45 protein-coding genes, 1 tRNA gene, 1 pseudogene and 1 riboswitch are annotated in these 54,477 nt (G+C 69.1%); of the genes and pseudogenes, 17 read left to right on the plus strand and 30 right to left on the minus strand.

Going from position 1 to position 54,477, the window contains the following annotated elements:
- The 3 genes and pseudogenes from ACE3T2_RS17895 to ACE3T2_RS17905 all read left to right on the plus strand — a co-directional run.
- Positions 1 to 112 (plus strand): annotated as a pseudogene (locus ACE3T2_RS17895) (IS5/IS1182 family transposase); the annotation flags it as partial.
- Positions 113 to 127: 15 nt separating this feature from the next.
- Positions 128 to 790: a LuxR C-terminal-related transcriptional regulator gene (locus ACE3T2_RS17900; protein WP_374659835.1), complete on the plus strand. Its 663-nt coding sequence runs from the start codon at positions 128 to 130 to the stop codon at positions 788 to 790.
- Between the two features lie 179 nt (positions 791 to 969).
- Positions 970 to 1,767, plus strand: coding sequence for an outer membrane beta-barrel protein (locus ACE3T2_RS17905; protein WP_374659837.1), 798 nt, complete (start codon positions 970 to 972; stop codon positions 1,765 to 1,767).
- Between the two features lie 73 nt (positions 1,768 to 1,840).
- On the opposite strand, the gene ACE3T2_RS17910 is transcribed toward ACE3T2_RS17905, so the two are convergent.
- The 3 genes from ACE3T2_RS17910 to ACE3T2_RS17920 form a co-directional block, all read right to left on the minus strand.
- Positions 1,841 to 2,956, minus strand: a complete 1,116-nt coding sequence (locus ACE3T2_RS17910; protein WP_374659839.1) for a hypothetical protein — start codon at positions 2,954 to 2,956, stop codon at positions 1,841 to 1,843.
- Positions 2,957 to 3,078: 122 nt separating this feature from the next.
- Positions 3,079 to 3,276 carry a hypothetical protein gene (locus ACE3T2_RS17915; RefSeq protein ID WP_374659841.1) on the minus strand — a complete coding sequence of 66 codons (198 nt, stop codon included), beginning with the start codon at positions 3,274 to 3,276 and terminating at the stop codon, positions 3,079 to 3,081.
- 210 nt (positions 3,277 to 3,486) lie between these two features.
- Positions 3,487 to 4,254 carry a hypothetical protein gene (locus ACE3T2_RS17920; RefSeq protein ID WP_374659843.1) on the minus strand — a complete coding sequence of 256 codons (768 nt, stop codon included), beginning with the start codon at positions 4,252 to 4,254 and terminating at the stop codon, positions 3,487 to 3,489.
- A 151-nt stretch (positions 4,255 to 4,405) separates the two neighbouring features.
- Between ACE3T2_RS17920 and ACE3T2_RS17925 the strand changes: the two genes are divergently transcribed.
- Entirely contained in the window at positions 4,406 to 4,897 is a 492-nt protein-coding gene (locus ACE3T2_RS17925) for a pyridoxamine 5'-phosphate oxidase family protein (protein WP_374659845.1), read from the plus strand.
- A 250-nt stretch (positions 4,898 to 5,147) separates the two neighbouring features.
- Positions 5,148 to 5,825 carry a Crp/Fnr family transcriptional regulator gene (locus ACE3T2_RS17930; protein WP_374659847.1) on the plus strand — a complete coding sequence of 226 codons (678 nt, stop codon included), beginning with the start codon at positions 5,148 to 5,150 and terminating at the stop codon, positions 5,823 to 5,825.
- On the opposite strand, the gene ACE3T2_RS17935 is transcribed toward ACE3T2_RS17930, so the two are convergent.
- The 11 genes from ACE3T2_RS17935 to ACE3T2_RS17985 form a co-directional block, all read right to left on the minus strand.
- A complete protein-coding gene (locus ACE3T2_RS17935; RefSeq protein WP_374659849.1) occupies positions 5,822 to 6,415 on the minus strand; it encodes a sensor histidine kinase in 594 nt (197 codons plus the stop codon). The two genes, ACE3T2_RS17930 and ACE3T2_RS17935, sit on opposite strands and share 4 nt — an antisense overlap.
- Positions 6,416 to 6,567: 152 nt before the next feature.
- Positions 6,568 to 7,356 carry an adenosylcobinamide-GDP ribazoletransferase gene (gene cobS / locus ACE3T2_RS17940; RefSeq protein ID WP_374659851.1) on the minus strand — a complete coding sequence of 263 codons (789 nt, stop codon included), beginning with the start codon at positions 7,354 to 7,356 and terminating at the stop codon, positions 6,568 to 6,570.
- Positions 7,353 to 8,375 (minus strand): nicotinate-nucleotide--dimethylbenzimidazole phosphoribosyltransferase, encoded by a 1,023-nt coding sequence (gene cobT, locus ACE3T2_RS17945; protein WP_374659853.1) that lies wholly within the window; start codon positions 8,373 to 8,375, stop codon positions 7,353 to 7,355. Before cobT ends, cobS begins: the two co-directional genes overlap by 4 nt.
- Positions 8,372 to 9,838 carry a cobyric acid synthase gene (locus ACE3T2_RS17950; RefSeq protein WP_374659855.1) on the minus strand — a complete coding sequence of 489 codons (1,467 nt, stop codon included), beginning with the start codon at positions 9,836 to 9,838 and terminating at the stop codon, positions 8,372 to 8,374. The genes cobT and ACE3T2_RS17950 overlap by 4 nt, the downstream gene beginning before the upstream one ends.
- Complete coding sequence (gene cbiB, locus ACE3T2_RS17955) at positions 9,826 to 10,755, minus strand: adenosylcobinamide-phosphate synthase CbiB (RefSeq protein WP_374659857.1); 930 nt, start codon at positions 10,753 to 10,755, stop codon at positions 9,826 to 9,828. Before cbiB ends, ACE3T2_RS17950 begins: the two co-directional genes overlap by 13 nt.
- Positions 10,745 to 11,521, minus strand: coding sequence for an ABC transporter ATP-binding protein (locus ACE3T2_RS17960; RefSeq protein WP_374659859.1), 777 nt, complete (start codon positions 11,519 to 11,521; stop codon positions 10,745 to 10,747). Before ACE3T2_RS17960 ends, cbiB begins: the two co-directional genes overlap by 11 nt.
- The gene (locus ACE3T2_RS17965; RefSeq protein WP_374659861.1) at positions 11,518 to 12,495 is read right to left on the minus strand and encodes a FecCD family ABC transporter permease; all 978 of its coding nucleotides are present in this window, start codon (positions 12,493 to 12,495) and stop codon (positions 11,518 to 11,520) included. Before ACE3T2_RS17965 ends, ACE3T2_RS17960 begins: the two co-directional genes overlap by 4 nt.
- Positions 12,492 to 13,349, minus strand: a complete 858-nt coding sequence (locus ACE3T2_RS17970) for an ABC transporter substrate-binding protein (RefSeq protein WP_374659923.1) — start codon at positions 13,347 to 13,349, stop codon at positions 12,492 to 12,494. Before ACE3T2_RS17970 ends, ACE3T2_RS17965 begins: the two co-directional genes overlap by 4 nt.
- Before the next feature lie 5 nt (positions 13,350 to 13,354).
- Positions 13,355 to 13,966, minus strand: coding sequence for a cob(I)yrinic acid a,c-diamide adenosyltransferase (gene cobO / locus ACE3T2_RS17975; RefSeq protein ID WP_374659863.1), 612 nt, complete (start codon positions 13,964 to 13,966; stop codon positions 13,355 to 13,357).
- Positions 13,963 to 14,958, minus strand: a complete 996-nt coding sequence (locus ACE3T2_RS17980) for an aminotransferase class I/II-fold pyridoxal phosphate-dependent enzyme (RefSeq protein WP_374659865.1) — start codon at positions 14,956 to 14,958, stop codon at positions 13,963 to 13,965. The genes cobO and ACE3T2_RS17980 overlap by 4 nt, the downstream gene beginning before the upstream one ends.
- Positions 14,939 to 16,861 carry a TonB-dependent receptor plug domain-containing protein gene (locus ACE3T2_RS17985; protein WP_374659867.1) on the minus strand — a complete coding sequence of 641 codons (1,923 nt, stop codon included), beginning with the start codon at positions 16,859 to 16,861 and terminating at the stop codon, positions 14,939 to 14,941. The genes ACE3T2_RS17980 and ACE3T2_RS17985 overlap by 20 nt, the downstream gene beginning before the upstream one ends.
- Before the next feature lie 109 nt (positions 16,862 to 16,970).
- Positions 16,971 to 17,159, minus strand: a riboswitch (cobalamin riboswitch).
- 27 nt (positions 17,160 to 17,186) lie between these two features.
- Here ACE3T2_RS17985 and cobU point away from each other — a divergent pair.
- The 4 genes from cobU to ACE3T2_RS18005 all read left to right on the plus strand — a co-directional run bounded on the left by cobU (position 17,187) and on the right by ACE3T2_RS18005 (position 20,792).
- Positions 17,187 to 17,696: a bifunctional adenosylcobinamide kinase/adenosylcobinamide-phosphate guanylyltransferase gene (gene cobU / locus ACE3T2_RS17990; RefSeq protein WP_374659869.1), complete on the plus strand. Its 510-nt coding sequence runs from the start codon at positions 17,187 to 17,189 to the stop codon at positions 17,694 to 17,696.
- Positions 17,697 to 17,782: 86 nt separating this feature from the next.
- Positions 17,783 to 19,294 (plus strand): CHASE3 domain-containing protein, encoded by a 1,512-nt coding sequence (locus ACE3T2_RS17995; protein WP_374659871.1) that lies wholly within the window; start codon positions 17,783 to 17,785, stop codon positions 19,292 to 19,294.
- Positions 19,291 to 19,737, plus strand: a complete 447-nt coding sequence (locus tag ACE3T2_RS18000; RefSeq protein ID WP_374659873.1) for a response regulator — start codon at positions 19,291 to 19,293, stop codon at positions 19,735 to 19,737. Before ACE3T2_RS17995 ends, ACE3T2_RS18000 begins: the two co-directional genes overlap by 4 nt.
- An 8-nt stretch (positions 19,738 to 19,745) precedes the next feature.
- A complete protein-coding gene (locus tag ACE3T2_RS18005; RefSeq protein ID WP_374659875.1) occupies positions 19,746 to 20,792 on the plus strand; it encodes a sensor histidine kinase in 1,047 nt (348 codons plus the stop codon).
- 66 nt (positions 20,793 to 20,858) lie between these two features.
- Here ACE3T2_RS18005 and ACE3T2_RS18010 read toward each other — a convergent pair whose 3' ends face one another.
- The 5 genes from ACE3T2_RS18010 to ACE3T2_RS18030 form a co-directional block, all read right to left on the minus strand.
- Complete coding sequence (locus ACE3T2_RS18010) at positions 20,859 to 21,479, minus strand: PEPxxWA-CTERM sorting domain-containing protein (RefSeq protein WP_374659877.1); 621 nt, start codon at positions 21,477 to 21,479, stop codon at positions 20,859 to 20,861.
- 126 nt (positions 21,480 to 21,605) lie between these two features.
- Positions 21,606 to 22,880, minus strand: a complete 1,275-nt coding sequence (locus tag ACE3T2_RS18015) for an alanine racemase (protein WP_374659879.1) — start codon at positions 22,878 to 22,880, stop codon at positions 21,606 to 21,608.
- Complete coding sequence (locus ACE3T2_RS18020) at positions 22,873 to 24,288, minus strand: D-arabinono-1,4-lactone oxidase (RefSeq protein WP_374659881.1); 1,416 nt, start codon at positions 24,286 to 24,288, stop codon at positions 22,873 to 22,875. Before ACE3T2_RS18020 ends, ACE3T2_RS18015 begins: the two co-directional genes overlap by 8 nt.
- The gene (locus ACE3T2_RS18025) at positions 24,288 to 24,635 is read right to left on the minus strand and encodes a cytochrome c5 family protein (protein WP_374659883.1); all 348 of its coding nucleotides are present in this window, start codon (positions 24,633 to 24,635) and stop codon (positions 24,288 to 24,290) included. Before ACE3T2_RS18025 ends, ACE3T2_RS18020 begins: the two co-directional genes overlap by 1 nt.
- A gap of 3 nt (positions 24,636 to 24,638) precedes the next feature.
- Positions 24,639 to 26,927 (minus strand): TonB-dependent receptor, encoded by a 2,289-nt coding sequence (locus ACE3T2_RS18030; protein ID WP_374659885.1) that lies wholly within the window; start codon positions 26,925 to 26,927, stop codon positions 24,639 to 24,641.
- A gap of 153 nt (positions 26,928 to 27,080) precedes the next feature.
- On the opposite strand from ACE3T2_RS18030, the gene ACE3T2_RS18035 reads away from it, so the two are divergent.
- The gene (locus tag ACE3T2_RS18035) at positions 27,081 to 27,707 is read left to right on the plus strand and encodes a TetR/AcrR family transcriptional regulator (RefSeq protein WP_374659887.1); all 627 of its coding nucleotides are present in this window, start codon (positions 27,081 to 27,083) and stop codon (positions 27,705 to 27,707) included.
- Positions 27,708 to 28,020: 313 nt separating this feature from the next.
- Here ACE3T2_RS18035 and ACE3T2_RS18040 read toward each other — a convergent pair.
- A tRNA-Gly gene (locus ACE3T2_RS18040) sits at positions 28,021 to 28,095 on the minus strand.
- Positions 28,096 to 28,367: 272 nt separating this feature from the next.
- The gene (locus ACE3T2_RS18045; protein WP_374659889.1) at positions 28,368 to 28,985 is read right to left on the minus strand and encodes a TetR/AcrR family transcriptional regulator; all 618 of its coding nucleotides are present in this window, start codon (positions 28,983 to 28,985) and stop codon (positions 28,368 to 28,370) included.
- 156 nt (positions 28,986 to 29,141) lie between these two features.
- Between ACE3T2_RS18045 and ACE3T2_RS18050 the strand changes: the two genes are divergently transcribed.
- From ACE3T2_RS18050 to ACE3T2_RS18075, 6 genes are all read left to right on the plus strand, one after another.
- On the plus strand, positions 29,142 to 30,086 hold the full coding sequence (locus ACE3T2_RS18050; protein ID WP_374659891.1) for a fumarylacetoacetate hydrolase family protein: 945 nt from the start codon (positions 29,142 to 29,144) through the stop codon (positions 30,084 to 30,086).
- A 99-nt stretch (positions 30,087 to 30,185) separates the two neighbouring features.
- The gene (locus ACE3T2_RS18055) at positions 30,186 to 32,288 is read left to right on the plus strand and encodes a TonB-dependent receptor (protein ID WP_374659893.1); all 2,103 of its coding nucleotides are present in this window, start codon (positions 30,186 to 30,188) and stop codon (positions 32,286 to 32,288) included.
- 11 nt (positions 32,289 to 32,299) lie between these two features.
- Positions 32,300 to 33,577: an MFS transporter gene (locus tag ACE3T2_RS18060; protein WP_374659895.1), complete on the plus strand. Its 1,278-nt coding sequence runs from the start codon at positions 32,300 to 32,302 to the stop codon at positions 33,575 to 33,577.
- A 1-nt stretch (position 33,578) separates the two neighbouring features.
- Positions 33,579 to 34,802 (plus strand): thiolase family protein, encoded by a 1,224-nt coding sequence (locus ACE3T2_RS18065; RefSeq protein ID WP_374659897.1) that lies wholly within the window; start codon positions 33,579 to 33,581, stop codon positions 34,800 to 34,802.
- A complete protein-coding gene (locus ACE3T2_RS18070; RefSeq protein WP_374659899.1) occupies positions 34,799 to 36,355 on the plus strand; it encodes a class I adenylate-forming enzyme family protein in 1,557 nt (518 codons plus the stop codon). Before ACE3T2_RS18065 ends, ACE3T2_RS18070 begins: the two co-directional genes overlap by 4 nt.
- Positions 36,342 to 37,139, plus strand: a complete 798-nt coding sequence (locus ACE3T2_RS18075; protein WP_374659901.1) for a cyclase family protein — start codon at positions 36,342 to 36,344, stop codon at positions 37,137 to 37,139. The genes ACE3T2_RS18070 and ACE3T2_RS18075 overlap by 14 nt, the downstream gene beginning before the upstream one ends.
- A gap of 236 nt (positions 37,140 to 37,375) precedes the next feature.
- On the opposite strand, the gene ACE3T2_RS18080 is transcribed toward ACE3T2_RS18075, so the two are convergent.
- From ACE3T2_RS18080 to ACE3T2_RS18105, 6 genes are all read right to left on the minus strand, one after another.
- Positions 37,376 to 37,999 carry a hypothetical protein gene (locus tag ACE3T2_RS18080; RefSeq protein WP_374659903.1) on the minus strand — a complete coding sequence of 208 codons (624 nt, stop codon included), beginning with the start codon at positions 37,997 to 37,999 and terminating at the stop codon, positions 37,376 to 37,378.
- A complete protein-coding gene (locus tag ACE3T2_RS18085) occupies positions 37,996 to 38,916 on the minus strand; it encodes a DNA-processing protein DprA (RefSeq protein WP_374659905.1) in 921 nt (306 codons plus the stop codon). Before ACE3T2_RS18085 ends, ACE3T2_RS18080 begins: the two co-directional genes overlap by 4 nt.
- 140 nt (positions 38,917 to 39,056) lie before the next feature.
- Complete coding sequence (locus ACE3T2_RS18090) at positions 39,057 to 40,136, minus strand: hypothetical protein (RefSeq protein WP_374659907.1); 1,080 nt, start codon at positions 40,134 to 40,136, stop codon at positions 39,057 to 39,059.
- Between the two features lie 8 nt (positions 40,137 to 40,144).
- Positions 40,145 to 46,039, minus strand: a complete 5,895-nt coding sequence (locus ACE3T2_RS18095; RefSeq protein ID WP_374659909.1) for a DEAD/DEAH box helicase — start codon at positions 46,037 to 46,039, stop codon at positions 40,145 to 40,147.
- Between the two features lie 21 nt (positions 46,040 to 46,060).
- Positions 46,061 to 48,067 carry a hypothetical protein gene (locus tag ACE3T2_RS18100; RefSeq protein ID WP_374659911.1) on the minus strand — a complete coding sequence of 669 codons (2,007 nt, stop codon included), beginning with the start codon at positions 48,065 to 48,067 and terminating at the stop codon, positions 46,061 to 46,063.
- On the minus strand, positions 48,064 to 50,613 hold the full coding sequence (locus tag ACE3T2_RS18105) for a hypothetical protein (protein WP_374659913.1): 2,550 nt from the start codon (positions 50,611 to 50,613) through the stop codon (positions 48,064 to 48,066). The genes ACE3T2_RS18100 and ACE3T2_RS18105 overlap by 4 nt, the downstream gene beginning before the upstream one ends.
- 219 nt (positions 50,614 to 50,832) lie before the next feature.
- Between ACE3T2_RS18105 and ACE3T2_RS18110 the strand changes: the two genes are divergently transcribed.
- Positions 50,833 to 51,681 carry a hypothetical protein gene (locus ACE3T2_RS18110; protein WP_374659915.1) on the plus strand — a complete coding sequence of 283 codons (849 nt, stop codon included), beginning with the start codon at positions 50,833 to 50,835 and terminating at the stop codon, positions 51,679 to 51,681.
- On the opposite strand, the gene ACE3T2_RS18115 is transcribed toward ACE3T2_RS18110, so the two are convergent.
- The 3 genes from ACE3T2_RS18115 to ACE3T2_RS18125 all read right to left on the minus strand — a co-directional run bounded on the left by ACE3T2_RS18115 (position 51,628) and on the right by ACE3T2_RS18125 (position 54,039).
- Positions 51,628 to 52,062 (minus strand): very short patch repair endonuclease, encoded by a 435-nt coding sequence (locus tag ACE3T2_RS18115; protein ID WP_374659917.1) that lies wholly within the window; start codon positions 52,060 to 52,062, stop codon positions 51,628 to 51,630. The genes ACE3T2_RS18110 and ACE3T2_RS18115 overlap by 54 nt on opposite strands.
- Positions 52,059 to 53,216 (minus strand): DNA cytosine methyltransferase, encoded by a 1,158-nt coding sequence (locus ACE3T2_RS18120; protein WP_374659919.1) that lies wholly within the window; start codon positions 53,214 to 53,216, stop codon positions 52,059 to 52,061. The genes ACE3T2_RS18115 and ACE3T2_RS18120 overlap by 4 nt, the downstream gene beginning before the upstream one ends.
- Before the next feature lie 184 nt (positions 53,217 to 53,400).
- Complete coding sequence (locus tag ACE3T2_RS18125; RefSeq protein ID WP_374659921.1) at positions 53,401 to 54,039, minus strand: HEPN domain-containing protein; 639 nt, start codon at positions 54,037 to 54,039, stop codon at positions 53,401 to 53,403.
- Between the last annotated feature and the right edge of the window lie 438 nt (positions 54,040 to 54,477).

Consider the following 54,477-nt stretch of genomic DNA (forward strand, 5'->3'; position numbering starts at 1 on the left):
CATGTTCGGCCGGCTCAAGGACTGGCGTCGCGTCGCCACCCGCTACGATCGATGCCCGACCGTCTTCCTGTCCGCCATCGCCCTCGCCGCTACCGTGCTCTTCTGGCTATGAGTCCTGAGCCTAGCCGTGTCGTCCGAGGCGGCCGCCGAGCGGACCGGACACCGGCCCGACCCGGCCGCCGCCGGCTATGCGTTGGTGATCGAGGAGAAGCCGATCTGCCGGCTGGCCATCGCGCAGGTGCTGGAGGAGGCCGTAGACCTGGCCGCGACCCGCACGACCGGCTCGCTTATCGAAGCGGCGGCCCTGGCGGCCGACCAGCCGCCGGCGCTGATGCTCATCGATCTGTTCAGCATCAACTACGACTTCCGCGGCCTTGAGCGGCTGCTGGCCGCCGCGCCGGAGACGCCGGCGATCGTGATCGACGACCGCGTCAACCCCGCCTTCGTGCAGATCGCCCAGGACGCCGGCGCACGCGGCTATATCTCCAAGGACTTCCCGCTCACCCAGTTCCGGCACGCGATCGGCGCGGTGTTCGGAGGCGGCAGCTATTTTCCGGCCCGGCCGCCGCGCGCCGCAGGCCGCAACAGGACGCTCTCGCCCCGGCAGATGGACGTGCTCAAGCAGATGGCGGTCGGCCGGCGCAACCGCGAGATCGCCGAACTCCTCGGCATCACGCCGGGGACGGTGAAACTGCACATCCACGCGATCCTGCGCCTGACGGGCGCCCGCAACCGCACGGAAGCGGCGCTGCTGGCGGGGCGGTTCCTGGCCCCCAACTCGGACGCCTGAGCCGAACGCCCGCGCGCAATAGGCGGCGCGCCGACAAAATCAAGGCCGCGAAATGCAAGTGTGACTGACCGGTCACACTCTTCGCAGACCGGCGTCATACGAACCCCCGAACCATTGTGACGGCGCGATGACGGACATAGCTGGGCCTCAGTGTTCAAACCCAAAAGGGGATCAAGAAAGTGAGAAACCAACTGTTCGCGACGGCCGCCGCGGCCGCCTTTTTCGCGCTGACCGCCGGCGCCGCCCAAGCTCAGACCGTGGGTCATGCGGGCGTGAACTACAGCCGCGCCGAAATCGACGCCGGCCGCCTGGGCGACACCGACGCCAACGTGATCCAGGGTGAAGGCGCCGTCGCCTTCGACGTCGGATCGCTACGCGCGGCGGTCGACGGCTCGGTGACCAACTTCGACGCCGACGGCGGCGACGCCACCCTGTGGTCGGCGACCGGCCACCTGAACAAGGCCTTCGACGGCGGCCTGGCCGGTGGCTTCGTCGGCGTCAGCAAGAGCGACGACGTGACCCTGTGGGCCGTGGGCGTTGAGGGTCAGTACAACATCGCCCCGAAGACCACCCTCTACGGCCAGGTCGGCTACGGCCAGGCCGAAGACCTGAACGACGTCGACTTCTGGGCCGGCCGCGCCGAGCTGCGCTACTTCGTGACCGACACCTTCAAGGTCGCGGGCAATGTCGGCTTCACCAAGGCCGACGCGCGCGGCGGCGACCTCGACATGTGGAACGTGGGCGCCGAGGCCGAGTATCAGTTCGCCAATACGCCCTGGAGCGTGGTCGGCGCCTATGAGCACGGCGAACTCGACGACGCCGACCTGAAGGCCGACACCTTCAAGATCGGCCTGCGCTACACCTTTGGCGGCACGCTGCGTGACCGCGATCAGGCCGGCGCCTCGCTGGGTTCGACCTCGAACCTGTTCGGCGGCGACATCGGCCAAGGCGTGATCGCCGCGGTCGGCGCCTACTAAAACCCTCCCCAACGGGACGGACGCAGGGGGCGCCCTGGGCTCAAGGCCCGGGGCGCCCTTTCGCATGGCGTCGTCAGGCCGGTTCGAGACTGACCGTGTTCAGGCTGACTTCGAAGTCCATGAAGATGTCGACCAGCTCGTCGACGTTGATCCGCTGCATCTGGCGGTTCGGGAAGCGGAAGCGCCAGAAGCTGGCCACATGTTCGACGCCGCTCAGGCGCTCGCCGAGGCTGAGGAACATGGCCGGAGCGCGCAGCAGGAAGTCGCGGAAGAACGCCGGGTCGCTTTGCCTGGTCAAGGCCCCATAGGCGTTGTCGTAGACCGCCAGGGCGTCGGTCACCGCACCCATGGCCGAGAAGATCCAGCTACGCAGGTCGGCCTTCACCCGGGCGATATAGGCCTTGTCCTCGTGGTCGAGATTACCCAGCGGGCGGACGACGGCGATCTCCTCCAGAACCTGGCGGATGCGCGGCAACAGGTCCTGGAGCTGCCATTTGTAATAGAGGAAGGCCTTCCAGCAGAACACACCCTCGCGAAACTGCGGCGGGTCCATGTTCATGACCCGGCGCAGCGGCTCGAGCTCGGCGCTGCCGGCGTCGGAGAGGATCTTCGAGAGCAGCGCCGCGGCCTTCACCCCGAAGGCATGGCCGTCGCCGAACGAGATGCGGATCAGCGGCTCCAGCTCCTTGCGGGCCGAGGTGAACATCCGCTCCAGGTCGCCCTCGGACAGGTTGAAGTAGCAGGGCGCGGGCGTGAAGCCGTTGGTCTTCAGGCTCTCGCGCATTAGGAACGGATCGAGCGACGGCAGGGCCGCAACAATGTCCAGCACCTGGCGGTCGCGCGCGCCGACCTGCAGATCCTCGCCGAAGGACTCGGCGGCGACCTCCTCGAAATTGCGCTGACCGACGAACAGGAAGCGCGCGCCGTAGCGCAGCTCGCGCTCGGCGATCGGCAGCAGAATCTTGGTCGCCGTCTGCATCGGATAGTCGAAGAGATCGGCCTCGCCGCCGCGGATGCGGTGTTTGAGCAGGATGCTGCGGTTCAGCAGCGAATTGCGGAAAAACGGGCTCTCTTCATACTCGGCCTTGCCGGCCTCGCTCTGGGCGATCTGCCAGAGATTGAGCACTCGGGAGGTCGCCGCGCTCTTCTTCAGGTAATCAAGGCTGCGGTAGGACCGATCACGCGCCACTTCAAACTCCCCGACAGGCATCGGCGACAGCTTCGCTAATAGGGGCGCGCCGCGACAATCAACAAGCATAAACCCGACATTGCCGCCGTTTCTGGGTCCACTGCGGCGAAATCGGGACCGAATTAGACCTTGATGTCCACCGCGTGGTCAGAGCCGGGCGTCGAGCCGGCCGGTGGATGCGTGGGGACCACCCGCGCCTCGTCCGCGAACCCAAGCTGCTTGAGAGCCTTGGCGAGATGCGCCGCACCCAGCTGGGTCATGGGCGGGGCGCCGCGGCTCCACAGCCCTTCTCCCTGGTAATGGAACTCGACCTTGAACATCGGACGCCTTTCCATCGCGACGCCCGCTCAGGCTTGCGCCTGCATGGTTAGCAAAACGTGAAATCTACGGATGTTCCGCGAACTTTGTTCGATGAGCATTCGTCGAGTCACCCGAAAAGCACATGCCTCCCAACGTTCCGACGGCGATTCAAGGGCTTGTGCGCGGCCCCCGAGAGGCCGCGCCGCCTTCGTCGAACAGGCTCAGCAGACTTAGGCCGGCTGGGCGCCGGCGCCCGCCGGCGCGGGCATCGGAGCGCCGGGCGGGCGGCCGATCCAGATCTGACCGGCGCGGGCCATCAGCTCGCCCCCGTCGTTGAATAGAGCCACGCCTGCGAAATGCTTGCGGCCCTCGACCTCGCGCGCCCAGGCGACGACGACATAGGTTTCCCCGGCCCTCGGCTTCTTCAGGACCTCGCCGGCCATGGTGCCAAGCAGGCCGACCGGCGCGCCGGTCTTGATCCACCAGGCCATCGAACCCGGGCAATCGAGCGCGCCCCAGGTGATCTCGTCGGGAATGGTCCCGTCGGCGTCGGCGAAATTGGCGTGCGGGGTCCAGACGCCCGCGCACTGCCCGGCCGGGGCGCCGTCGATCTGGCCGACATGGACGCCCAGCCCCTCGCCAGCCTCGCGCTCGATGCAGCAGGAGAAGCAGCCGCGATGCAGCGAGCGCTGGGCGAACTGCGAGCCGGCCGCGAAGGCGCGCGCCTCTTCCACACTGGGCGGCGCCGGCGGCGGATGGGGGATCTGGCTGTCATCAGCCCGGCGGGCCGAGCCGAGAACCGCGCCCTCGGCGTTGGTCAGCAGCATAGCCCCGTCTTCGCCCGGCTGCAGGCTGACGGCGACATCCAGCGGCACGCCCGCACGCAGCATCGCCACGCCGCGGCCCCCGACCGCGTTGGAGAGCACGCCGCAGATATAGCCGCCATTGGCCGTGAAGGGAGGACCCCGGAACTGGCGGGGGACCACGATCTCGCTCATTGAAATTCTCAAGTTTGAATCGGCAGTCGAAAGAATTCGGCCATCATGGCCAGCCGCCGCCCGGGAGGGAAGCATGACCCAAGGGAAAGCGTGACAGGAACCGCTCGACCGCTTTGGGGTTGAATCGGCGTCACCTCAACCGGAGGGCCGTATGACCATCGACATGAACGACCGGGTCGCCGTCGAACGAATGCTGTGGGACGAGATCGAGCGCCATCAGATCGGCATGCTCGGCGTTGTCGGAGCAGCCGAGCATCACACCCAACCCATGACCGCCTTCGTGGACGGCCGTACGCTGTGGTTCTTCACCCGCACGGACACCGAACTGGCCCAGCGCATCGGGGAAGGGCACCAGGCGATCTTCGTCTTCCAAGGCAAGGACTTATACGCCTGCCTGACCGGCGAACTGATCTTGAGTCACGACGAAGCCCGCATCGCCAAGTATTGGAACGCCGTAGTCGCCGCCTGGTATCCCCAAGGCAAGGACGACCCGCGCCTGACCATGATGCGGCTCGACTGCCAGGACGCCGAACTTTGGATTTCCGACGCCGGTCCCATGAAGTTCGCGTGGGAGATCGCGGTCGCCAATGCGCGAAAACACGAGCCGCATCTCGGCGGGAAAGCAAACCTGCGCTTCCATTAGGGCGGTCGGCGGCGCTCCTCGCTTCGACTGCACTATACTTGCGTGCTTTTGCCGCAACGCAGAACGTTGGTCGCTTTGCGCCAATTCTGCAGGACGTGCTGAGTTCCAATTTTGTTTTTAGCGGCGCCTCGCGAAGTTGTGTCGTGTTCTCGACAGTTTTTGGGCGACAGCACCGTTAGGTTGAAACCGAAGCCGTAAGGCGATGTTTGATTCGCCGATGCAAAGGTCCCCGAGTTCGGTGCAAAATCGCTTGCTCGCCGCGTTGCCGCCTGAGGACTACGGACTGGTGGCCCCGCACCTGACCCACATGGATCTTGAACGGGGTCGGCTGTTGTACGAGCCGGGCGACCGTATGGACGTGGTCTACTTTCCCCACGACGGCGTCATCTCGCTGATGACCTTGATGGAAAACGGAGCGGCCATAGAGAGCGCCGCCATCGGGCGCGAAGGCGCGGTCGGGCTGACCGCCGCGGTCGCGCCGCGCCAGTCGCTGTCGCGCGCCGTCGTGCAGACCCACTGCCGCTGCTCGCGCATCGGGGCCAACCAGCTGCACGAGGCGTGGGTGAAGAGCCCGCGCATCCGCGAGATGATCGACCGCCACTCCGAGGCCCTGCTGGGCCACGCGACCCAGGCGGCGGCCTGCAACGCGCTGCATTCGGTGGAGGCGCGCTTCTGCCGCTGGCTGCTCACCTGTCACGACCGGATCTCCACCAATACGGTGGCCCTGACCCAGGAGGTGGTCGCCGACATGTTGGGCGTGCAGCGCACGACGGTCACGGCGGTGGCGCGCGCCCTGCAAGGCAAGGGCCTGATCCGCTACCGCCGCGGAGTGGTCGACATCGTCGACCGGGACGGCCTGCAGGCTCTGGCCTGCGAGTGCTACGACGTGATCCGCCGGCACTACGACCGGCTGCTGCCGGCGGCCTAGACGGGAAACACCAGCCGGGCCCGGACGCCGGACCCGGCCAACAGCTCGAGCTCGCCGCGCACCTGCAGCGCCAGGCTGCGGACGAACCACAGGCCGAACCGCTCGCCGCCGCCCGGAGCGGCCGGATCGAAGCCGGGTCCGTCGTCGGCGACCGAGAACTCGCGCCGCCCGTCGCCGAGATCGGCCAACCGCACCTCGATGCGCCCGCCGCGGCCGCCGCAGGCGTGGGCGACGGCGTTGGCGACCAGTTCGTGGGCGATCAGGGCCAGGGTCGAAGCGACCTGGTCGGGGGCGACCATCGGCGCGGCCAGGATCGCGATCTCGGCGGGCTGCCCGCCCTGGCGACGCCGCCAGATCGCGGCCATGTCGTGGAGGTAGGCGTGGAAATCGACGCCGCCCTCGCAGCGGTGACGCTCCAGCGCGCCGAGGGAGCCGATGGCCTCGGCGATCCAGAGCAGCTGTCTGCGCGCCTCCGGCTCGCCCGTGCGCTGACCCCGCATCCGCGCCAGGGCCGAGATCAGCTGAAAGGTGTTGGCGGTGCGATGGCGCAGTTCGGCTGCGCGCGCATCCTCTCCACGCTCGTCCGTCATTCGCCCACGACCCCTTGCGCCCGCAGTCTAGTCGTCAATCCGGGCGTGACTGTCGGATCGGCGACATAAGTCGCTGCAGACCCCGAGACTAGGCGCGAGCACCCGGGCGCAAAAGCTGAACATTTCTCGCCATGGTAGAAACCTGGGGATACTCAGGGCCGCGCGAGGAGGCCGAGGATCGATGGAGAGGCGGCGACCGCCAGCAAGAAGCCGAGTTCGAACATCTGCTCGATCGCGCCCAGGACGTCGCCGGTGTAGCCGCCCAGCAGCCGCCGAGCCGAAAGCGCCAGGGTGAGCGCCAGGCCGCCGCCGAGGAGCAGGCCCATCGCCCAGGCCGGGCTCGGCGCCAGCAGCAGCGGCAGGCCGGCGAAGACCAGTGCGAACAGCATCTCCGGCGTGGAGAGGCCGGAGGGCGCGGGCTTCCACTTGCCGCGCTCCAGATAGCCGACATAGGGCAGGACCCGCATCGCCAGGACCGCCGCGCCCCGGCCGCCAGCGTTGGCGCAGGCCAGCGCCCAGGCGCCAAGCGAAGGGGAAAGGCCCGCCAGCGCCGCCGCCTTCAGCGACAGGACGAGACCGAGGGCGAGCGCGCCGTAGGTCCCGATGCGGCTGTCCTTCATGATCTCCAGGCGGCGCTCGGGCGTGCCGCCGCCGCCCAGCCCGTCGAAGGTGTCGGCCAGGCCGTCCTCATGGAAGGCGCCGGTGAGGAGCACGCCGGCCGCCATGGCGAGCAGCGCCGCCAACCAGCCGCTCCAGAGCTGCGACGCGCCGGCGAAGGCCGCGGCGCAGACGAGGCCGACCAGCAGGCCGACCAAGGGGAAATAGCGGGCGCTACGCGAAATCCAGTCCGGCTCGAAATCCTTCAAGGCCGGTGTCGGAACGCGCGTCAGAAACTGCGTCGCGCAGAGGAAGAGCTGCAACTGGCGGCGCAGGACGCTCACAGCGCGCCTGACAGCACGTCATCGAGACTGGCGACATCGCTCAGCAGGGCCGCGGCGGCGCGCGCCACCGGCAAGGCCAGCAAGGCGCCGGTCCCTTCCCCCAGCCGCATGGAGAGGTCGAGCAGCGGCTCGGCTCCGACGGCGTCCACGGCGATCGCGTGCCCCTTCTCGGCCGAGAGATGGGCGAAGATGCAGTAGTCGGCGCAGGCCGGGTCGAGGCGGATGGCCGCCAGAGCGGCGACGGAGGCGATGAAGCCGTCGATCAGAACAGGCTTGCCGGCGCCCGCCGCGCCCAGGATCGCGCCGGCCATCATCACGATCTCCAGTCCGCCGAACTGAGCGAGGACATCGCGGGGTGCGGACGCGTCGCTGCGAGCCGCGGCCTTGCGCAACACGGCCTGCTTGCGAGCCAAGCCCTCGGCGTCGTGACCGGCCCCCAGGCCGATGCAGTCGTCGAGCGGCGCCGGCGCCAGACGGTGCAGGACCAGGGCCGCGCTGGCGCTATTGCCTATGCCCATCTCGCCCACCGCCAGGATCTCGAAGTCCTGCAGGGTCTCCCGAGCGATCGAGGCGCCGCGCTCCAGGGCGAGATCGGCCTCCTCGGCGGTCAGCGCCGGGACGGCGGCGGCGTTGCGGGTTCCCTTGCGCACCTTGGCCTCGATCAGGGCGGGATGCGGCGCCAGGTCGGCCGCGACCCCGGCGTCGACCACGCGGACGTCCGCCCCGACGACGCGGGCGAAAGCGTTGGCGCTGGCCCGCCCGGCCAGCAGAGTGGCGACCATCGCCGTCGTGACCTCCGAGGGATAGGCCGAGACGCCGGACTCGTTGAGGCCGTGGTCGCCAGCGAAGACCAGCAGCAAGGCGCGGTTCAGCTGGGGATTGGGCCGTCCGGCGATCAGGGCCAGCCGCACGGCGAGGTCCTCGACCCGGCCGAGCGCGCCCAGCGGCTTGGCCTTGCCGTCGACCAGGGCGCGCAACGCCGCCTCCTGGCTGCGGTCGAGCGGGGCGATGGGTGTCATGGATGCAGCTCCAGCCCGGCGAGCGCGGCCAGGCGATCGATGGCGAAATGGGTTTCCAGCACGGCGGCGATCTCGTCCAGGGCCGCGTCGACGCGGACGTGCTGGTCGAGGCCGTCCGACGCTGCGCCGAGCTCGCTCAGCAGCGCATTGCGGGCGGGCGCAAGATCGAAGAGCCCGTGGACATAGGCGCCGGCGACGCGGCCGTCCGAGGAGACTGCGCCCTCGCCCGTCCCGTCTTCGCGGACCAGGAAGGGACGCGCGGTCGCGGGGCCGGCCGTGTGGCCGACATGGATCTCGTAACCCTCGAACCGCGCGCCCGAGGCCAGGGTTCCCCGCGCCGGGCGCAGCACCTTGTCGCCGGTCAGCACGGTCTCGACGTCGAGCAGGCCAAGGCCTTCGGCGCGACCTGGCGGCCCCTCGATCCCGTCCGGGTCGGCGACCCAGCGGCCCAGCATCTGGTAGCCGCCGCAGACGCCCAGCACCCGCCCGCCGCGGCGGACATGCGCCAGGAGGTCGATGTCCCACCCTTGGGCGCGCAGGAAGGCGAGATCGGCGAGGGTCGCCTTTGTCCCCGGCAGGATCACCAGATCGGCGTCGCCCGGCAGGGGCGAACCGGGCCGGATGAAGCCGAACTCGACGTCAGGCTCGGCGCGCAGCGGATCGAAGTCATCGAAATTGGCGATGCGCGAGAGCATGGGGACGACAATGCGGACCTTGCGCGCCTGGCCCGCCCGCGCCTTGTCCAGCACCACCGCGTCCTCCGCCGGCAGGCGGCGGGCGGCGGCGAGCCAGGGCGCCATGCCGAGGTCGCTCCAGCCGGTGCGACGCTCGATCTCGGCGCGGCCGGCGTCGAACAGCGAGGGATCGCCCCGGAACTTGTTGATCAGGAAGCCGGCGATCATCGCCCGGTCCTGCGGGTCCAGCACCGCATGGGCGCCGACCAGGGCGGCGATCACGTGGCCGCGGTCGATGTCGCCGACCAGCACGACGGGAACCTGGGCGGCCCGGGCGAAGCCCATATTGGCGATGTCGCCGGCCCGCAGATTGATCTCGGCGGGGCTGCCCGCGCCCTCCACGATCACGAGGTCGGCCTGGGACTCCAGGCGGCGGTAGCTTTCGAGCACCACGTCCAGCAAGGCCGCCTTGCGGTTCTGATAGGCAGCGGCCTTCCACGTTCCGGCCATCTGGCCGCGCACCACCAGTTGAGCGCCGACGTCGCTCTGGGGCTTGAGCAGGACCGGGTTCATATCGACGGTCGGGGCGGTGCGGCAGGCGATGGCCTGGAGCGCCTGGGCGCGGCCGATCTCGCCCCCGTCGGCAGTGACGGCGGCGTTGTTCGACATGTTCTGCGGCTTGAAAGGCCGCACGGTCAGACCACGGTTGGCGAACGCCCGGCAGAGGCCGGCGACCAGCACCGACTTGCCGACGTCCGAGCCGCATCCCTGGATCATCAACGCGGCCAAGCGAGTCCTCCCACGGCCAGGGCGGCGGCGAGGACCGCGCAGGCGCGCAGATAGAGCCCAAGCCCGCGGCGCAGGTCCAGAGGCGACGGACGCGGCCCCTCGCCGAAGGTCGGCCGCGCATGGGGCGCGCCGTCGTAGCTGGCCGGCCCGCCCAGCTGGACGCCGAGCGCCCCGGCCATGGCCGCCTCCGGCCAGCCGGAGTTGGGCGACGCATGCCTGCCAGCATCGCGCAGCATCGTGCGCCAGCCACGGCCGGCGACCAGGGCGATAAGGGCACCGGCGATGCGGGCCGGGATCAGGTTCATCAGGTCGTCGGCGCGCGCCGCCGCCCAGCCGAAACAGCGCCAGGGCTCCTCGCGGTGTCCGATCAGGCTGTCGGCGGTGTTGACCGCCTTGTAGGCGAAGAGCCCGGCCAGACCGCCTAGCAGGAACCAGAACAGCGGGGCGACCACGCCGTCGTTGAAGCTCTCCGCCAGGCTTTCGAGGGCCGCGGCGGAGACGCCGGCCTCGTCGAGGTCGGCGGTGTCGCGCCCGACGATCATGCCGACGGCGGCGCGGGCGGCGGGCAGGTTGATGGGCGTGTTCAGGGCCCGCGACACCGCCGCGACGTGGGCGTAGAGGCTGCGGGCGGCCAGGCCCAGGGAACCGGCCGCTATCGTCAGGATTAGCGCCCAGCCGTCCACCAACCTGCCGATCAGCCAGCCGGCCAGGGCGGCGGTTCCGGCGACCAGCAGCAGGACGAAGACCCCGGCGAGGCGGCGGGGGATATCGCCGCCTCGATTCAGCGCCTCCAGCCGGCGCAGGGCCGCGCCGATCCAGGCGACCGGATGGGGGACGAGCCGGTGCAGGCGCGCCGGATAGCCGAGCACGCCCTCGAGGCCCGCCGCGGCCAGCACGATCCAGGGATCAGCCGGCACGCCCGACGATCTCGATCAGCGCCCCGCCGGCGCCGGCCGTGACCTGAGCGCGGACGCCGTAGGCCGCCTCCATGACGGCCGGGGACAGGGCTTGGCCGGGCGGCCCGTCGGCCAGCACCTGGCCGGCGGCCATGACGATGATGCGGTCAGCAATCCGGGCTGCGAGGGAAAGGTCGTGCAGGGTGACGACGACGCCCCTGCCCTGGTCGTGCGCCATCTTGCGGAACAGGTCGCCGGCGTCGAGCTGGTGGCCGGGATCGAGGCCGGTCAGGGGCTCGTCCGCCAGCAGCCATTCCGGGTCGCCGGCCAACGCGCGCGCGATCAGTACGCGCCCCCGCTCGCCGCCCGAGAGGGTGGTGACGTCGCGGTCGGCGAGCTCGGTGACGCCGGCCGCGGTCATGGCCCGCTCGATGGCCGCCCCGTCCTCCAGCGACAGCCCGTTGGAGCCGATGAACGGCGTGCGGCCGAGACCGACCAGGATGCGCGCCTCCACCGCCCAGGCGACCTCGGGCGTCTGGGGGATGAAGCCGATGCGGCGCGCGCGGGCGCGCGGAGCCATGGCCAGGAGATCGGCCTCGTCAAGCAGGACACGGCCGCCCTGCGGTCGGCGCAAGCCGGCCAGGCAGGCCAGCAGGGTCGACTTGCCGGCGCCGTTGGGGCCGAGGATGGCGGTGACGCTCCCGGCCTGGAAGTCGGCGCTGACGCCGTCGACGGCGAGACGTGCGCCCAGGCGCACCCGGATGTCGTGGGCGGAAAGCCGGCTCATGCGATCCTCCGGCGCATCGAGAGGAGAAGGGCGAAGAAGAATGGGCCGCCCAGCACCGCCATGGCGACGCCCAGCTTCACCTCGCCCGCCGCCGGAGTCAGCCGCACGGCGATGTCGGCGGCCAGCACCAGGACCGCGCCGCCGAGCGCGCTGGGCCACAGCAGGCCGCCGGGCCGCGCGCCCACCAGCGGCCGCAGGAGGTGAGGCACGATCAGGCCGACGAAACCGATGACCCCGGTGACGGCGACGCTGGCGCCGGCGGTGAACGCCACCCCGACGGCGAGCATCCAGCGCACGCGCGTCATGTCGACGCCGAGCGAGCGGGCCCCGGTCTCGCCCAGGGTCAGGGCGTCGAGGCTGCGGCCCGTGAGTGACAGCAGCAACAGGCCGACCGCGATGAGCGGGAACGCCATCTGCACCTCGGGCAGGCTGCGGTCGGCGAGCGAGCCCATCAGCCAGTTGACGATCTCGTTCACCGCCCAGGGATTGGGGGCCAGGCTGAGGGCGAGCGCGACGCCCGCCCCGGCCATGGTCTGCAGGATCACTCCGGCGAGGATGAAGGTGACGATGCTGGAGGCCTGGCCCGAGAGGGCCAGCAGCAGAAAGACCGCGACCAGCGCGCCCAGCATCGAGGCGGTGGCGATCACCCAGGGGGCGGAGGCCCCGGCGCCCAGATAGAGGGTAAGCACGGCGCCCAGGGCGCCCATGGACGAGACCCCCAGGGCGCCCGGATCGGCCAGGGGGTTGCGCGTGTAGCCCTGCATGGCGGCGCCCGCCATGCCGAGCGCCGCGCCGACGGCGACGCCGAGGATGGTCCGAGGCAGGCGCAGCTCGAAGATGATCGCCCAGCGTGGATCCGACGGATCCAGCCAATCGCTCAGCGGCACCCAGACCCGGCCGGCGGCCATGCTGACGGCCGCCAGCAGCACGGCCAGGACGCCGAGGACGGCGAGCGTTGCATGGCGGCGGGTCATGGGCGCGCGCGCCTCCTCTTGGCCAGGGCTTGGTCGCGGGCCAGGGCGAGCATGGCGGCCGTCTGAATCAGCACCGGCCCGCCGCAGAAGGTGAGCTGCTGAGGAAAGGTCGCGCGGTGCATGCGCGTGGCGACGCGGACCAGCGCCGGATGGCGCGAGACGCGATCGGCCCAGGTCGGCGCGCCGGGCTTGGCCTGGCCGGCAAGCAGCATGTCCGGCGGATTGGCGACCAACAGTTCGAGCGGCACGTTGCCGGTCCGCCTCAGGCCATAGCGGGTGACGGCGTTGTCGAGGCCGCAGCGGCGCATCATCTCGTCCATCATGGTGTCGGGGCCGGTCGCGAAGCCACCGGCCTGGTAGGTGATGGCGCTCAGGCGCGGAGCGCCGGGCGGCGGGGCGGCGGCGGCCAGCGCGGCCTCGATCTGCGCAACCATGGCCTCGCCGCGCTCGGGATGGCCGACGGCGGCGGCGATCTGGCGAACCTGAGCCAGACTGTCGGCGACCGTGTCGGGCACGGCGAAGAGTTCGGTGCGCACGGCCAGGCGGTCGAGGGCCGCGCGGGTGGCCGGCGAGGAATGGCGGCCGGTCAGCACCAGGTCGGGCCGCAGGGCCAGCACCTCCTCGGCGCTCTCATAGGTGAAGGGATAGGTCGCGCCTTCCGGTCCGATGCTGGAGGAGGACGGCTCGTGCGAATAGTGACTGATGGCGGCGATCTGGGCGCGGTCGGCGACCGCCACCAGGATCACGTCGAGACAAGGATTGAGCGAGACGATGCGCCGGGGTCGGCGGACAGGCGCAGCGCCGCCGAGACCGATGACGGCCCCCGCGGCGAGGGCCGAGCGCCGGGTCAGCATCCAGCTCAAAAGTCGATCCCGCGCTGGGCCTTGATCCCCTGCTCGAACGGATGCTTGACCAGGGTCATCTCGGTGACGAGGTCGGCGATCTCGATCAGCTGCGGCTTGGCGTTGCGGCCGGTGATCACGACGTGCTTGTCGCGCGGACGGGCCTTGAGGTCGGCGACCACCTTGTCGATGTCGAGATAGTCGTAACGCAGGGCGATGTTCAGCTCGTCCAGCAGCACGAGGTCCAGGTCCGGATCGTGCAGCATCTCGACCGAGGTCTTCCAGGCGGCCTCGGCGGCCTCGATGTCGCGGGCGCGGTCCTGGGTGTCCCAGGTGAAGCCCTGGCCCATCACCTCGTAGCGGACGCTCTCGGGGAAGCGCTTGAAGAACTGGCGCTCGCCGGTAATCCACTTGCCCTTGATGTATTGAACGATCCCGACCTTCTGGTTCCAGCCGAGGGCGCGGGCGACCATGCCGAAGGCGGCGGTGGACTTGCCCTTGCCATCGCCGGTGTGCACCAGCAGCAGACCGGGGGCGTCGACCTTCTCGGCCATCATGGCGTCGCGCTCGGCCTTCAGGGCCTGCATGGCCGCCTTGTGCTCGGCGTTCTTCTGCTCTTCGTCGCTCATCGCGCGCTCGCCTCCAGCGCGGCCGCCAGACGCGGCCAGTCCTTGGGTTTGGGAAGACCGAACCTGAGCCAGGTCGGCTGATCGGAAAAGGGGCGCGCCAGCACGCCCAGCCGCGCCAGGGCCACGAACCGGCGCGGCGCGTCGGACGCGGCGGCGAGGCGGAACAGCGCGGTCCCGCCGACGATCTCGAAACCAGTCCGGACCAGCAGGTGGTCCAGGCGCTGCGCCTCGCGCGCCAGACGCGCGCGCGTTCGCTCGGCCCAGGCCAAATCGCCGTAGGCGGCCACGCCTGCGGCGATGGCCTCGGCGCTGACCGGCCAGTCGCCGAACTGAGCGCCGATGCGGGCGGCGAGACCCGGCTCGGCGATGGCGAAGCCGAGCCGCACGCCCGCAAGGCCGTAGAACTTGCCGAACGAGCGCAGGACGATGGTGCGCGGCGTGGCCGCCGCAGCGATGCTCAGCTCCGGAGCGGTCTCGACAAAGGCTTCATCGACGATCAGCCAGCGGTCGCCCGGATCGGGAATCCCGCCGGTCGCGCCGTCGGGGTTGTTCGGGTTAACCAGGACCATGGCCTCGGCCGCCGTCTGCATCAGACGCTCGCGCGGGACGCAGACGACCTTGGCGCCGGCCAGCCGCCAGGCCTCGGCGTGACCGCCATAGGCCGGGGCGGCGATGGCCACCGAACGTGCGCCCAGCACGCGCGGCAGAGCACGCAAAGCCGCCTCGGTCCCAGGCGTGGCCACCACCCGATCAGGCGAGACGCCGAACGCACGGGCGGCGGCGGCTTCGAGGGCCGCCGTCTCCTGCGGGTCGGGCAGGCGGCGCAGCGCGGCGGGGCTGGCCCGCCGCGCCGGATAGGGCCGCGGATTGATTCCGGTCGAGAGATCGATCCAGGGCCCGGGGGCGTTCGGGAACGCCGCCCGGGCCGCGGCCAGCCGGCCGCCGTGGCGGAGGAACTCCGCCAGTTCCGGATCAGAACTTTGCACGGACACCAGCATAGAGCCCCCGGCCCGGCGAGCCGTAGTTGCGGGTGGTCTCGTAGTCGTCGTCGAAGGCGTTTTCGACACGGCCGTAGAGTTCGAAGGTCTCGTTCACCGGATACGACGCGCGCAGGTCCAGCAGGGTGTAGGGCTGGAGGGTGTAGCTGTTTGCCGCGTTGTCGAAGCTCTTGCCGACATAGCGGATCGCCCCGCCGAAGCTGGCGCCGCCCGCCCAGGTGTAGGTCGCCTGGATGTTGGCCTGGTGCTCGGGCCGGCGCGGCAGGGCCTTGCCGCGGTTGACGCTGCCGGCCACGTCGTTTTCGGCGTCGGTCCAGGTGTAGTTGGCCGCCACCTGCAGCCGGCCGAGGTCGGCCGCCCCCTCGAGCTCGACGCCCTCGGCCTTGGTGCGGGCGGTGTTGGCGTAATAGCCCCAGCGCATGGCGCCGTTCACGACGCACATCGGGTCGGCGGTCGAGCTGCAGGAGACGTAGTCGATCTGGTTTGTCGTCTCGCGCTGGAACCAGGTGGCGCGCAGGACGAACCGGTCCATGAGCCGCTGTTCGACCCCGAGATCCCAGGCGTCGGCCTCCTCGGCCTCCAGCGTCTTGTTCCCGTACTCCGAATAGAGCTGGTAGAGGGTCGGGGCCTTGAAACCCTGGCCGAAGCTGGCGCGCAGCACGGTGTTCCCGTCGTTGAGCGACCAGGCCGCGGCGAGTTGGCCGAGGGTCTTGTCCCCGAAGGTGTCGTGGCTGTCACGGCGCAGGCCGGCGGTGAGGGTCAGGCCGGGGATCACCTGCCCCTGCACCTGGGCGTAGACGCCGTCGAGGCCGGCCTTGCCGCGGGTGACCGGCGGCCTGGGGTTGAACCCGCTGGGCGAGGCCGAGCGCATGGACGCGTCTTCCATCTCGCCGCCGAAGGTCGCCGTCCAGGCTTCGTTGATCGCCCACACGCCCTGATACTCCCAGCGCTTGTTCTCGCCGCGGGCGTCGAAGGTGATGTTGGTCACCGCCTGGTCGGGATTGGTGTTCTGGCGGTCCGTGCGGGTGTAGCCGTAGGCGAGGCGGTTCTTCAGGGCGCCGTCGAAGAGATCGAGATTGATCCCGACATAGCCGACGAACTCCTCGGTCTCGCCGACGTCGCGGCTGTCGGTCTGGAAGCCGTCGAAGTCGTTGCGGCCCTTGGAATAGACGCCGCGCGCGTCGAACGAGAGGGCGTCGTTGAAGGCAAACAGCGCCCGGCCGCTGACGCCGGTGTTCTCGTAACCGTCCTTTTCCTTGCCGAGACGATAGGAAGAGACGCCGTCGGTTTCATAGCGGCCGGCGGCCAGGCGCCAGGCCAGGCGCTCGGTCTTGCCGCCCACGCCGGCGCGGAAATAGCTCGTGCCCATCGAGCCGCCTTCGGCCGACACCTGACCCTCGAAAGGCGTCTCGGCCTCAGCCGTGATCACGTTGACCACACCGCCGATGGCCTGGCTGCCCCACAGCGTCGACTGGGCGCCGCGCAGGATCTCGATGCGGGCGATGTCCCCGGCCAGCAGGTTGGAGAAGTTGAAGCCGCCGCCGGTCGAGGACGGATCGTTGAGCTTCACCCCGTCGATCACGACCACGGTCTGGTCGGTCTCGGCGCCGCGGATGCGCACCGAGGTGGAGCCGCCGACCCCGCCGTTGCGAGAAAAGGAGACGCCCGGGGTCGTGGCCAGGAGGGTCGAGACGTCGACCGTCTGGGCCGCCTTGATGTCTTCGGCGGTGACGACGCTGATCGACTGGCCGACGGTGTCGGCCGCCTGGGGCGAGCGGTTGGCGGTGACGACCAGTTCGCTGACGCTGGCGACCGTCGCCGGCGAAGCGGTCTGGGCGACCGCGGCGGTGGAGAGACCGCACAGGAGCGCGGTGGTGGAGAGCAGAGCAGACTTCATAAGGGTGGTTCCCCCTGACGCATGACGACATGAACCCGGGCTTGCGCACAGGTTCGACGGACGTCGTCTCTCGGGAAACTTCCCCGTCCGCACGCTCCCACCGAGCATACGAAGGACGACCGCGTCAGGCAGGTCTCCTGGCTCACGGGTCACAGCCGGTGCGCGCCGCCTTCCCAGACTTCCGTCCAGTGGCCTATGACGCGCGGGCTCGCCGCTCACAGTTGCGGGGGCAGCCCAGGTCTTCCACCTGAGTTCCCTATTATTCCCCTTGCGGGGAACCTGATGCGGGGCGTGGACTAGGCCGCCGCAAGCGGAGCGTCAACAGATGAGCTTCACCTTCGTGATCGGCGGCGCGCGCTCGGGGAAGACGCGATACGCGCTGGAGCAAGCGCTTGCGCGTCCTGGCTCCCGCCGCGTGATGATCGTGACGGCCCAGGCCCTGGATGAGGAAATGACGCAGCGGATCGCGCGCCACCGGGCCGAGCGGGGCGAAGATTGGGCCACGGTCGAAGAGCCGCTCAATCTGGCCGCCGCAGTGCGAGGCCTCGCCGCCGGCGAGGTCGCGGTGGTCGACTGCCTGACCCTGTGGCTCAGCAATCTGATGCTGGGCGACCTCGACGTCGGCGCGGCGACGCGCGAGCTGAGCCAGGCCCTCGCCGCCAGTGCGGCGGAGATCTTCGTGGTCAGCAACGAGGTCGGCCAGGGGATCGTGCCCGACAACGCCCTGGCCCGACGGTTTCGTGACGAGGCCGGCTGGATGAACCAGGCCATGGCCGCAGCCGCCAGCCGCGCCGTTCTGGTCGCCGCCGGCCTGCCGCTGGTGCTGAAGGGCTGAAGTCCGAAGCGGCGCAGCAATGTCGGATACCTGACTATAAACATCCGTGGCCTCTGCTACTGCCGCGATCGGTTGAAAGGGTTTGCATGACGCGGACGGGAGACAGCGCACGCGGGCGGACGCAGATCGCCTTCAATCGGCTCGCCTTGATCGGTCTGGTTTTGGGTTTTTTGGCGCTCGGCGCCGTCGTCGGCCTCGCCGCCTGGACGGTCGGCCAGTACAAGACCTATGGCGCCCTCGTTAGCCACACTCACCTCGTGGTGCGTGAAATTTCCGACCTGGGCGTCGCCAGTGAACGCGCCGAAACCGCGCGGCGCGGATATCTGCTCAAAGCGGACAGGCGCTTCGAAGAAGCCTTCCGCGCCGCGACGACCGAACTGCCGCAGCGTATTGGGCGACTGCAGACCCTGACTGCGGACAACCCGCGACAACAGGCCCGACTAGCTCGCATCTCCACGCTCAACACGAGCCGCATTCAGATGATGGAACGCTCCATCACGCTGGTGCAAAGCGGTCAGCGGGCGCGAGCCCTGGCCGAATTCGAGCAGGACGGCAGCGCCGAAGCCGTGTTCGAGTTGCGGACCTTGACGCGCGCGATGGTCGAGGACGAGACGCGGCTCCTCGGCGCGCGTGCGGATCGGCAACAGGCCATTGGAACGCGCCTCGTCGCGGCGCTCATCGGGGCAGCAGTCCTGTTGATCATCGTCGCAGTCACGGCTGTATCGATCGTCAGCCGGATCATGTTCCAGCTTACCCGGTCCCACATTGAGCTGGCCAAGCTGAACGCAGGCCTGGAGGACGCGGTTAGGGAGCGGACGTCCGACCTGCAGCGCGCCAACGACGAAATCCAGCGCTTCGCCTACATCGTCAGCCACGACCTGCGCTCGCCCCTGGTCAACGTGCTGGGATTCACGAGCGAACTCAGCGCCAGCTTGCCGCCGCTGCGCGACCTGCTGGAGCGCACTGAAGCAGAGGCTCCGACCCTGGTCAGCAATGAGGCGCGGGCCGCGGTTCGCGAGGATCTTCCCGAGGCAATCGACTTCATCCGGGGCTCGACCCAGAAGATGGATCGACTGATTAACGCCATTCTGAAGCTCTCGCGCGAAGGGCAGCGGATCATCACCCCAGAGCCGTTGAACATGTCGGCCTTGCTGGGCGGCGTCGCCGAAACCGTGCGCCATCGCCTGAATGAGAAGCACGCCGAAATCCAGATCGAGGGCGTACTTCCCGACATCGTTTCCGATCGCCTCGCAATCGAACAGGTTTTCAGCAACCTGCTCGACAACGCCGTCAAGTATCTGAGCCCCGAGCGGCCCGGGCGGATCGTGCTGCGCGGCTGGCAGGAACATGGGCGCGTGGTCTATGAGGTCGAAGACAACGGTCGCGGCGTGGCCGCCAAGGACCACGAACGGATTTTCGAACTCTTTCGCCGCGCCGGAACCCAAGACCAGCCGGGAGAAGGTCTTGGGCTGGCCCACGTTAGGGCGCTTGTTTACCGCCTGGGCGGCATAATCACCTGCAGCTCGGACTTGGGCCGCGGCGCGACATTTCGCATTTCCCTCCCCTCAACGGCGGGGCTTAAAGGACCGAGCGCATGAGCCAACAGCAACCCGTGACCATCGTCATGATCGAAGACGACGAAGGCCATGCGCGCCTCATTGAGAAGAACATCCGTCGCGCCGGCATCTCCAATGAAATCAGGCATTTCACCGATGGCGGCACAGCGCTGCAATTCCTTTATCATGCCGAGGAAGGTCCGATGTTGAACGGCCCCGCGCTGATCCTGCTGGACCTCAACCTGCCGGACATGAGCGGGACGGACATCTTGGCCAACATCAAGAGCGATGAGCGGCTGAAGCGCACGCCCGTCGTCGTGCTGACCACGACCGACGACAAGGTCGAAATCCAGCGATGCTATGACCTGGGCTGCAACGTCTACATCACCAAGCCCGTCGATTATGAGAACTTCGCGCAGGCGATCCGCCAGCTCGGTCTGTTCCTATCGGTGATCCAGGTGCCGGAAATCCAGGTCGGCGCCTGATGCAGTCTATGGCGCAGGTTCTGTATATCGACGACGACGATGGGTTGCGCCGTCTGGTTTCGCGCCGCCTGAAGCCGCTCGGCTTCGAGATCACGCCTGCAGCGGATGGCCACGAGGGCGTGAGCTTGGCCGAATCCCGTGGTTTCGACGTGATCGCGATCGACCACTATATGCCTGGCCTTGACGGCTTGAGCACGCTCGAGCAGATTCGCCAGATCGCTCCCCAGACGCCGGTCATCTACGTGACCGGCTCGGAGGAAAGCCGCGTCGCGGTGGCCGCGCTCAAAGCCGGAGCATCGGACTATGTGGTCAAGTCCACCGACGAGCACTTCTTCGACCTGCTCGGCAGCAGTTTCGACCAGGCGCTGGCGCAGCTGCGACTGCAGACCGCCAAGCGGCGAGCCGAAGAGGCGCTTCAGGAAACCAACCGGCGCCTGGAAGCGCTGGTCGCCCGTCAAAGCGCGATGCTCGCCGAGGTGAACCATCGCGTCGCCAACAGCCTGCAAATGGTCTCGGCGCTGGTCAGGATGCAGGCGTCGGCTCTGCAGGACCACAACGCCCGTGCAGCTCTGGTCGATACCCAAAGCCGCATTCACGCCATCGGACAAGTGCATCGCCGCCTCTACACCTCCGACGATGTCGCGACTGTGGACCTAGTCGACTATCTCGAAGGCCTCGCGCGCGATCTGACCGAAACAAGTTCTTCGCCGCAGGCTCCCCGCACGGTGACGCTGTCCGGCGCCTGCGCGCTGGTGCGGACTGATGCTGCGGTGTCCCTGGGTGTGATCGTGGCGGAGCTGGTCACCAACGCTTGCAAGTACGCCTATGCACCGGACGCGCCCGGAGAGGTCAGGATTCTTATCTCCGATACGGCCGACGGCGCAGTGCGCTTGGAAGTCCAGGACGACGGCCCCGGCTTCGACCCAGGAGCAGCGCCGAGAGGCAGCGGCCTGGGCAGCAAGGTCGTGAGGGCCATGGCCTCGAACCTTCGCGGCGAGCTCACGCTCGATCGACGGTCAGATGGGATGAGCGCAATCCTCGCCTTTCGCCCCTAACCGACCAGCGGAAAAGGCCCGCCCTCCGCGAGGAGGACGGGCCCTTAATCTCTCGAAGCAGTCGCCTTAGGCGGCGAGCGCGAGCTTGCGGCGGCTGCGGACCATGGCGCCGGCGACGCCGAAGCCCACGATCATCATCGCCCAGGTCGTCGGTTCCGGAACCGCCGAGACCTTGATGTCGTCGATGACGTTGCCCTGCTGGTTCGAGGGGCCGGTCTGGGTGATGTTCAGCGCCCCGCCCGTGGTGGTGAAGGTGAACGAATAAGCGTTCAGACCCGAATTCGAGGCCAGCGGACCAACCACGGTCGACCAGTTGCCGATCGAGAAGGTGGTGGTGCGCGCGCCGGCGCCGCGGTTGTTGCCGCCGAGCAGGAACTCGAGCGTGTAGGTGCCCGCGCCGAACACCTGAGTCGAGATCAGCTGGCCGGCGGGGTTGTTGCCGTTGCCCGTCGAGCCGTCGAGATCGACGTAGTTGCCGTGTCCGGGATAGAGATCGAAGAAGCCCGTGCCGATCAGGTCGACCGATCCGGGCGGGCTGCCGACGTTGAAGTTGGCGTTGCCGCCCCAGTTCAGGCCCTGGGTCGCGGAGTTGAAATCTTCGAACAGCAGGACCGAGGCGGAGGCGCCGTGCGCAGCCGCGCCGGCCGCGAGCAGCGTGACGGCCGCGGCGATCGACTTGAGCTTCATGATGAAATTCCGAGCTTGTCGCAGGCGACCCCCGCCTACGTTAACCTCTGGTACACCATATCGACGCCCCCGGCGCAACAGCGTTCGACCAACAAAGTGCTGTGAAACGCACCTGCGCCGAAGACGTCAGGCCGAGACCGCGAAGGTCGGCCAGAAGCCGGTGATCTTCTCGCCGTCGAACAGGGCGATGTCGCCGAACTGCAGGAACAGCGCCTCGCTCTGAGTCGGCCGCAGGAAAACGTAGTCGTCGGGCTTCAGCGTGACCTTGTCGGAGCCGGTCAGGAGTTCCTGGTTGCTGGAGCGGCCGAACAGGGTGCTGAACTCCAGTCCCGGGGGCGACAGCGGCGTGGCCAGCCAGTTACCGCCGTAGATGAAGAACGCCCGCTTGGTGTTCGGGTCCATGAAGTTCAGCGGTCCCGACAGCCACTCGTTCCCCGGCAGCCGCATCCGGTCCAGCGCCTTGATCACCGGGGTGGCGATGAAGGCCGCCGGGATGTGGCGCGCCAGGCCCGGGACGTCGAAATGCCCCGGCTTGACGAAGGCCGAGCCGACCGAGACTTCGTTGGCGACCGTGCCCTTGGCGTGGAAGGCGTAGGTCGGGCTGCCGGCGCCGTTCAGGGTCAGCGGCTTGTCGCCGACGCTCTTGCGCAGCGCCGCGATGGCGGCGCGATAGCGATCCTGAGACTGGGCGTAGGCCGCGTCGGGGTCGCTCATCGCCGGGACGTGCGGATCGTAGCCCATCAGCCCCTCGACCGAGACGCCCGGCAGCTCGCGCGCCTGGGCCAGCGCCTGGGCCAGGGCCTGCACGTCCGGGAAGCCGCCGCGGTGAAGACCGACGTCGATCTCGAAGCTGGTCCGCAGTGGGACGCCGGCGGTCTTGGCGATCTCGGCATAGGCCTTGAGGCGCTGGGGCGTGTCGATCAGCCACTGGATGCGGCCCATCGGCTCGGGGCCGATCCTGGCCAGGATTTCGGCGAACTCGGCCGCCGGCAGCGGCTTGCCCAGCAGCAGGTCGGCGCCGGGACGCGCAGCCATGGTCTGGAGCATGGAGCCGTTGAAGACCATGAAACGCTCGGTCGCCATGCCGCGCGCCACATGGTCGATCAGGCCCTGGGCGGGCAGCGACTTCACGACGATGCGCAGGGGCAGCTTCTTCGGCGCCAGCGCCTCGCGCGCCGTGGCGATGTTCTGGTCCAGGCGGCGCTGGTCGATGACCAGGACGGGATGGGCGAGGCCAGCCTTCCGCAACGCCTGGGACAGCGTGACGAAGTAGGCGTCGTGGCCGCCGCCGGCGTCGCCCTTGCGCGAGGCCAGCACGGCGCCCGCACCGAGGACCGCCGCACCGCCGCCGATGAACGCCGCCCGCCGGGTCCAGCGGCGGCTGCGGGTGTCGTCAGCCATCGAGGAAGATCCCCTTCAGATAATCGTTCAGCATCCGGCCCTGGGGGTCGAGGGCGCGCCGGACCTCGCCGGCCTCGCGCCAGCGGGGATAGATCCCAGCCAGGTCGCGGGCCTTCAGCGAATGCAGCTTTCCCCAGTGAGGCCGCCCGCCATGGCGGCGGAAGATCGGTTCGATGATGCTGAAGAAGAAGTCGTAGTCGTCCTTGTAGTAGGCGTGGACCGCGACCGAGCCGCACTCGCGCCCATAGAACGGCGAGAGCCAGGCGTCGTCGGGGGCGATGATCCGCACCTCAATCGGGAAGAAGACGTCGCCGCGCTGAGTCTCGATGGCCTTCAGCACCTCGCGCAGGGCCGGGACCTGGGCCTCGATCGGAAGATGGTACTCCATCTCGTTGAAGCGGACCGGCCGCTCGTTGGAGAGCAGCTTCCAGCCTTCGTCCACCACCTCTTCCGGCGGAATCTTCGCGAACTCCTTCTGAGCGATGCTGCGGCGGAGCGAGGGCGTGAACTCGAAGAGGTCGCGCAGCTGCTTCAGCGCCATCAGGGTGTCTGTGTCCTGGTCCGGCCCGCGCGGCTTCACCGGCATGTCGGTCACGTCGTTGGTGATCACCGCGGCGTAGCCGGTGAACGGCACGGCGTAGAACTCGACGTTGCGATGGCGGCGGGTCAAGGTCGGCCAGTCCTCGATCACCTCGTCCAGCGGCCGCACCTGGGTGCGCTTGACCACCCGGCCGAGCGGCTGGTTCTGCAGGGTGACCTGGGTGACGACGCCGAAGGCGCCCAGACCGACGCGCGCGGCGTTGAACACCTCGGGCCTTGTCTGGGCGTCGCAGTCGATCAGCTCGCCGGTCGGGGTGGCGATCTGCAGCGCCACGACCGAGCCGTGGATCGCCTGGATGCCCTTGCCGGTGCCGTGGGTGCCGGTGCCGATGGCGCCGCCGACGGACTGCTTGTTGATGTCCGGCAGGTTGATCATTTCCTGTCCGACGGCGGCGAGCGCGGGGCCGAGATCGGCCAGGCGCGTGCCGGCCCGCACCACCGCGCGGTGGGTCGTCGCGTCGTGCGAGACGAGGCCCGTCATGCCGTCGAGGGTCAGCAGAGTGCCGTCGGTGGGGGCGAGCGCGGTGAAGGAGTGACCGGCTCCGACCGGCCGGACCGGCCCCGGCGAGGTCTTGAGCACGTCCAGCAGCTCGTCCTCGCTTTTCGGCGCGGCGCGGCGGGCCGGATAGGAATGGGCGACGCCCGACCAGTTGCTCCAGAGCAGGCGGCCTTGCGCGTCCTGGGCCGGCAAAGCGGCCGCCTCGCGGTCGAGCCACATGCGCCGGCCGACCAGAGAGCCCGCGCCGACGGCGGCGAGGCCCGTCACGCCTGCGCCGGCCAGCAGGACGCGTCTCGAGACCTTGGACATCATTCCCTCCCAGCCATGAAGGCGATCAGCGCCTTGAAGTCGTCAGGCGTGCACGAGAAGCACTGCCCCCCCGCCGGCATCCCGTTCAGCCCGTTGACGGCGCTCGCCAGCAGGGCCGCCTCGCCCTTCTTCCAGCGGACGTCCCACTGCGTGCGGTCGCCGGTCAGCGGCGCGCCGGTATCGGCGACTGTATGGCAGGACTTGCACGACTGCTCGTAGAGCCCGGCCAGCCGCGCGTCGGCCGGCTTCAGGGCGGCGCTCTCCGCCGGCGTCAGGGGCTTGGCCGGCGGCTGGCCCTGGCATGCGGCCAGGACCAGCGCCGACGACAGTACGGCCAGCACTCTCATGGATCAGTACGCCACCTTGAATTCGACGCCGAACGACCGCGGCTCGCCGATATTCTGCTCGATGAAGCCGAAGTCCGACAGGTCCACGGCGTAGTTCACATAGCGCTCGGCCGTCAGGTTGCGTCCGAAGATCGCCGCCTCCCAGCGGCCGTCGTCCGAGCGCAGGGCGATGCGGCCGCCGACCAGCCAGTAGCCGTCCTGGGACAGCAGCGGGGCGTTGTCGGCCGAGAAGAACTGACTGCTGCGGTAGGACACCGAAGACTGCAGCACCACCGCCGCGCTCATGGCCTCGAGCGGGATTTCGTAGCTGGCCACGCCGCTGAAGGTGACCTTCGGCGACAGCGCCAGCTGGTTGCCCGAGAAGTCGGCGCCGGCGCTGACGAAGTCTTCGATCTTGGTGTCGAGCAGGCCGAGGTTCATGGTCACGTCCAGGTGCTGGACCGGCTTGGCGACCAGCTCGACCTCGGCGCCGTAGATCGTGGCGTCGGCGGCGTTGTCGAGCAGTTGCAACGGCAGGGCGCCGGTATTGACCAGAGTGTAGAGCTGCAGGTCCTTGTAGTCGTAATAGAACGCCGCCGCATTGAGGCGCACGCGCCCTTCCAGCAGGGTCGACTTCAGGCCGGCCTCGTAGGCGGTCAGGGTCTCTTCGTCGAAGGGCTGGGCCTGGCGGGCCGCCTCGATGGGATCGAAGGAGAGGAAGCCGCCGTTGAAGCCGCCGCTCTTGAAGCCGGTCGAAACGCTGCCATAGACCATCACCCGCTCGGCGAGATCGTAGTCCAGGCCGATCTTGAACGAGGCGTTCTCGAACTTGGCGCTCTGGTCGAAGGCGTAGAGCGGCAGGACGCCGCCAGGGATCGGCGTCCCGCCGATCAGCGCGTCCTCGAACCGGCCGGCCGCGCTGAACTGCTTTTCCTCGTAGTTGTATCGCGCGCCCACCGTCGCCCGCAGCTGCGGCGTGATGGCGTACTCGATCTGGCCGAACAGCGCCGCGGCCTCGGTCTTCTGGGTGTTGAGGGCGCGGGCGAACAGCACTGGCGCGCCGCCGGTGGAGTCGCCGGCCGGGTCGGCGCCGCCGCCCGGCGTCAGGACCCGCAACTCGCGGAACAGGTCCACGGTCTGGTTCTGCTTGAGGGTCTCGCTGAGGTAATAGGCGCCGGCCACCCAGTCGGTCCGCTCGCCCTTGCCCGACAGCCGCACCTCCTGGGTGAAGGTGTGCGAACGCACGCCGTAGTCGATGGCCATCAGGGCCAGGGGACTGGCGTCGGTGTCCTCTCGGTGAATCTTGTCGTTGTAGTCGTAGGCGGTGATCGAGGTGAGGGTGACCTCGCCCAGGTTCCAGTTGAAGCGCGCCGAGGCGCCCCAGTTCTCGACCTCCAGCTTCTCGCGGCGGTCGTAGGCGCCGCGGTAGAAGCTGCTGGGGCTGACATAGCCCAGGACGTTGCCGCAGGCGCCGGCCTGAATGGCGGTGATCGCGCAGGGCGCGCCGGTCGCCGGATCGAGGACGCCCAGACTCCGGTACTGCGGCGCACGCACGTCGACCTTCCCGCCATGCAGGCTGAACAGGGCGTCGAGGTTCTCGCTGAAGTCCACCGCCATCAGGCCGCGCAGCGCGAAGTAGCCCTTGCCGTTCTCGCGGCCGCCGGTCAGGTCGTTGCGGATATAGCCGTCCGAGCGCGCGCCGCTCGCCGCCAGGCGCACGCGGACCGCGTCATTGACCGCCCCGCCGACCGCCGCCTCGCCGGTCACGGTGTCGAACGAGCCGTAGGAGAGCATGGCCTTGGCCGTGAACTCTTCGGTCGGCTTGGCCGAGATGAAGTTGATCGCCCCGCCGGTGGCGTTGCGGCCGTAGAGCGTGCCCTGCGGCCCCTTCAGCACCTCGACGCGCTCGAGGTCGAAGATCTGGAAGGTCTGGGCGCCGGGCGAGCTGACATAGACCTCGTCGACATAGACGCCGTTCGGACCGGCGTTGTTGGAGCTGGTGTCGGAAAGGCCGACGCCGCGGATGTAGATCAGGGGCTGGTTGCCCTCGCCGCCCGGCAGGCCGATCTCGACGTTGGGCACAACGCTGGCGATGTCCGAACTCGACTTCACACCGAGGTTCTGCATCGTCTCGCCGGTATAGGCGGTCACCGCCACCGGCACGCTCTGAAGGCTCTGCTCCCGCTTCTGGGCGGTGACCACGATGTCCTCGACCGTCGTCACGTCATCGCCCGCCTGCGCGTAGGCCGCGCCCGCGCAGAACAGCGCCATCGCCGACACCCCGGCCAGCAGGCCCGCTTGCTTCCCCCGCATCCGATTCCCCTCGGTTATTGAGCTATAGCTATCGCTATATTATAGTCATCGCTATAATCGTCAACAGCCGCGTGATCGAGCGCGCCGGCAGGGTTGACGAAGGCCGGCGCGGTGGTCACGCATGACCTGGCGCGGTGAATGAAGGGAGCCTCAGTGGCGAGACGGAAAGCGGCGGAGACGGCCGGCCAGGCCGGGAAGCCGACGCGGGAGATGCTGCTGGACGTGGCCGGCGAACTGCTGGCCGACGTCGGCATCGAGCGGATCTCGACCAACCTGATCTGCCGCCAGGCGGGCGTGACGCCGCCGACGCTCTATCACTACTTCTCCGACAAGTACGCAGTGCTGGAAGCGCTGGGCACGCGGCTGATGGACCGCCAGAACGACGCCCTGGTCGCCTGGATCGCGCGCCACGCCGGCCGCGGCCTGGAGGGCTACGCCGGCCACCTTGCCGAGCTGCTGCACGAGACGGCGGCGATCACCCGCGCCCAGCCGGGCGGCGTCTGGATCGAGCGCTCGCTGCACGCCACGCCGAACCTGACCCATGTGCGCATCGCCTCGCACGAATACGTCACCGGCAAGCTGACCGAGGCCTTCGCGCCGCTGCTGCCGCACCTCACCCGCGACGAGGTGTGGCTGCGGATGCGGGTGGCGGTGGAGTTCGGCTATGTCGCCACCGAGATGGTCAGCTCCAGCCCCGAGAGCCGCCGCGACGCCATCTTCGCCGAGACCGCACGCATCCAGCGCCTGGCCATGCTCGACGGCGCGTCGCCTCAGGGATAGGCCAGGCCGCCTCGGAGATCGACCTTGAGCTCGACGCCGTAGGCCAACCCCGCCAGATCGGCCGCGACTCGCACAGCCGGATGGTCATCTGGAGCGGACCGCGCCGCGGGCTAGCCTTCTGCAGAGGCGCAGGCGCGCAAGGACGCGCGCGGTTCTCGAGGTTTGATGCCGGATCGCCGCCCCACCTTACGCGGCGTGGATCAACGGGGCGCCGTCGATGACCCCGCAGCGCCACCGAAGCCTTGGCCCTCGCCTGCCTGCAGGACGGCGCCGGGCGATGAGCCGCGATCAGCCGGACTAGTGCTGAAGAAATTGGAGCGGGCGATGGGATTCGAACCCACGACATTCAGCTTGGGAAGCTGACGCTCTACCCCTGAGCTACGCCCGCGCTCGGCCGCCCTGGGGGCGGCTGGGGCGCGGAACATAGACGCAGAGGTGCGGCGCGCCAAGCGCCCTTCGTCAAGGACGTGGCGACCAGCGCAAATCGAAGAGGATCGCCCGCCGTCCACTGAGGCAAACAGACCCGGATGGCGCCGAAGCGGCTCAGAGCTTGGCGAAGCCGAAGACGACCTGGCGCCCCACGCCACAGTGTGACGGCCCGACGCTGGCGACCGTTCCAGCCAGCCCTTTTACATGCCTCAGGCCGCCCACGGTCAAGGTTCAAGTCGCCGGCTTCAGGGCCCGCTGAGTGAGGAGGTCGCCGACCAGCATCAGCATGGCCGTGTAGTCCTCGCGGGAAAACGCTTCCGGATCGATCCTGTACCCAGCGTGGACGCCGATCGACATGCAGAGCATCGCGCCGGCGATGAGGTCCAAGTCCTTGCCGTCACGGCCCGACAGCTTTGCCAGATCGTCGCGAAGGCCGCTGCGGATATGATCGTGGAAGGCCGCATAGATCGGGCGGACCTCCAACTGCTGGCTGTCCTCGGCCACCATCCGCGCGAAGAAATTCGCGGTGGGGTCTTCCGCAAAACTATCGTCGATCTGGCGCAGCAGTCCTAGCGGGCCGTCCGAGGCGCCCGCCGGCGCGCCGATGGCCTTGGCTCTTGCAAGCACCTCGTCCAGGCAGGCCTTGAGCAGGCCCTCCTTGGTCTTGAAGTGGAAGAACACGGTCGCCTGGCCGTAACCGGCGTCCTCGGCGACCTGCTCGGTCGAGGTCGCGCGATAGCCCTGCCGCGAGAACAGGTCGATCGCCGAGTTGAGGATCTTGCGCCGCGCCATCTCCGGGTCCTTGGAGACGCCGCGCACACGTTTCGCGGCCTTGGGGGAAGCGGGCATCGAGGTCTCTTTCAGCAGCGTCAGGGCGGCGAGCGCAGCCGCACGGCGCGCCTGGTTAGCCGACCCTCATCGACGACCAGATTGACGAGTGTCGAGCCCTATGACAAGAACTGAGTCATCAATCAGTTGAATCATAACTCACAATAGGAAACGGTCATGAAGCTCGTCACCTTCCGCTCCAAGGAGGGCGCCTCGCGGCTCGGCGCGATGGTCTCGGACACCCATGTCCTGGACCTGACCTTGGCGGACCAAACGGGCGCAGGTCCGTTCGGGTCGATGATGGACCTCATCGCGGCGGGGGAAGCGGGCCTCGACCAGGCGCGGGCCCTCGCAGCGGTCGCGCCCGAGCGCGCGATCATCGCGCTCAACGAGGTCCAGCTTCAGGCGCCGCTGCCGGTACCGGCGCGGTTGCGCGATGCGGGAATGTTCATCGAGCACTTGGAAATTGTCGCCAAGGCGATGGCGCAGATGGCCGTCGAACAGGGCGCCGGTTCGGGCGCTGCGCCTGCGCCCTTCGAGGTCCCCGAGGTGCTCTATCGACGCGCCTGCTACTACAACGGCAACCACCATGCGATCCTTGGCCCGGACGAGCCCTTGCGCTGGCCCTCGCGAGTGAGCGTGGTGGACTACGAGCTGGAGCTCGCCGTCGTCGTCGGCCGCGCCGGATCTGACCTCAGCCCGGACGAGGCGCGGTCCCACATCTTCGGCTACACCCTGATGAACGACTGGTCGGCGCGCGACCTCCAGATGGACGTCAAGCCCTCCGGAGCCGGCCCCTGCATGGGCAAGGACTTCGGCACCAGCCTGGGTCCCTGCATCGTCACCGCCGATGAGATCGGCGATCCCCAGGCGCTGGAGCTGGAGGCCTTCGTCGACGGCGAACTCTGGTCCCGCGGGTCCACACGCAACATGCAACACAGCTTCGCCGAGGCCCTGTCCCAGTTCAGCTGGATCTCGCCCCTGGTGCCGGGCGAGGTGATCGGTTCGGGAACGCCCGCCTATGGCTCGGCGAGCGAACAGGGCAAGCGGCTCGAGCCGGGCCAGGTGGTCGAACTGCGAGCCGCGGCGATCGGCGCGCTGAGAACGCCGATCCAGGCCTGAGGCAAGCGCTCTCGGCGCGACTGAGCTCAAGAAAATCGAATCTACAAACGGGGGAAGAACATGCCCAGGATCACGCACGCCCTATGGGTCGGAACTGCATTGGCCACATTGCTCGCGGCGCCGGCCCTCGCCCAGGTCGGCGGCGGCGCTGAGCTCGAAGAAGTCATCGTCGTCGCCAAGAAGCGCGAGACGGCTCTCCAGACCACCTCCGGCGCGATCAGCGCCCTCGGCGCCGAGGCGCTCGAGAAGCAAGGCGTGCGCAGCATCGCCGACCTGAAGTCGGTCGTACCCAACGTCTCGATCGGCGAGGCGCGCCTGGCCGCCAACAACATCGTCGCCATCCGCGGGATCAGCGGCCAGGACGGTGGGCAGGACGAACCGGTCGGCATCTATCTGGACGGGGTCTATCTCAGCCGCCCGCAGAGCCACTTCTTCGCCCTGGTCGACATCGAGCGGATCGAAGTCCTGAAAGGTCCGCAAGGCACGCTCTATGGCCGCAACTCCACGGCCGGGGCGATCAACATCATTACCCGCAAGCCCGGCCAGACCACCGAAGGTATGGCCTTCGGAAGCGTCGCGAACTTCGACACCTATCAGGTCAAGGGCTCGATTGAGGGCGGTCTGACGCCAACGCTCTCCGGCAGGCTGTCGTTCAACTACGCCGATTTCGGCGGCGACCTGCGCAACACCTTGACCGGCGCCCACGAACGCCAAGCGCAGGACGGCTTCGTCCGTGGCGTGCTCCGCTACGAAGCGGACGACCGACCCACCGTCGACCTCTCGGTCGACTACGCCAGGGCCGAGGGCGCCACGGCGCTCAAGAACATGTCGGTCGAGGGCGGAAACTATGGGGATCCGGAGACGGTCGCCCTCGACCTGCCGGTGCGGGGATACAACCGCGAGGCCGGCGGCTTCGGTCTGACGATCACCCAAGCCCTCGGCGACCTCGAACTGGTGTCGGTGACCGGTTATCGCAAGCTCGATTTCGATGTCGTCTATGACGCCGACGCCAGCAATATCGCCGCGTTCCAAGCCGCCATCGCCAGGGGCCTGGTCCCCGCCAGCGCGGCGATCCTGCGCGACAGCCGCTCCTTCCAGGCGATCGCCTCGGACCAGTTCAGCCAGGAGCTGCGTCTCTCGGGCAAGACCGGTCGACTCGACTGGATGGTCGGCCTCTACGGTTATCACGAGACGAGCGACTTCGCGTTCGATGTGAACTTCCTGGCCCAGAGCGCCAATGTCGCCTCCAGCCGCACGCGCTCGGCCAACACCGCGACGTCCTACGCGGCCTTCACCCACCTCAACTACGCGCTCACCGACCGCGTCGAGATCGAGGCGGGCCTTCGTTACAGCTATGAGCGCAAGGAGATCGATCGCGACGTGTTCGCCGCCGCCGGGGGCGGTTCGCGCGTCATCGAGAACCTAGAGGACAGCTGGTCGCAGGTGACCGGCGACGTCAGCCTCAACTTCAAGCCGACCGAGGACGTGTTCGTCTATCTGACGGCGGCCCAGGGCTTCAAGAGCGGCGGCTTCAACAACACCCAGCCGAAATCGCCGAGCTTCGGCCCCGAGAACGTCGTGTCCTACGAAGCCGGCGTGAAAACTGCCCTTTTCGACCACCGGGCCCGGATCAACCTGTCGGTCTTCCACATGGATTATGACGACCTGCAGGTCCGCTTCGTGGCGGGCCTCGGCCAGATCATCATCCGCAACGCGGCCAAGGCGAAGATCGATGGAGCCGAACTTGAAACCTCCGCGAAGCTGACGCCGGGCCTGCTGGCGAGCTTCAACCTGGCTTACCTGGATGCGCGCTACGACCAGTTCCTGTTCGGCGCCAAGGACTTCAGCGGCCATCGCCTGAACCAGGCGCCGAAGTGGTCGCTGCGGGCGGCGTTGAACTATGCGCGCGAGCTCCCGAACGGCGGCGAGGTCCGCGCCCAGGCCGCCTATGCCTGGCAGGCGCGCGAGTTCTACCGGGCCGAGAACGATCCGCTGAACGGCAATCCCGGTTACGAGACGGTGGACGCCCGGCTCGGCGTCTCGCCCTTCTCCGACCGGCGTCTCAGCCTGGAGATCTGGGGCAAGAACCTGACCGACGATCGTTATGTCGGCGCGGTCATCCCGCTCGCCGGGGACCTCGCCTATGTCGGCAGCATCAACCGCGGGCGCACCTACGGCCTCGACCTGAAATACGCCTTCTAGGCGCGTCGCTCATGGCCCCGCCCCTCCCCGCTCAAGGTCACGCGCGGCCCTCACGGCCGGCCGCGATCTACGCCCTGGTCCTGCTGACGCTGAGCTACGCGCTCAATTTCATGGACCGCTACGCCTTGGCGGCGATGGCCGAGGCGATCAAGGCCGACCTCAAGCTCACCGACACGCAGGTGGGCCTTCTGATCGGGTTCGCGTTTTCGCTGGTCTATTCGGTCTGCGGGATCCCGCTGGCGTTGCTCGCGGACCGGACGAGCCGCAAGCGGGTGCTCGCCGCCTCGATCGCGGTCTGGAGCCTGATGACCATGCTGGGGGCGCGCGCAGGGTCCTTCGTCGCTCTGGCGGCCTGCCGCATGGGCGTCGGGGTCGGCGAGGCCGGCGGCGTGCCGCCGGCGCACGCCCTGCTGGCCGACCTGTTTTCGCCCCGGAGCCTGCCGGCGGCCATCGGCGTCTATTCGAGCGGCTCGGCCGTCGGCCTGGCGCTCGGCCTGGGCCTGGGGGCCGCTCTGGCCGAAACCTATGGCTGGCGCCAAGCCCTGGTGATCCTTGGCGCCCCTGGCCTGATCCTGGCCGCGGTCATCTGGCTGACCCTCCGCGAGCCGGCGCGAACAGGGTTGCGGCGCGCGCAGGCGGCGAGGCGGCCGTTCTGGCCCGATCTGCTCGGCGTTGCGCGCAACGCCGGCCTGCGCCGCTTGTCCATGGCGATGAGCCTGGCCGCCGTGGCGGGCTTTGGGGCGCTCGCCTGGCTGCCGGCGCTGCTCCACCGACGCTTCGCGGGCGGGGCGGACGGGCTCGACCAAGCGCTCAGCCAGGCGATCGGCGCGGCCAACCTCGGCGGGGTGCTTCTCGGCGGCGTCATCGCCGGCTTCGTCGCCCGTCGCGGCGGAGATTCGGTGCGGATCGTGTGCTCGGCCTCCGTCTTGGCCGCAGCGCCCCTCCTCTGGACGGCCTGCGCCGCCGCGACGCCGGGCCCCTTCGTCGCCGCGGCGGCCGCAGGGGTCTTCTTCCACAGCCTGATCCTCGCGCCGGTGATGACCGGGGTCCAGCAACTGGCCGGCCCCGAAAGCCGCGCCTTGTCGTCCGCCAGCCTCCTGCTGGTCATGAACATCGTCGGGCTGGGCGGCGGGCCGTTCCTCATCGGCGTCCTGAGCGACAGCCTACAGGACCTAGGGAGCGCCGCGGCCCTGAGCATCGCGCTTGGCGTGGCGATCGCCAGCTACCTCCTCGCAGCCGCCCTGTTCCTGGCGCCGGCGCCGAACGCCCATCCTCAACGGGAAGCCTGATATGACCAACGACGTCTACATCCTCGGCGTCGGCCGCACGCCCTTCACTCGGGTCGGCGACCTCTCGCTGAAATCCTTGACGCAACAGGCGGTGGACGCCTGCCTGCGGGACGCTGAGCTCTCCGTTTCGGACGTCGAGGCCGTGTATTTCGCCAATGCCGGCCAGGGCGCGCTCGGCGGGCAGCACATGATCCGCGGCCAGGTGGCGCTACGCCCCCTGGGCTTCGAAGCCCTGCCCATCGTCAATGTCGAGAACGCCTGCGCCAGCGCCAGCACGGCGTTGAGGTTGGCGATGACCGCGGTCCAGGCCGGCGAGGCCGAGATCGTCTTAGCGGTAGGAGCCGAGCGGCTTGCCGTGGGCGACAGCGCCGCCAGCAAGGCCTTTTTCCAGGGCGCCCTGGACGTTTCGGGCGAAGACGAGGGATTGGCCGACCTGCTGGGCGCCGCCGCCGAAGGCCAGGGCGAGCGCTCGATCTTCATGGACGTCTATGCGGGCCTGGCCCGCGAGCACATGCGCCGCTTCGGCACGACCCAACAGCACCTGGCCGCGGTCGCGGCGAAAAACCGGCGTCACGCGGCGCTCAATCCGCACGCCCAGCTGCGCGAGCCGCTCACGATGGAGGAGATCCTGGCCGCGCGCGCCGTCGTCTGGCCGCTGACCTTGCCGATGTGCGCACCGATCGGCAACGGCGCGGCCGCGGCCGTCGTCGGCTCGGCGGGGGCGCTGAAGCGCCTCTCGGCCCGGCGCGCGGTGCGGATCGCCGCCGCGGTCGTGGGCTCGGGGCGTCGGCAGGGCGTCGCGAGCCAGGAACCGCCGATCACGCGGCGCCTGGCGAACCTGGCTTACGAGCGCGCGGGGCTCGGGCCGCGGGACGTCGATCTGGCGGAGGTGCATGACGCCACCGCCGCGGGCGAGATCCTTCAGACCGAATATCTGGGCCTTGTGGCCGAAGGCCGGGGCGGCGTCTCGGCGCTGGCCGGCGAGACGAGCCTGGGCGGCCGCATCCCCGTCAATCTCTCCGGAGGACTGGAATGCAACGGCCACCCCATCGGCGCCACGGGCCTGGCCCAGGTGCACGAGGTCGTCACCCAGCTCCGCGGCGAGGCCGGACCGCGGCAGACGCCGAAGGCGCGGATCGGGCTAGTGGAGAACGGCGGGGGCTTCATCGGCGGCGAGGAGGCGGTCGCCTCGGTCGTGGTGCTGGAAGCGAGCCCGATCCGATGAACATCGCCGCATCCCTGACCAACGCTGCGGCGACCTATGGCGCCTCGCCGGCCCTCCTCACCCTGGATGGGGCGGTCCTGACCTACGCCGCTCTCGAACGGCGCGCCCGAGCGGTCGCCGCCAACCTGTCCGGCCGTCTGAGCCTGCGGCCCGGCGAGCGCATAGGTCTGGCCATGAGCAATGACCCGGCCTTCTTCGAGCTTCTGTTCGGGGCCTGGCACGCCGGTCTCTGCGTGGCCCCGATGAACCCGCGCCTGCATCCGCGCGAGTTCGCCTTCCTGCTGGAAGACTGCGACGCCGGGGTCTGCTTCGCCACGCCCGATGTCGAGCCGGCCCTGCGCGACGAGGCGCGCTGCCGCGTCATCGCGGTCGGATCGGCGGAGCATCTCGCCCTGCGCGACGCCGATCTTCCCATCGCCTCGCAGGACGTCGAGCCCCTGACGCCGGCCTGGCTGTTCTACACCAGCGGAACGACCGGCCGCCCCAAGGGCGCGATCCTCACGCATCGATCGCTGAACGCCATGATCGACAGCTTCCTGATCGATAGCGGCGCGGCGCGGGACGACGCCATGCTTCACCTGGCGCCGCTCTCCCACGCCGGGGGCCTGCTCGGTCTGGCCTATGTCCGCCAGGCGCTCCCGCAAGTGATCCTGCCCCAGGGCGCTTTGAGCGCCGACCAGCTCGACCAGGCGCTCGCCCTCGCCGGCCGCGCGTCGTTCTTCGCCGTCCCGACCCTGGTTCGCCGCCTGATGGACCCGGCGCTCCTGCGCGCCGACCTGATCCCCCACATCCAACGGCTGATGTTCGGGGGCGCGCCGATGTACGCGGAGGATCTGCGCGCGGCGATCAACCATTTCGGAGCCGAACGCCTCTGGGGCGGATATGGCCAGGGCGAGGCGCCCTGCACCATCGCCCACCTCCCCTCGCGCCTGCTGGGCGACACCGCCCGCCCCGATCGCGATCAGGTGCTGGCCAGCGTCGGCGTCGCGCGGAGCGGCGTCGAGATCGCGGTCGCGGGCGACGACGGCCTGGCGCTCGCGCCCGACCAGATCGGCGAGGTCCTGGTTCGCGGCGATGTCCTGATGACCGGCTATTGGAGCAATCCCGAAGCGAGCGCCGCGGCGCTAAAGGACGGCTGGCTGCGCACCGGCGATCTCGGACGACTGAGCGAGGCGGGCCTGCTGACCCTGGTGGACCGCTCAAAGGACATGCTGATCTCCGGCGGGTCGAACATCTATCCCCGCGAGATCGAGGAGGTGCTTCTCACCCATCCGCTGGTCGCCGAAGCGGCCATCGTCGGTCAACCGGACGAGGAGTGGGGCGAAATCCCCGTGGCCTTTGTGGTCGCCGCCGACGGATTGGGGAGCGACGAACTCGATCGCCACTGCCTGACCCAGCTCGCTCGCTACAAGCGCCCGAAGGCGTACCGCTTCGTGCCCGCGCTCCCGAAGAGCAGCTACGGCAAGGTCCTCAAATCCGAGCTCAGATCGATGCTGTCTCGCCCCGACGATGTCTCAACGCCCCACGAAAGCGACGCCCATGCGCCTCATTGACCTGACCTGCACCCTCGATCCCGCCAACCGCGAGAAACTGCCGCCCCACCTGGCCAGCGCGGCCGGAATTATCGCGCCCACTATCGACTACTTCCATCCCGCCAAACCTGAGGGACAGCACCAGTTCTGCCTGTCCCTGGGGTGCAGCCACCAAGATCTCCCGGACGGCGAGGGCTGGGGCGCTGAGCGTTTGGGGGATCTCTCCTCGCACTGCGGCACCCATGTGGATGCGCCGCTGCACAGCGGATCGCGCAGCGGCGGCAAGCCGGCTCGCACCATCACCGACATCGCGCTGGAGGAACTCTATCGGCCAGGCATCGTCCTCGACGTCCGCCCCTGGGCCAGGCTCGGCGAGGAGATCACCATAGCCATGCTCGATGAGGCCCTGAAGGCGACCGGGTGCGTGATCAACCCCGGCGACGCGGTCCTCATCCGGACCGGCCAGGAACGCTACACGCTCGATGATCCGGAGTTCTTCAACCAGCCCGGCATGAGCCGGGCCAGCACGCTCCACCTGACCGGCCAGGGGGCCACCATCCTGGGCACCGACGCCGTCGGCTGGGACCTGCCGTTCGGGGTCATGGGCGGACGGTTTCGCGAGACCGGCGACAAGAGCCTGCTCTGGGATGGCCACAAGGCCATCGTCCAGCAGGAGGCCTTCATCGTGCAGCAGATGACCAACCTTGCGGCCCTGCCGCTCAGCGGCTTCATGGTCGGCTTTTTCCCGATCAAGCTCGCCCGATGCAGCGCCGCCCCAGCGCGCGTGGTGGCGTTCGTCCGCTAGCAGCAGCGATGCCGACATGCCGGCGGCCTCTCAGCCGTCTGCATGGCGCCACTATCGGACCTTGGCTTGCCGCCAGGAACGAGACATTCGTTGTGGATCGCGGAGCGTCCGCTTTGCGCGACCTTCACGACGACGGAGGCAGGAGACCTGAGGTCCTCTCAAGGCGTCGACTTTGCGTCCGCTTGACGAGCCCCCGTGACCACGCACCGGGGGCCGACTCGGCCGGCGAGGGGGACCTACGCCTCAGGCGCGATGACGTCGAAGTCCGCCGCACTGTCGATGACCCGCCGGGCCACGAAGAGCCCCAGGAACCGCGTCTCGGGCCACAGCTCGGCGAGCATGGCCTTGCAGACCATGAAGCTGCACCCGGTCGTCAGCACGTCGTCCAGGATCACGGCGACCGGCGGGGGCGCGCCGACGCGCGCCTGCACGAAGCCGAGGCTGGCGCGAAGCTCCGCCGGATCGCGGTGGTTCTGCTGGGCATGGGCCGCCTCCCGCCCCTGCACGGTGACCAGGACCTCCCGCACGTCCACTCCGGGTGCGATGGCCCGCGCCACCTGGACCATACGGTCGTCATATCCCGCCTCTCCGGGGGCCGTGGAGGGAGGGACGGGTACGATCGTAAGGCCGGGAAGTGAGTCGGGTCTGAGATTGGCGCGGATCGCGTCGGCCACCGTCCGGATCGCGCGCGCCTTCCAGACATACTGCGGTGTTCCGTCCAGCTCGGGCTTCTTCTTGAGATTGTGGATCAACTGGTTGGTCGAGCTGTGGCCGTAGCCAGCACGCGCCGTGTACTCGCCGAAGAAGACGCAGCTGTCATCGGCGGTCAGATACCAAGTGATCGGGACGCTCAAGGTCACCGACCTTCCGAAGATGTCCGGACCAGCTCTCGTCGAATGTCGTCATAGTCGCGGACCCGGATCGCGCCGTCCTGTTCGAACCGATGCGGCCACGTGAGGTCGGCCCGCTCGAAGCAGCTGTTGAGAATGAAGAGTTTGCGCTTCTGCTTGAGCGCCTCGCGAGCCTGGATCAGCGTGCCCGACGTCTCTCCGGCCTCCACGATGATCGTCGCCTCTGTGATCGCCGACATGGTCTTGTTGCGTTCCGGGAAGAAGAACCGGTTCACTCGGGAGTTCTGCGCCTCGTAGCGCTCGACCGGCACCTGGCTGATGAGCAGGTAGTCCCGCGCGATCCGATCCTGCAGCTCGGCGTTCGCCTTCGGATAGACGTGCCCCAACGGGGTTCCAATGACGGCGATGGTCTGGCCACCGGCGTCGATCGCGGCGCCATGTGCGGCCGTGTCGACGCCTTCCGCCAACCCGGAGACGATCGTGAATGAGTCCGCCACCAGCTTCTGGACGAGCTGCCGGGTACGGCGGACGCCGCCGTCGGTCGGCCTGCGGGTTCCCACCACGGCGACGGACCGCGTGGTGATTAGCTCCCAGGCACCCTGGAAATACAGGAGCTCGACCGGGTGCGTCGCGTCACGCAGCCGCTCCGGGTAGTCCACCTCACCGTGTACGCGGACGTCGAAGCGCTTGTCCGTTCGGCCACGCAGGCGCGCGAGAACCCGCGCACCCGCTTCCCGCGCCTCATCCTCCGGGACGAGATCAGACGGACGCGCACCGGGTTGTCTGGCGAAGCGTTCGGCGATGGACTTGAAGCTGGCGTTGGTCTGCGACCACAGGGTCTCGTAGGCGCCGATCTCCAACGCCGCATCGATCGGCTGGGCGATCGGGCCCAGATCCGAATTCGCGCTCCAGAGTTTGGCCTGCATGATCCCGATAGCTCTCAAAGTCCTAGAGTTCTCTACGCGCCGATTCCGTCAAGACCGAGACCGCCGCGATGTCCGCTGACTCGGAACAGAACAAATACAGAACCCCCCCCGGCCGACGCGAGCGTCCTGCGGCGCCGAATTCAAGCCCCTCGAAGCCTGATGAGGGCATGGACGATGCGATGGCAGTTCGCACAGAGGCACTGCAGATCGTCGAGGCGGGTATGATGATCCTCGGCCATGTCCCCCACGCCGGTCCGGCTGTGGTGAACCTCGATACAGGCCTCACCGACGGCCGCCCCGAAGGCCTCAACGGGATCGAGGCCACAGCGCTCACAGCGCAGCGCGCCATGTTCGCAGAGGAAGCGTTGCTTCTTCGCCTTGGCGAGACCCGCCGCGCGTTCGCGCCGCAGATGAAGGACCAGCGTCGGGCGGCCTTCGACCCAGACGCGATCCTCCTCCGAGACGGGCGCTTCGGGATCTGCGACCTGGCCGCCGCGGGCGACGATCGAAAAGCCGGCGTCCTTCAAGGCGCGATGACAGGGGCTGTCGACGCCCCCTGTGAAATGCGATGGGCCCACGTCCATCTCGAGGGCAGCGGAGGCGGCGACGCCGAAGACCGCCTTGGGCGCGAGCCGTCGTCCATCCTCCAGGACGACGTCGAACTCGCGGGCCTCTCCGAAAGCGTGGCCGTCCGGGTCTCGCCTCAGCCGCTGAACCGCCTCCCAGAGGTGCTCCGCCGTGACCTGCTGCAGCGCCGCGGCGGGCAGCCGCCGCACCTTCGAGACCGGCTCCGCCCACGCCGCCCCGACGACGACGGCGAGGGCCTTGTCAACGCCGGCGCCCGTCACGCGGAGGCGGATCCTCTTGACGTGGCTGCCGCCGTACGGCGCGTCGGCCGGACGGCCGAAGGCCTGCATGCGACCGGATAGGATGCTGAACTGCTCGTCCGGCGACGCGGCGAGTTCGGACCCCTCCATGAGGCGACGCGCCTCGATCGGAAGACCACGCACGTCGTCGCTGTCCAACCAGGCGCCGTCCAGCCGCGCTCCGGCCGCTCGGACGCGGCGCAGCAGCAGACGAAGCCCGGGTCCATAGTCGAGGTTGCGGGCGCCCGGCCTGCCACGCACGCCGCCGCGGCTGTGGAACACCAGATCCGGACCCTCGACGTCCAAATGGGCGTCGAGGGGCGAGCCGTCGTCGGCGATCATCTGGAACGGCATCGCAGGCTCTAGAACCGTTCCGGCGGACGAGCCCGCGCATTGCCGAGGGCCCGGACCGGTCGGCGCGCCACCTCGAAGGTGTCCAGCCAGAAGACGTCGTCGACACCCGCTTCCCGCGCGGTTTCACCCAAGACGCCTCCGGTGCGGCCGGCCTCGTCCAGTCGCCAGAAGGGGTGCACCACGACGAAGGCCTCGTCTCGGCCGTTGCGCGGCACGAACACGGTCGGGAGCCCGAGCGGTCCCAAGGTCTCGACGCGGCGGTTGTCGGGATCGAGCCGGCGGAGGTCCTCCGCGGCGAGCCCCGCCAATCGTCGCCAGTCGGTGGTGGCTCGATCGGCGTCCCAGCGACCGTCGAGGCCGGCGCGCCAGGCCCGATCGGTCATCGCCCGCAGGAAACCGAGCCCGAGCCGCCAGTCCAGGAGGCCGTGATAACCCCGATTGTTGTAGCGCTGCAGGCATCGGTAGCAGCTGCGTGCGCAGGCCGCCGTATGGTCCGCGTCGAAAAACCTTCGGACGAGGACGTCGTCCGGATCGTCGAGCATGGAGGTGATCAGGCGCGACACCAGCGGGCGCCCCGCCTCGATGTCCGCGAGCCTGCGACAGAACCCTGCCCCGTTCACGAGATAGTCCGCCAGCTGCAGCAGCGGCCGGCGTCCGCGCAGGCGCGGTTCGAGGGCCTCGAACTCCTCCGGCCCGACGTCCAGCTCCAAAGCGGCGCGCTGGACCAGGAGCTGGGTGGCGGACACCGCGGCCGCCCGGACGCTGGTCGCATGGAGATCGCGCCCGCCGATCCGGTCGAACGCCAGGCCGGCGGGGACCGCGTCCATCAACAGATAGAGGGAATCCGTCTTCTTCTTCGACATCAACATCACCGTCTCGGGACCGAGCGGGACGTTCTGGGCATCGAGGGGACGCTCCCAGTTGTAACGATCCTCGGCCACCTCGGTGAGCACATGCTGCTCGTCGAGGCGGAAGAGCTTTGCCGACGGCGACTTGCGGACGGTGACGAACTTCTGGCTGGCCGGCGCCACCGCATATCCCTGCGGCGCGCCGGTGTCGTCGAGCGGTCCGCTGTTGCGCCTGATAATCGAGGCGTCCGAGCCCGTGGCGACGGACATGTTGGCGCCCGGGACGGGCTGAGCCTGGACCGCTTCGATGGTGGAGGACGTCTCGCGCCGCACCGTCCGGACCAGTTCTTCCTCCTGATCGACCGGCGTCGGCCGAAGCGAGGTCCGAAACGCCGCCGGGAGATGGTGCTTGCGGTAGCCGTCGGGTGCGATCTCGTCCTCGCAGTCCCCGCAGATCCGCGCCGTCGACGGCTCCGACTCGGAGAGGTCGGTAGCCCCACAGTGCGAACAGATCGCGATCCAGCCCGTCTCCGTCCACCACTCCGGAGTCGGTCGTGGCCAAAGGGCCCCGTAGCCGTTGGCCTTCACGCTGAGCGTCCCGAGCGCCGAAGTGAAACCGATCGAGGTATGCTTGCGCTTGTCGCGGACGAGAGAGCGCCCCGGCGCGAACTCGTAGATCGCCAGATCCATCTCGCGGTCGATCACGTCCCAGTCGGGTTCACCGACGTCGTTCTCCTCGATCCCGACATAGAGGTTCCGCACGCGGGTCGGCATGCCGTACATCGGCAGGAGTCCGGTCTCGGCCAGGAAGTGGGCGAGATCACCGCCGGTCGCCCGAGCGAGCTCCGCCCGATCGGCCAGATCCTGCATGAGCTGGTCGAGCGTCGCTCCGGCCAGGAGATCCTCCGCGCGACCTGGCCGCCCGGCACCGAGCGCCGCGGCGAAGCTCAGCCGCACAGCATCTGTCTGCGCGAGCGCGGCGCGGAGACGCCCTGCCCAGGCGTCGGTCTGACCCACCTCGTAGAACACCCCGCAGGGCACGAACTCGCCATGGATGTCCGGCTTTCCGCCGTCCCCCGGATAGTTGGGACTGAGGTCGTCGCGGATGCGCGCGAAGGCGGCGGTCAGCCAGACCTTACGCAGAAGTCGGAGCGGAATGTCGAGGTGGTCCGTCGTCAGGAACGGCGGCGGGGGCGCATCTCCGGTTATCGCCTCCGGGTGGCTGAAGTAATGCAGGTCATGGCTTCGGCTCCGGCAGAGGGTGGCGACGAGAGAGTAGGCCTGCCCGCGGCGGCCCGCACGGCCCACCCGCTGCTGATAGTTGAACCGCTGGGGCGGCATGTTCGCCTGGTACACGGCCTGCAATGAGCCGATGTCGATGCCGACCTCCATCGTGGTGGTCACCGACAGCATGTCGATCTCCTTGGCCTTCCGATCGAGCTCGACATCGTAGTTTCCGGCCTCGTCCACGAATATTCCGCGGAATCGACGCAGTCGCTCGGCCGGCGATCGGGTCTGACCCGTCAGCTCCTCGCACCGCAGGCGAAACGCCCGGACCCCTTCGCCCAGACTGCGCTGAATGCGCCGACCGAGCACATTGCGGGCGGTCACCTCGGCAGCCCGGCCGGCGGGGGCCTCCGGCAGCGGAGTCTGGCAGCGCGTGCAGACGCCCGTCCCGCGGTGCAGGTGCGTGCGCGAGCAGTTCGGGCAGGCCCAATAGGGCGCGTCCGGACGGACGAGGCGGACGTACAGGGTCTCCTGCCGGACGAACCCCAGGTCGTGTCCGAGCTCGGTCAGGCGTTGCAGGACGGCGTCGATCTCGGCGGTCGCATTGCCCGGCGCGTTGGCCTCGGCGAACTCGCGTACCCGCTTCGCCGTGGCCTGGTGGGCGTTCGGCCATTCCTTTCGGCGCGCATTGCGCTCGACCCACTTGTTTCCGCGGATCCGATAGCTGTCGGCAAAGACCCGCAGATAGGCGTCCATGCGGTCGGAATCGGCCCCGTGGCGGGCGAACAGGGTCGGATAGCCGAGGCCCGTCTCCTCAAGCGCGAAGTAGGTCTTGGCGAAAAGGACGTCGTCGACGAGCGGCCGCTGGTCGTTCACGACGGCGAGGCGTACCTCGACATCGGCGACCGGATCGCCCTGCGACAGCCAGTTCACTGCCTCACCGGCGCGCGTGAACAGGCTCTGCCAATCGTAGGTCGGCCGGTTGTCGTCGTCGTTCCGCTGCGGGATCGTGGCGATCCCGACCTCGTCCGTCGGGTGCATACCGAGATCGACGAGCCGTTCGAGAAGCGGCGCCGCGCGCACACGCGAGGGGGCTCCGGTGGTCGGCGCGGTCTCCATCACCGCGGCCAGCGGGATGCGATCGGGGTCGGTCGTATGCTGTGCGGCGCTCATCTGAGCGCCGAGCTGGGTCACAGCGGCGAAATTTCCGGCTGCCAGGGCCTCATCGAGCTGGGCACGAAGATCGTCGAGCGACACGCGCGGCTGCGCCGCGATCTCCTCGAGCGCCTCAAGCAGGAGCTGGCGTCGTGAATCCTGGTGGTGGCGCCGTTCGATGTCGAGGGCGGCGCGCGAAGCGTCCTGGCGGCTGTCGGAGAACACCACCGCCTTGGGGGCGTCACCGGCGGCATGCAGGAGTTCGAACACCTCGGTCGCGACAAGCTGCGAGCTCTTGGCGAAACCGGTGCGGAAGCTCCGCAGGGGCGAGCCGCGGAAGGCGGGTCCTCGGCCCGAGTAGTCCGAGCCGCAGGCCGGACAACATGCGGGCCCGGCCGACCCTGCCCGTGAAAGGTCAGGGTCGAGCCCTGCGCCCGGCAGCTTGAAGAGGCGCCCCGCGATCCGCTCGCCGGCCGGTCCGCCGCCGCTAACGACCCCGTTGCGCACGTCCAAGAACTTGTCGGCCCACGGTGCCGGACCGTCGTCGGCGGTCTTGGGCGTCGCCCGTGACGGCCAGAAGATCGCGAACTCGTCGTAGCTCAGTTCTTCGTAGTTGCCCTCTCCGCCCTGTTCCGGGAGCAGCTCAAGCTCGGGCGAGGCCGGCAGGAGCTCCACGTCGCCGGTCGCGCCGCCGAAGGCGCCGCGCCGACCGCCGATGAACTCTTCGCCGCAGCATTCGCAATAGACCAGCTCGAAGAGCCGTCGCACGTCGGTGCCGCCGCCATCGGCGTAGGTCACGCCGCGGTCCACGGTCACCCCGTCGAACACCGTGGCGCCGCCCTCGGACCGGGGAGTCGCGAACAGACCTTCGATGCTGCGGATGAAGACGTGTTCCCGAAAGCTGGTCGTCGTGTCCGCCAGCGGCGGCGATCCGAAGAGATCGAGCTTCTCGCCGAGGCCGCGCAGCAGCGTCAGCCCTCGCAGCGCCCGTCGTGACGGACCGTCGTCGCCGCCGAAGATGCGCCGAGCGAGGACGTCCGCCGCGGTCGCTCGCGGGGCCGCGGTCCCGGGCGGCGCGCAGGCGTGCGCGAGCGCGGCTGCGGCGGACGCGACCGCTTCGGTGAAGGCGGCGGGCCCCGCCGGCTCGGGCGACGCCGGCGCCAGCGCCCGCCCACAGGCTGCAATCGCCTGCTCAAGGTCGGGCGACGGCCGCACGGTCGCCACGAACTCGCCGTCTGGCGACAACTCGTCCAACAACGCCTCGAACGGCGCCCGGTCCAGCGGGAGCGGGGTGGTGAACGGCGCCAGCACCGGCGTTCCGGGTACGATCGTGCTCCCCCAACCTTCGGGCCCGGCCGCGCCCGCAGCCGTCTCGGAGGCGAAAGTCCCGAACGGCCCGAAGAAGTCGTGCAGGTAGTGTAGACTCTTCTCGCCTTCAGCACCCTCGAGAGGCAGCGAGGCGCTGGACGCCAAGATCCGCAGCTTGTGACGCAGCTCGTGCCGATCGAGGCCCAGGCGGTTTATGAGCGCGCGAATGAGGCCCGCGATCTCCGTCCCCGCCGATCCCCGCACGAGGTGTAGCTCGTCCAGAACAAGGAAAAAATAGGCCTCGTCGTCTTCCTCGAGCCATCGGCGCGTCTGATCGAAGATGGGCTGATCGACCTCCCGCGACAGCATCGCGCCGAGCATCGAGACGTTGGTGACGAGGAGATCCGGCGGGGTAACCTGCATGTCCCAGCGTGACACCAGCTCTCCCCCGTCCACCGATGGGAAGAGGTATCGCGTCGGGTCGTCGTCCGGATGCGCCAGATCGTGGCGCCTGGCCTTGTCCTGGTCGGAGGCGCTGGTCGAGAGCGCATCGGCCATCTTGCGCAGGCGATGGCGGATCTTGCCGGCCGACTCGCGAAGCCGTGGATGTACGCGGTGACCCGGAATCGGGCTCGCGCCGGTGTAGCGGCCGAAGAAGATGCGGTTGCCGTTCAACCGGCTGTCCATCACTTCGTGCGCCTCCGGGGAGTCGAGGCTACGCCGAAGGCGCGTGAGCTGGTCCTCAACCAGCGCGTTCATCGGATAGAGCACGACGGCCCGGACGGCCTTCGGGCGATCGGGATGCTCGTCGGCGCGATGCGGACGAAACACCGGCGAGGCTGCCTCCCACCAGGTGTCTTCGAGATAGCCGGACGACGGCGCGGGCCAGCGCACGGCCTCCCGGCAGATCGACGCCAAGATCGGCAGCATGAAGGACTCGGTCTTCCCGGACCCCGTGCCCGAGGTGACGATGCCGGGCGCGCCGGGGCGGACGCCGCGCCCCAGCATCTGCATCTGATGGCGATAGGGCTTGAAGCGGCTTCGCCGCATCAGGGGCCCTTCGGCTCGCCGGCCGGGGAAGAGGCCGGACAAGGCGAGCTCGGCGAAGGCGCGCCGAGCGTCGGGGGAGAATCCGTTCAGCGGATTGTCGGGAGACGTGTCGTCGACGAGATCCTCCAGCGCCCGCGCGTCGGCTTCATACCGCGGCACCGCCTCGAGGAACGGCTCGGTGGCGAGCGTCCCCGCGGTGGTCAGCAGCTCGCGCCGCCGTTCCGCCAGGGCTGGCCGTCGGACTCGAAACGCCGTATCGAGGTACGACAGGTAGAGATCGCGAATGCGCTCGAAGCCGCCGATCGGATCCAGCATGAATAGGTCGCCCGTTCAGGTTCAGGGTGGGGTCAGACGTGCGCGCGCCATATCGGCGCCGCGTCGCAGGTCGTCGGGAAGCTCGCCGAGGCCGCCGATCGCCGCGGCGACGGGCCACAGGTCCAGCGCGGCGCGCAGCGGCCAAGCGGCGGTGAGGGCCGCCAAGGTTCGCGCCGTCGCGCGCGCCGAGGCCGTGGCCGGAATGTCGGGGAGACGGCCGAGGAGGTCGGACGGGGTCGGAGCTTCGGCCTGTGTCGGATCGAAGCGGCTCTTGAGAGACGGTCGGCCGACGGCTGCGCCGAGGACCTCGGCGTTGGCCCCGACCCGCGGGGTCGGCGCGAGCCCGACCGCGTCCTCGGTGACGGCGGCCCACCCTCGCGCCGGATCGAGGAGCGCGTCGCCATAGCTGGCGAACACGAGGAGGTTCGCAGGCCGGTCCGCGCGTTCCAGGATCCGCACCAAGCCGCCCGCCCAGAGATCCAGCGGTGTGCGATGCACACCCTCGAGCAGCACCACGCGATAGCGGCGAGGGTCCAGCTTCGCCGCTGTCCACGCAAAGGCGAACGGCGTCGGCGCCCCCGTCGCGGGATGGCGCCACAGATCGTCGAGCGACAGGACCGACGGATCCAGCGTGTGACGGACGTAGGCCTCCCCCGCGCACACGCCCGCCAAGCACCGCACGAAGGCGTCGGCCTCCGCCTCCGGTAGCAGGGTCAGGCGACCTGCGCGCACCGACACGTCGGCGACCAGCGCATCGCGCGCGACGAACCCGAACTGCTCGGCGTTCTCCTTTAGCCGCTCGGCGTATCGCGAGCCGCCGAGCGTCTCGGCGTCGCCCGGGTCCACTCGCCCCCAAGGCGGCGCAGCGCGCGGCCAGATCTCCGGGGTGCTCGACAGGCGCCCCGAGAGCGACTCCGCCGCTTCGCGCGCCGATCCATCGCCGGGCGCACTGTCCGCGAGCGTCCGCTGCGCGGCGAGCAGTTCTTCGCCGATGGCGGCTCTCAAGGCGTCGAGGTCCGCCTGAGCCGTTGAGACGTCGTCGCGCGCGGCCTCGGCCTGCTGTGCGAGCGCGCGCGTTTCCGCGAGCAGGCCGTCCCGAACCCCGGTCAGTTCAGACTGAGCCGCTTCCAGCTCCGAGCGGATCCGAGGCGCGATCTCCGCCCGAAGCTCGGTCTCGAGCTGCCGGCGGCGGGCGTCGAGCCCCTCGGCCACGGGCTGCAACTCCGCCACGGCGTCGACGAGTGCGTAGAGCGCGGGAACCCCTTCGCCGAGCTGACCGGCCAGGACGCTCAATCTCGCCCGCACGGCGCTGAGGTCTTCGCCGTTCGACGGCGCCAGCTTGGCGTGCGCCAGGAACTGGACGAGTTTCTCCACCTGACTGCGGGACGGGAGGTTGTCGCCGCCGGCGCGGCGGAGGCGGGCGACGACGGACTTCAGGAAATCGGCGTCGAGGCACCAGTTGACGACCCCGACCTGCGGTCCGACCGTGACCCCGGGAACGGCATAAAAGCGCTCACGAATCCGATCGCCCTCGAACGTCCGGCTGTCGAGGGCGTGCAGCGGAAGCTCTTCCAAGCCCCCGGTGGAAGCCACCGCACGTCGTTCGTCCGGGTGGCGTTCGAGCCGGACCACCACGCAGACGTCGCCGCGCAGGGCGACCGCCACGGATCGCCCCTCCAAGCGACGTTCGGCGAGCCCCTCCTCCACCAGCGTTCGCCGCGCCACTTCGGGATCCACCGTGCGGAAGTCCAGAATCTCCATTGGACGCTGCGGCGCGGCGACGATGAACTCGTCTCGGTTGGGCTCGTCGCGCGTATTCGGCTCGATGCGGAAGGTTAGCAGCTCGTCCTCGTGCCATCCGGCGAGCTGCGGCGCGAAGGCCCTCCCTTCAGGCGGCAGCGCGGCTCGCCAGTCGTGGTACAGCCGCCAAGCGCCGTCCTGCGCCGCTGCCAGCGCGGCGACCTTCGAAAAGTAGCTGGGGCGCCTGGGCTCGAAGACGCAGAAGCCCAAGTAGAGGAGATCGCTCATCGCAGCGCCTCCGTCAGCGCGCCAGGCGGCCACACGGCCGGCCGGCCGCGTCGGCGGGCTCCTACGACGAGGCCGAGCAGATCGCGTGCCGCGTCGGTTGCGGGAATGGAGACCGCCGGTCCCATCGCACCGGCCACCCAGGCCGCGGCCTCCCGGTCGGCCGGATAGCGATAGGCGCGCCCACCCCCCGCCTCGATCGGCCCGGTCTGGCGCAGCGCTGCGCGCCGGAGCGCTCGCGCAAGCGGCATCGGCAGATGACCCCCTGGCAGGACGCTGATGAGAGCTCCCGCGTCCCAGCTGAAGAGCGGTCGCCGAGCGCGGCGATGCGCCTCAACGATCGCGGCCGTGCGCACGCTCGTGCACCAGGTGGTATCGGGTCCGCAGAGCCGAAAGAGGTCCCGATCGTCCCCGCGCGACCGCGTCCAACGCTCAAGCCGCCAGGCGTCGTCCGACGCCACGGCCTGACGAAACCCGCCCGCTTCGAACGACCAGACCCCGGCGAGTTCGCGGCCGTCCGGCGTCCGCGTCTCGGGCGTCCAACAGGCTGGCGCTGCGGCGAGAACGGGCCGGGTGTCCACCTCCACCGGCCATCCCATGGCGCCGGCCATGACGTCGATGTCGATGTCCCGCGCGATCACCACGTCGGGCGACCACACGAGGTCCGCCGACGCCGACACCTCACCGCCCTGCGTTCGCGCGGCTTCGGAGAGACGCCGCCGCGCGGCCGCGCAGATCGCGCCTTCGACCAGCGCGGTACGGGCTCCGATCGGTACGAGCCTCGGTGGCAGCAGCCGCCAGCGCCGGGCGCGCCAGCCGCGCGAGATGCCCGCTTCGGCCCATCCAGCCTCCGCGAACGCCCGCATGACGTCCCAGGCGCCCCGTCGATCCGGCAACACGGGGTCAAGCAGCTCCACGAACTCGGCTTCGCCCCAGGAGGCCGCGCCTCGGGCGTAGACGGTCTCCATCAGATCGAGAAGCAGTGGGGGCGTCGGCGACCTCAGGGCGGGGACGACCGCCGGGGCGCGCGGGGCTTCGCCCGCCACCTGGGCTTCGTCGACGACCTCGAAACCCGACCCCATGGCGCGCCACGCATCGCGTTCGGAGGCGTCGGCCTCCAAGAAGAACCGGCGCTGTGCATCACCGCCGGGGAAGTGCGCGGTGAGCTTCCAAGCCCCCGTGAGCGGCGCTTCGGCCGACAGTCCGCCTCTGTCGTCGATCCCCAGGCTCGTGGTGTCGCCGGCGATCTGTTCGACCGTCAGAGTCGCGCCGCTCGGCGCACGCACTCGCGGCAGATAGCCGGGCCGGCCCAGCCAGCTGCCACGTGCGGTCGAAACGCCGCCTTCGAGCCCGAGATCCACGAGGCGGTCGCTCGACGGCGGTCTGACGCCGAGGCCTGCGAGTGCGGCCAGGGCAGCCGGCGTCGCCACGGGTTCGGAGGCCTGCCATCCGCCGCCGACGGCGACCCAGGAGGTCGCGAGCCCGGCCCTAGTGGCCGGACCATCGGCGAGGGAGAGCACCACCGACGACCAGCTCGCGGACGCGCCGAGATCGTCGATGGCCCAGGCGCCTCCGGCAATCTCGCTCAGAAGAATGACGCCGCCCTCCCGCAGGCGAATCAGGCGTCCGGGAAGCGCGCGGGACTCCGCGGCGACGAAGTCGTCGAAGGCGCCCGTCCAGATCGGCTCGGCGGCTTGGACCCGCGCCTCGCGCCGAACGACCCGGACGTCGACGGCGTCACGCTCGATCCCACTGAACACGACTTCGAACCGCCAGCGGTCGATCTCCGCGCCGCGACGGCCGTCCTGCAGCCGCTGGGAGACGCTCTCGACGAGCCGCCAGAACCGATGGTCGGCAAGATCGGCGCGTCCGGCCGCTAGCCCCGCGGCGAAGTCGTCGAAGGTGGCCGCCACGTTGGGCGAGCAGACCCCGTTGTATTGTGGTCGCGACAGCTCCGCCACCAAGCGGTGCGGCGAGCGCCGCATGGGCGGCGTGAGACGCGCCAGAATGCCCGTCAGGATCTGGCGGTCCTTCCAAGACGGAAAGGCGATCCGCACCGCCACCCCGATGCGGGTCATCCCGCCGGGATCGGGCAAGATCACGCGCCGAATCGGGTGGCCGGCGGCGCGCCGGGCCTCCGACCAGGCGGCGAGCTCGCCCCATAACCGGTTGACGCCGCCGACGGCCTGCATCGCGCCCATGTGGCCGAGCAGTTCCCCGAGCCGCTTGCGGAAGTCTCGGGTTTGGCCCGCGCCGTGGTCGGTGGACAGCACGAGGGCCGTGAGCACCAAGTAGCGGAAGTAGCCGGGAACGTCCTGGTCTCGCGGCGGCAGGGCGTATCGCCCGTCGAGCCAACCCGCCGCGTCCCAATAGCTAAACTGTCGGAGAAACGCCGTTTGAACGTCCTCGTCGCGCGCACCGGGCATGCCGGCAGCCGAGGCGAGTTCCGCGGGCGTCGCGTCGATCCAATCGAGAGGCGCGCCGCCGAAGGGCCCGTCCTCGCGAAGATAGTGCGCCGTGAGCCGGCGCTCCCATTCAGACGGACTCAACGCCAGATCCGCCCCGCTCGCTCGCGGTGTCGGCACTCCAATTCCCCCGACGGGCGGCGTCCTAGCCGCCCCGTAGTAGATCCCCCGGATACTCTCTACAGTGGAGCCTGGAATGGCAAGCCAGGCCTGACTCGGAATGGGCGATCGCCCCCGGGATCTCGACTCCCGGCGGTCGACGCGCTAGGGCCGACGACGAGGGCGAGGGGGAAAGGCGCGCGGATGCACGGTCCGGAAATCCTGGTGCGGACGCTGTCGAGACTGTCCCGGACGGACAAGTTCGGGAACGCGTGGCAGTACCATTCCCGCAGCGACCACCATTCGAAGGTGGCGTGTTGGGGCATCGTCTTCGACCTGCTGCGAACCTGCCCGCTTCTGCGCCGGCACGTGGCGGCGGGCGCGGTCGGCTTCGGCATCAACCACGAGATGCGCGACTTCGTCCACGACCGTCAGAAGGACCTCGATCTGGTCCTGTGCACGCCGGGATCCGGCCGGCCGGCCGGCAAGTCCGCGACGCTCGCCGACCTCGTGCAGACCTACGGCATCGACCTGACGCCCTCAGAAGCCGCCGAGCTCGCCGCACTGCCGACCCTGGACCGCGCTCCTGTGGGGTCGGTGCTCATGGCGTTGGAGGCCAAGGCATGCATGACCGCCCACCAACGGGCGCTACCGCGCTTCTACGACGAGCTCAACTCCTCGCACCTGACCGTCCACGGCGCTTCCGACCAGGCGATCGCAGCCGGCTTCGCCATGATCAACATGTCGGAGACCTACCTCAGTCCCGACCTCAACAAGAAGAACCGGGCCGGCGACCCGGAGTGGAGCCGGCACACCCAGCCCAAGGACGCTCAGATCGCGGTGGACAAGGTGCGCCAGCTTCCGAAGCGTTCGAAGACGGGCGACACCGGCTACGACGCCTTGGCGATCGTCGTAGTCGACTTCGTCAACGACGGCCGTCCGGTGGAGCTGGTGACCCGCCCGCCCGCGCCTCAGCCGGGCGACATCTACAACTACGGCTCAATGATCGATCGGCTCGGGCACATCTACTCGACGCGGTTCAAGGATCTCTGAGAGCCTCGCCTCTGCTCCGGCCAATTCGCACTCCCAGACCAGCACGACCTTGAAACCCTGCGCCCGAAGCGCGCGGATCGCCGCCGCGTCCCGGATGCGGTTGCGCACGAACTTCGCCGCCCAGAATGCTCGGTTGGACTTCGGGACCGTGGCGCGGCGACACCCCTTGTGATGGTGCCAGAAACACCCCTGGACGAAGACAGCCCAGCTTCGCTTGCGGTTTGCGAAGTCGGGAGACCCGGGCAGGCCGTGGACGTTCTTGCGATACGAGAGGCCGAGGCGGCGCAACGCCGCGCCGACGACGCGTTCGGCGGCGGTGTCCTTCTGCCGCACACGCGCGAGCAGGCGACTCCCTTCGGCGCTCTGCGGCGTCGGCCTCACTCGGCCGCGATGGCGGAACCGGCGCCCGCGTCCATGTTCCGCAGATGCGCTCGGAGTCGGTCCTGGAACCCGTCCACGAACCGCAGCGAACTGCGCTCCGTCCGCGCCAGGAAGCCCCGCGTGGCGCGCACCGAGAGCGGCTTGCCCGGATACTGGAGAAACTCGGTCAGGGCTGGCCGCGCACGCCACACCGGGAACGCACCGATCTCGACGGCGAGACGGCGCGTCCCGTCGAAACGTGCGGCCCGCGGCCAGCGGCCTCCTCCCGCGAAGACCCGGTCCCGCGCGACGTTGAAGGCCCCGGGCGCAGCGAGCCGACCCCCGAGCCACTCCGCAACCGGCGCGGTCACCGCATTTCCCACCAGGCTCCAACGACTCGACGCTCGGGCCACCGTCGTGGCGGGCAGGGTCCAATCGACTGGAAAGCCCTGCAGGCGTTCGGCGTCGCGGATGTCCGGCGTCACCACCGTCCCGTCCGGCAGCAGGATCGCCGGTGGCGAGGGAATGCCGATGGTGGATCCGTTTTTCAGGGTCGGAATCGCCTCGGGCGCCCAGCCGAGGCCGCGCACTCCCTCGGTCCAATAGAAGCCGTGGGCATGGCGATCCAGCCGCGTCTCCGACTTCGGAGGATCCACCTCGTCGACGAGCACGACCGAGGCGGGGTCGACGTCGCTGGTCGTCGCGACGAACAAAACCCGCTCGCGCCGCTGGGGGAGGAAGGCCAGGCTGTTCACGACGCGATACGCCCACCGATAGCCGCGCGCCTCGAACTCACCCGTCAGGAAGTCCATGGCTCGTCCGCGATCCAGGCTCAACATGAAGGACACGTTCTCAAGCACGACCCATGGGACGGGTCGGCGATCCAGTAGCCGAAAGATATGGTCCACCAGCCCGGAGCGTCGGCCGCCGATACCGGCCGTCATGCCGGCCTGGCTCAGGTCCTGACAGGGAAACCCCGCGACGAGCAGTTCCGTCTCGGACGGCAGCGCTTCCAGCGTGGTGACGTCGTCCGCGAGACGAGTACCCGGAAAGCGGTCCGCGAGCACGGCCTTCGCCGGCGCCCAGATGTCGCACAGCAGGACGGACTCGTGGCCGGCGGCGGCCAGGCCTCGTTCGAGCCCCCCGATCCCCGCGAACAGTCCCGCGGTCTTCACCTGTGCGCCTCCAGACGACGAATCGCTCGGCCAAGCGTGCTCAAGAACGCTCCCTGAGGGAAGCCGACGCGGCCACTTGAGTTCCGGTTGCGTTCTACACATTCGGCGGCAGAAGTCACGGGCGGGATCCCAGAGCCATGACGCGGCCGCGACAGCACACCCTCGGGCGCGGCGACGGCCTCCGCTAGACCACCGCGCCGTTGTTCCACGGCCGCTTCCCCCCCAGCGCCTTCACCGGCTCGATCAGGAAGTTGTCGAGCTCCCGCACCAGAGTGCAGATGTATTCGTAGTCGTCGTCGAGGTCTGTGATGCTGACGTGACCGGCCGCGGCGCCGCGATGAGCGATGGCGCCGCGTTTGGCGACGAACTCCGAAATCCTCGCCTTCCGCGACTCAAAGAAGGCCGTGGTGTCGATCCCCACGTAGTTCAGAAACAGGGGGACCAGGTTCTGAGCCTTCGGCGTGTTCAGAGCTTTCACTGCAGTCTCCGCCAGCTCGAGCAGATAGAGCCTCCATCCCTCTCCGGCCAGCCGGAGAACACCGAAGTCGTGCTTGTCGCTCTTGGCGGCGTCGGACAGGGCCTTCTTGACCGGCGCCGGCAACGCTTCGGGCGAGGCGGCTGCGGCGACGACGTGTCGGCAGGCTTCCAGTATGACCTCTTCGGCGTAGAGTTCCCAGGCTGCACACAGCAGAAACACGCCGCTGCGAGTGAGGTCGGACGACGGCCGGCCTGGACCCGGATGGGCTTTGCGTTGGCGCGCACGCAACTGTTCGACGTCCTTGAGGAGGTGCTTCTCGAAGGTTTTTCGGCTCTTGGACGGCATGCTCCACCATCCCGCGCGTCGCCGGCGTTTGCAATAGCAGCGCTTGTTGGTCGCCTGCGGTCGTCCGTGTCAAATCTGCGAGCTGGACGGTCCGCAAGGCGGGGCGCCGGCTAGCCGACCTTTCGAATGTCTCGTGTGAGCCCAACCCGGTCATTGCCGGCGGCGGCCCGCCTTGATGCTCGGACGCGGCCATTCTAACGGACCGCAACCTGGCTCCTGGTCGGGCGGCCGGCGCGGATGTCCAAGCCTTCGGGCCAAAGGCGCAGGCGCGTGCCTCAAGCATGTTCTCAACGCCCGGCTGTCGCGCAACCGTCGATAGGACTTGCCAAGAGGGTGGGCGATTGGCGAGACTCGAACGGAATGAGAACTGACCTCGATCATCTTCCGGCCCTGCAGCAGCGCGAACTCGAGCGGGTGACGCAGACCCTGCTGGCCGAG

This window comes from Phenylobacterium sp., from assembly GCF_041919955.1.
In the GTDB taxonomy this organism is placed as follows: Bacteria; Pseudomonadota; Alphaproteobacteria; order Caulobacterales; family Caulobacteraceae; genus Phenylobacterium.

Bases quoted from the DNA above. Each gene is read 5' to 3' on its own strand.
- ACE3T2_RS17915 (WP_374659841.1), bottom strand. From the start codon at position 3,276: ATGTTCAAGGTCGAGTTCCATTACCAGGGAGAAGGGCTGTGGAGCCGC.
- ACE3T2_RS17920 (WP_374659843.1), bottom strand. From the start codon at position 4,254: ATGAGCGAGATCGTGGTCCCCCGCCAGTTCCGGGGTCCTCCCTTCACG.
- ACE3T2_RS17925 (WP_374659845.1), top strand. From the start codon at position 4,406: ATGACCATCGACATGAACGACCGGGTCGCCGTCGAACGAATGCTGTGG.
- ACE3T2_RS17935 (WP_374659849.1), bottom strand. From the start codon at position 6,415: ATGACGGACGAGCGTGGAGAGGATGCGCGCGCAGCCGAACTGCGCCAT.
- cobT (WP_374659853.1), bottom strand. From the start codon at position 8,375: ATGACACCCATCGCCCCGCTCGACCGCAGCCAGGAGGCGGCGTTGCGC.
- ACE3T2_RS17960 (WP_374659859.1), bottom strand. From the start codon at position 11,521: ATGAGCCGGCTTTCCGCCCACGACATCCGGGTGCGCCTGGGCGCACGT.
- ACE3T2_RS17965 (WP_374659861.1), bottom strand. From the start codon at position 12,495: ATGACCCGCCGCCATGCAACGCTCGCCGTCCTCGGCGTCCTGGCCGTG.
- ACE3T2_RS17970 (WP_374659923.1), bottom strand. From the start codon at position 13,349: ATGCTGACCCGGCGCTCGGCCCTCGCCGCGGGGGCCGTCATCGGTCTC.
- cobO (WP_374659863.1), bottom strand. From the start codon at position 13,966: ATGAGCGACGAAGAGCAGAAGAACGCCGAGCACAAGGCGGCCATGCAG.
- ACE3T2_RS17985 (WP_374659867.1), bottom strand. From the start codon at position 16,861: ATGAAGTCTGCTCTGCTCTCCACCACCGCGCTCCTGTGCGGTCTCTCC.
- cobU (WP_374659869.1), top strand. From the start codon at position 17,187: ATGAGCTTCACCTTCGTGATCGGCGGCGCGCGCTCGGGGAAGACGCGA.
- ACE3T2_RS17995 (WP_374659871.1), top strand. From the start codon at position 17,783: ATGACGCGGACGGGAGACAGCGCACGCGGGCGGACGCAGATCGCCTTC.
- ACE3T2_RS18000 (WP_374659873.1), top strand. From the start codon at position 19,291: ATGAGCCAACAGCAACCCGTGACCATCGTCATGATCGAAGACGACGAA.
- ACE3T2_RS18005 (WP_374659875.1), top strand. From the start codon at position 19,746: ATGGCGCAGGTTCTGTATATCGACGACGACGATGGGTTGCGCCGTCTG.
- ACE3T2_RS18010 (WP_374659877.1), bottom strand. From the start codon at position 21,479: ATGAAGCTCAAGTCGATCGCCGCGGCCGTCACGCTGCTCGCGGCCGGC.
- ACE3T2_RS18015 (WP_374659879.1), bottom strand. From the start codon at position 22,880: ATGGCTGACGACACCCGCAGCCGCCGCTGGACCCGGCGGGCGGCGTTC.
- ACE3T2_RS18020 (WP_374659881.1), bottom strand. From the start codon at position 24,288: ATGTCCAAGGTCTCGAGACGCGTCCTGCTGGCCGGCGCAGGCGTGACG.
- ACE3T2_RS18025 (WP_374659883.1), bottom strand. From the start codon at position 24,635: ATGAGAGTGCTGGCCGTACTGTCGTCGGCGCTGGTCCTGGCCGCATGC.
- ACE3T2_RS18030 (WP_374659885.1), bottom strand. From the start codon at position 26,927: ATGCGGGGGAAGCAAGCGGGCCTGCTGGCCGGGGTGTCGGCGATGGCG.
- ACE3T2_RS18045 (WP_374659889.1), bottom strand. From the start codon at position 28,985: ATGCCCGCTTCCCCCAAGGCCGCGAAACGTGTGCGCGGCGTCTCCAAG.
- ACE3T2_RS18050 (WP_374659891.1), top strand. From the start codon at position 29,142: ATGAAGCTCGTCACCTTCCGCTCCAAGGAGGGCGCCTCGCGGCTCGGC.
- ACE3T2_RS18060 (WP_374659895.1), top strand. From the start codon at position 32,300: ATGGCCCCGCCCCTCCCCGCTCAAGGTCACGCGCGGCCCTCACGGCCG.
- ACE3T2_RS18065 (WP_374659897.1), top strand. From the start codon at position 33,579: ATGACCAACGACGTCTACATCCTCGGCGTCGGCCGCACGCCCTTCACT.
- ACE3T2_RS18070 (WP_374659899.1), top strand. From the start codon at position 34,799: ATGAACATCGCCGCATCCCTGACCAACGCTGCGGCGACCTATGGCGCC.
- ACE3T2_RS18075 (WP_374659901.1), top strand. From the start codon at position 36,342: ATGCGCCTCATTGACCTGACCTGCACCCTCGATCCCGCCAACCGCGAG.
- ACE3T2_RS18085 (WP_374659905.1), bottom strand. From the start codon at position 38,916: ATGCAGGCCAAACTCTGGAGCGCGAATTCGGATCTGGGCCCGATCGCC.
- ACE3T2_RS18090 (WP_374659907.1), bottom strand. From the start codon at position 40,136: ATGCCGTTCCAGATGATCGCCGACGACGGCTCGCCCCTCGACGCCCAT.
- ACE3T2_RS18095 (WP_374659909.1), bottom strand. From the start codon at position 46,039: ATGCTGGATCCGATCGGCGGCTTCGAGCGCATTCGCGATCTCTACCTG.
- ACE3T2_RS18100 (WP_374659911.1), bottom strand. From the start codon at position 48,067: ATGAGCGATCTCCTCTACTTGGGCTTCTGCGTCTTCGAGCCCAGGCGC.
- ACE3T2_RS18110 (WP_374659915.1), top strand. From the start codon at position 50,833: ATGCACGGTCCGGAAATCCTGGTGCGGACGCTGTCGAGACTGTCCCGG.
- ACE3T2_RS18125 (WP_374659921.1), bottom strand. From the start codon at position 54,039: ATGCCGTCCAAGAGCCGAAAAACCTTCGAGAAGCACCTCCTCAAGGAC.